This is a genomic window from Vibrio sp. ZF 223, from assembly GCF_003050585.1.
In the GTDB taxonomy this organism is placed as follows: domain Bacteria; phylum Pseudomonadota; class Gammaproteobacteria; order Enterobacterales; family Vibrionaceae; genus Vibrio; species Vibrio crassostreae.
In genome coordinates, this window is record NZ_PIGB01000001.1 from 173,015 (window position 1) to 230,685 (window position 57,671).

The window sequence follows — 57,671 nt, forward strand, 5'->3', positions numbered from 1 at the left end:
TATGTCGTATTCAACTCACTTGAATTCTGGACAGGTAAAAACCCGATCAGCGGTTCACCACACGTATTTGATACAAAAACAGATACTCACTTCAAAGTGAACGATGAGCTAGACCCAAGCCTTAAAGAAGCGCCTGTCGGCCCAATTTCAAACAATCGCACCATCGAGACCGGTGAGATGATTAAGATCGACGAAAACACGGTTCAAATGGACATCGTTTATACGTCTGGTGAAACGGCGACTCTGACGGGTATCAAAGACGGTCAAAACGTTAGCTATTACATGGATGGTCAGCTTGTATCGCAAACGACTATCGCTGAATTAGAGAAGATTCAAGGCACTGAAGCGTAAGATTCACTGCCTACACAGAGTTCAAACTTAAAGAGACCTTGAAGCTCATAAAATAGAAGAAGCCCGGCGATTGCCGGGCTTGTTTGTATGTGCTCTATTATTTGTAAATGCTCTATTGGGACTGAGACTGTGTAAGTCGAATGCTCACCAAACTCGCCACCATAATAGCTAAATAGAAACTGCCGATAATAGATTCCATAAACACAAAGAATTGAGCAATAGGCAGGGCCGGTGATATGTCACCGTAACCAACCGTGGTCAAGGTGATAAAGCTAAAGTACATCGCATTGAACAAGTTGGTTAGCCAAATTTGTTCTTCTAACCCATTAAATGCATTAGGGAAGAGCTCTAAAATCAACAAGTAGATGGTCGACCAAGCAAACCCTAACAACAAGTAGATACAGATTGACCCGATAATGTGATTGTGCGTCACCGTTTTTGCTTTCATCACCTGTTTTAACGCCGAGTAAATGTGTGAAAACAAAAATACAGCCAACGCCGATAACGTCACTATCGACAGGTTATAGCCTTCCAAAAACGAAAAAACGCCAGACACTAAAGCCGTAATCAATAACAGTCCATACCAAGAGCGATACAAGGCTCGCTCTTTATGAATGCCGACAATTGAACTCGCCAGAGTAATGATGATGAGAAATAGTATTGTTTTCTGGCCTTGCGGATAAAACTGCTGCATCACCGCGCAACCAAAAAACAATACCAACAGTGCATAGAATAAGAAGTAGAAGTTGTCGTCTTTAGAGACTGGCTTCATCTATTTCTCCTCTGTCTCTGCTTTGTTTGTCTCAGCATCTTCTTGGCTTTTCTCTTCAAGCCCAAGCCACGCCATCATCAGCTCATAGCTTAAACTCAGAATCACAGCACCAACAAACAGACCAACGATTCCTGACATCGCCATTCCGCCCAGTGCACCCAATAAAATAACCAGCATTGGAATATGAGAGCCTCGGCTTAGGAGGACAGGCTTCAAGATAGCGTCACTGCCGCTCACCAAAATACACCACACTAAGAACAAGCTCGCCGCCAGTGTCGATTCAACACTAAACATGTAGATGATCGCAGGTAATAGAGCAAGAATCGGTGGAAGTTGGATGATTGCAATTAACAGCACAGCTAGCGCCCAAAACGCAGCAGCAGGAACGCCAGCAATCACTAAACCGATTGCCGACATCATGGATTGAATCACAGCAACACCAATCACACCTTGCACAACACTGCGCACAGTCGATTTAGAGAGCTGTACCAACTCTTCACCTTTACCGCCCGTTAAACGCGCCACTAAGTGAGTCACACCCGTTTTGCATTTATCGGCATTACTCATAAATGCACCAGCAATGATGGTAGAGATGATGAACTGAATAAAGCCACCACCCAACGAGCCAAGAACAGAAGCAGCTTTCGTCGCGAACTGTTTAAGTTCATCAGCATACTTTATGAAAGTGCCTTCAATATTGTTGGAGGCGGCAACCAAGGTTGAATAAACCTTCTCACCTATGAATGGGATATCTTGTAAGGACGTTTTCGGTTTAGGCAATGACAATGTGCCATCTTGAAGCCCTGTCATCAGGTCAGTCGCGCTGGTGTAGATACCAGAAGAAAGCGCCGCCAAAGGAATAAACAGAAGAATGACACCAATAAAGCTCAGCAATGCACTGGCTTTACCTTTCGACATTCCCGTTTTATTTGAAATTGCGACTGCCACTGGATACAACGCAGTCGCAATGATCGCCCCCCATATAACTAAAAGAATGAATGGGCGCAAAATCGAAAAACACCAATACACGAGCATGGCAATCGCTGCGATCTTAATGGCAGCGTCTATCGCCTGTTTTGAAAAATCATCGGTTAACTTCATGAGACGTCCTTGTTAGACAAAATTAAGGCTGATTCTGTAGGAACTTCCAATTCCGTGTTTCTAGGAATAGAGAAGCCAAAATCATATATATGCCGATTAACACTAATTGGAATATGCGTATAAGGGTGTTGCTATCAATGTCGCCTGAGCTCATCAATGTGCTACCAACCAGTACTAGCAACGTACTAAATGCAGTGGCGAAAATAGGTGCTTTTTCGGGAACCGTGTAGATCTTGGTTGCCATAAGAATGGCAATAAGTCCTATAAACAAAGAATAGAAGACAATGTTGGGTACAATAGAAAGAATTGAAAAAGCAGCAATCGCCAGCAATCCCCCGATACCGTTACTTATCACAAGAAAAGCGCTCAACTTTATCGACTTCTCTGACGTAATCATCAACGATAGCAACGCAATAAACATCATTGTCAGTAAAGCTTCAGATATTTGAAAAATAAAGAAAAAGCATACTACTGGGTAAGAGATAATCATCGCCCTAAAGGCCGCATACCAGCGCTGTTTCTTTTCGAGTGGCGCAGCAGCGAAACCAGAGAACTCCGATTTAGGCTCAGGAAAAAACACATGCACTAACGCGAAAATTATCACTGAAACCACACCAGAAGTCGCTAAGCCAGATGCTAACATTACTGAAACGCCAGGGTTATCAATCGCCATGAATGGCAACATCAAAACAGCAATCAATAGTATGGTCGCGAACAAGTTCCATTTTGGGTCGACAAACAAGTAGTAACCCCAAAGCATCATTAACCCCACTAAAATTAGCAATGGGATTGGGTAATGGGTAATTCCTCGAGATAACAATAAACCTAACCCCATAGTCACCACAACGGCCAAGAGCAATTCGTAGACCGTTTCCTTATGGAGGTTTGGTTTATCAATTAAGAACTTAGCAGTGAACACTGGCGCTACAAACGCAAGTGGCCAGTTTATCCACGCCGCCAAGAAAACAGCCAACGTGACCCCGACGGTATACCGCAGGATCCGTTGCTGTGTTTGTTGGTCAGGAATCGGCTTATCGGACATAAGACAATACGCTAATCAAACGAATCCATACTTTGCCTATCGCGTTGAACACAAAGTTGTCGCCGCTATAAACAATCACATCCGCTTGGCCGCCAACTCGGAGCATGCCTTGCATCTCATCTCGTTTAAATTCGATGGTAATAGGAAGCATCTGTGTTTGACGCAACCAACCCGTTTGTTGGCTAGCCTGAGCAAGCTTACCTGCTTGATCATTTTGCCCCCAATCAACTCCCCAATCGATACTACTTACTCGCCCTTTTACCACTTTGCCCGGTGCGAAATCCAACGCTACTTCAACTTCATCACCTACCGTTACATTACCTAGGCTATTTTCACGATAATAAGCTTCAATCCAGATATCTTCGGTTGAAACGAAGGTCATGATCGGTTGCCCTGCTGATGCATAAAAACCTTCAGACAAGCTAAAGTTAGAAACTCCACCTTGCGTCGGTGCGGTAATCACGGTGCGTTCTAGGTTCAACTGAGCTTGTTCAAGAGCTAACAATGCGGCTTTCACTTGGCTATTTTCTTGGCCTTCTTTACCCATTTGCTTCTTAGCTCGGTCAAGATCAGCTTCTGCATTCACAACCGCAGCTCGAGACGTTGCTAATGCTGCTCGTGCTTTATCTGCATCTGATTTAGAAACCACACCTTTATCGGCCATCTCTAAAACACGCTTGGCTTGTAGCTTGGTGTTTTGTCTTTCAACAATCGCAGAAGTCAGTTTCGCTTGAGCTGAAGCAATGCTCGCGGTTTGAGCACCGACATTTTGCCCAGCGATCTCTAAGTTTTGCTCAGCTTGTTGTACGGCGATGAGGTAATCAGACTCGTCGAGAATCGCAAGCTTATCGCCTTGATTAACAAGTTGGTTAGGTTGAACAAGAATATCGAGTACTTTACCCGACACCTCAGGCTTGATTGGAACGATATAGCCTTTTACACGAGCATTATCGGTAATAGGGATGATGCGGTCTGAAATGACACTGAAGATCAGCATGAACGCCACGAACAACAATAAGTAGTTTGTGACCTTTCTTACTTTGTCTTTTCCGTTTTCTTGCTGGCCAACGTCTTCCTTGGCTTCTTGCGTATTCCCGTCGACTTCTGACATGGGACTCCCTTCTAGATAACTAACATCAACAAAATTAATACTTTAAAAATAAACCCAGCAATGGAAAACTCAAGTAAATGAGGTTAGATTTAGTAAACAAAACGTTGCAAATGATATGCTCGTCTAATAACGCGACAATATATACAGGATTGTATTCTCATGACCTCTAGTCACTACCAAGTCCCGGTAATTCAAACGAACTACGCTAAAATTCTGGTTCAAGTTTTTTCTGACTATGGTCTTGATTTACATCTGTTGCTCAAAGATTCCGGTTTACCGCCCGATCTCATCGAATCTGAAAGTGACTTTGTGCCGTCAGAATCCATTAAGCGTTTGATCTATCTCACGTCGGCACAACTTGGCGTATCACGGTTCACCGATATTCTTGGACTGGCATTTCGACGTCGAATCATCCCAAACGTCTTGCATCAATTTACCGAATTCGAAACCATTGGCGATGCACTAAAACAGATCAATTCAATCTTTGCCTACGACTCCCCAGGCAGCAAGGTCGAGTTTATTCAAGAACACGGTCAGAGCTGGTTTTGCAGAACCGCACCTGAAGACAATTCCCCTATGTTTCAATGGGGCGAAGCTTTCGCTGTTATTTATATCATTGAATTAATAACCATTTTATCTCAGTCGCCATGGTTACCTACTAAGGTTCGCTTACAAGGCCATGATATCGATGTCGTCAAAACACTGGTGCCAAGTAGCTGCCAACTGTTCGTTGATCAATCATCGTCGGCTGTACTTATTCCTGAAGAGATCTTACAACTCCCTATCCGTCTTACGTCTAAAGAGCTCAGTGCAAAACCGACACTTATTGAGTGGCATACCAGCTTTACCGATAGCGTTTATGAACTGCTAAAGCCGTACATGAAAGAACAAGACCTTTCTCTTGAAGAGGCGGCAGAGCTGCTTAACTTTTCAGTACGAACGTTCCAACGCAAACTCAAAAATGAAAACACCACATATCGAAAGATCAAAGAGAACCTGATGTTTTCAGTAGCCTGTGAGCTGATGGAAGAAGGTCACACGCTGACCTACATTTCTAGCCAGCTCGGTTACACCAACATCTCGCATTTCTCGAGAGCCTTTAAACGGGTGTCTGGTCTTACGCCGAAGATTTACCAACGATCAATCTCGGCTTAGACTCCGCTCAATTGATTAACCAACAACAATTGGAGCAGGAATCACCGAGCTAGGGCTACACACTCTATTTCGCCCGTTACCTTTGGCGCGGTAAAGCGCCTTATCCGCACTGCGATAGGTCGCTTCGGCTTGCGCCTGTATTTCAGACACACCACAGCTCACAGTCAGGTTCAATGTTGTTCCTTTGGCAATCACTTCTTTCAATCGATACATCGCCTCAAACGCTTCTGGCAAATCAGTTTCTGGCATCAAGATAGCAAACTCCTCTCCGCCTACTCGCGCAACAATGTCGGTGTCTCGGCAGTTATTTCTCAACAGTTCAGCGACCTCTTTTAGCGCTGAATCACCTTGGTCATGACCATGATTATCATTGATAGCCTTGAAGTGATCTAAATCGATCAACGCCAGGCAAGAATGCGTGTAACCATAACGCTCCGCTAGGTTTGAGTAATGTTTTAAGTCGTTATCAAAACGGCGTCGATTCCAGCACCCTGTTAATGAATCCGTTTCCACCAGCATTCTTAATCGGCGCTCCAATATCTTGCGTCGGCTAATATCCGTAAAGGTCACCACGTACTTATTATTGTGCGGTAGGATGTCGGTTAGCTTTTCCACTACAACGTTAACGGTAAACTGCTCACCAAGTCGACTTACGCCACTCAACTCACCTTTCCATCTCTGGTTTTCCTTAAGTGAGCGAGTAATGGTCGCGATTAGGCTGTTGTTATTCATAAAGCAGAGGTCAGAAATCGGGCGAGATTCGACTTGGTCAAAGGCATAACCTGATACCCGAGAGAACTGTTGATTAACTTGTATAACCCTCAATTGACTATCGAGAACGATAAAGCCTGCGACACCATCAATGATCGCTTCCGACAAGTTACTCTTGCTTTGAGCCATTTCATGCCGATAAAGGCGTGCGGTAATGAGAGTGCTAAGTAAAAACAACGCACACACCGAAAAAACCATGGCCGTCGTAGCTGCATTACTCAGCAACCACAAGCTAAATGCCATATTGATGACAAGTGCTGACATCACGTATAGCGGCATTTTTCGGTCATAACTTAACTTGTTCATAGTTTGCTCTGGTGATGGGCGAATGACTATAATGGCTAAGTTTTGATCAAGATATTTACCATTTTACGACACATATGAATTCAAATTAAATGCCAACCAGTAAGCTCACTGACTTATGCTAATTATTGAGTAAGAAGAGTAAACTGCCACCACTGAGCGAACTGCCGTAGTTGAAGTTAATCCCAACACCGAAGTTATCAAAGAAGTAGGAATCGTAGGGGACATCGAACACCAATCCTGCGCCAAATTCATAGTAATAGTGCGTATCAAGCGGGTCAGTGAGATCCCCTGCTACGTCTATTCTTCGAAAGTTGTAGTGAATTTGAGGGTTCTTTAACGACCAAGCATCCAATGCCACATTTTGTCTGAATTCAATTTCATTGATAAAGCGTAAACCTTCAGGGTTGCCGATATCGCCATCATTGGCTTCGCCCCATCCTGTTCCATAGAAATAACGCGCTCTTGATGACACATTCCAACTTCCCCAGTCTTGTTTCTGTAGGTATTTGAGTTTGACCGACGGCTCGCCAATCAATGCCCATGCAGAAGTATTCAACGCGTATCCATCGAGCTGAGATTGAAAGGCTTGAGAGTAGCTGTTTTTATATTCGTATTTATTGCGGTAGTAGAGTAAGTGAGTGCCTAGACCATAAACGATAGACCAATGTTGATTTAAATGGCTTTGAGCACCGAAAAAGCCATACAAGCCCAATACTGAGTCTTTATTAGGGTTAATTCGGCGGTCCGATGTAACATCAGATGAAATCTCAATATCCTGCTCAGACAGCGCATAAGAGCCTCGCACCGACCAAATCAAATCTAGGTCAGGATCATCGGTTTTAATCACGGAAGAATAAGGGATAGAGCCGACACTGACTTGACTTCGAGTGTCGATGGTTTTATCGGAGCCAAAACCACTGTCGTTTAGATTAATGAACGAGTTAGGATCGAAATCCACAAAACCAATAGAGACGGCATCGCTATCTGTAAGCGCAATTGAAACGGCAAATACCTTTTCCAAACGATGTTGAATCGCCTCATTGGATGCATAGGCCGAGGAAGAAATAAGGCCCGTTAAAAGTAAAGTAATAGAAGGGGGATATAGCGATTGGGGTGAAAGCATTAAGTTGACTCCATTCAAACTTATGCTTCAAGTGTAATTGGTAATTTAACTATTTCAATCAGATAGTTAATAGCGTGGTTGATACCCCTCTCAGTTCCGATTGTAAGAGTGTCGCCAAATCTATTGAGCCCCAAAGCTCTTCTACGTCTTGGATTCTAAAATGAATAATCATATGCGCCTCTGTCTAAATTGGAGTCTTATCTTGGATCATTCTGAAACCGGGAACTTACCATAATACGCCATACCCAGTGAAATGACTGTTTACAACTCTGATAGGCGAAGTGATTGTTCATAAGAACTAATTAACGCTGGATGACACGCAGGAACGCAAAAAGTGAGCCACCATGGGCTCACTTTTTAGGTCTAAACAAGATAATAAGTAGCGGAATTAGATAAAGACTCTCGCTCTAATACTAAACACCCAAGCGCTACTTTCATTTGAAAACGCAGGATCTTTTATATACTGGATGTCAGGCGTGACTTGGAAATGATCACCAAACTGCATGTTGTAGTAGATCTCCGCTGTCCATTGCTCTGTGCTACCGCTTATTGCCTTCGCATCAGCTGCAAAAGAATCACCATTCACTTCCGCCCAGTTTAGCGCTACACCTAGGTTATTCGTCGGTTTTCCTAACCCGAAATATCCCATACCAACCGAGATTGATTTATCGTAAAGGGCAACATCCCCTTCAGAGAAGCCACCACGAACAAATGGCATAACTTGATCATTCATGAATTGACCCCATGAGAAGTTAACGCCCGAGCCACCTTCCGCAGCAAGACTATTACTGTGGCGCGTATCATCACCAAAATCCCAGAAAGTGACATGGAAGTTATCGGTGTAGATCTGCTCTTGCGAAGCCGTCCAACCTAATTCCAGTGTCGTAAAGTAAGACGCATCGCTGCCAAAAGCGGTATCAAAACCATCAAGAATATCATCTGATTGACCATTTGCATCCGCGATACCACCGACGACATAAAAATTCTCGCCCAACATATGACCAGCAGAAAGCGCAAGTACACCATCATCTGGTAAGCCCATTGCGCCTGAGCCTGTCGAGAACGCCAAGTTAGTAAAACCAGACCACGGGCTTGCTAGAGCGTAAACATCTGCATAGTTCGTTACATCCTGCCAACCGACAACAATAGTGCCTTTGCCATCGTTGATTTTTTGCTTCCAATTCAAGTCCGTAACACGGAACCCTTGGTCACTGTATGCAGGGCCAATTGCACCAACATAGCCAAGCGGGCCGAATGAATAGTCTTTTGGCGCAGTATCACCATAGGCATGCCTATGTTCCACCTTCCATACCAAGCTACCTGAGTTCTGTGTGCCATTTCCTAGTAGGTGCCATGACCCGTATAGCCGTGCGACGCCGGATGATGCATTAACGCTATCGCCACCAACGCCATCTCCAGAAGTAAGGCCTAACGCAAAGTAATCCGCGCCAAATGTAAAACCATCCGCAGCAAGCTTTTCACGCCAATCCAGTTGCTGATATTTTTGTTTTGAAATTGTATTTTCAACAGAGTCTGGACCTTCGAAATTTGCGCTATAAACCGCTGGGCTCATTGACGTTGCTAGCACCATCACAGCCATACTTACTTTAGATAATCTTGAATTCATCTTGTCACCAATGCTTTTTGAGTGAGTTCTATTTTATTCATTGCTCACATTGAAAATTGTCATTTGATGACAACCATTAATTTTCTTTCTCGTAATAGTCTTCAATCATCGAAGCTTTCATTTCATAACCCATGGTGAGGTTACTTTTTCCATCGACTAAGAAAACTTCTTCAGTCACTTTGTTCGAGCTAAAGTCACCTTCTACCCATACTGGATACTGAACGTTCTGTACCTGAAAGCCTTCAGGGAAAGACACACGCACAATCTGGTTTGCTGGCGGAGGTGGCATGTGAATACATGCGCCCGCCACTGGCACTAAAAGAAACTCAATTGCGGTCATACCTTCTGAGAACTCTAAAGGCACGATGAAACCCGGAACTCGCACTTTCTTGCCGTCAAATTCTGTCGTGATAGCTTCAGCGTTCGCCTTCATGGTTTTCATGTATTCGTCACGCAGCGCGATCATTTCGTCTGCATCAACGCCCTGCTCATTTAGCGCTTTTTTGAATAATAAAGCCTGTTGTTGAGCTTGCTCTTCCTCTGATGCACTCATTGCTATCACACCTTGTAATAGACGCATTTGCTGATCGGTAAGATCTGGCATTTTTAATTTCATTTCGTGAGATTCTGAATTCAGATCTTGCCACTCAAGATTCATCGCTGTTTCAGCAAAGGTAGGTAAAGCGACGATAGTCAGTGACATCATCGATAAGATAAGAGAAAGCGTTTTTTGCATAAGGGACACCTTGAAGAGAGGTGACCTACCGAAGTAGGTCGCCTATTAAAGCTTAACTTTTAACTGAATAGTCGCGCTGTGTTACAGCGTGTTTTTGTAGACTTTGCCATCTTTCATGATGACTTTGATGGTATCGATTTCAGGACTACGCGGCTCTGCGTCAAACCATTTTTCGTTTGCACCAATCACTGTTAAGTCTTCAAGTGGGTTGCCTTCTACAATGATGATATCGGCGTATGCACCCGCTTCAATCACGCCCAACTTACCCTCTGGATATGGGTCCATCACACCAGACAACTTAACGATCTCGCCGTTTACTGATGTCATGCCTTTCAGAGTGAAGAAGTTACCAAGCTCTTTGCCCGCAAGGTAAATCGTATGGTCGGTTTGCTTAATACAAGAAACCACGTCACCAACACAGTCTGTGTGGAAGCCCCATTTAGGTTGGTATTTGTTTACGTTCGAGATGTAATCTTTGAACGCTTTGGTTGCAGATTCCGCTTTACGCTTAGATGCAGGGTTCGAGTTAATCGCTTCGATCTGTGTTAAGTAAGGGGAGAACGCAGTCATGTTGGTTGTGATGTAAGCATCTTTATCTTCCATCTTGTCAGCGATATCACCATCGAACATGAAGCCGTGCTCGATTGTTTTAACACCCGCATCCAAGTTACGCATGATCGCTTTTTTACTGTAAGCATGAGACATCACGTAAGAACCGTAAGCATCGGCAATTTCTACAGCTGCCTCAATCTCTTCCGCAGACATCGCATTCAGTTGCCAAGGGTCAAATGATGAGGCTACACCACCCGATGACATGATCTTAATTTGAGTATTGCCTTGCTTGAAGTTTTGACGCGCAGCGGCTTTGATTTCGGTAATCCCGTCAGCATTAAAGCTCACGCTATTACGAGCCATATTGGTCGATGAACCAAAGAAGTGTTGGTTAGCCGTGGTTAGATTACTGAAATCGGCGTGTGAACCCGTTGGCCCAATAAACGCGCCTGATGTGTAGAGTCTTGGCCCCGGCAACATGCCTGAGTCGATTGTTTTACGTAGGCCCGTGTTCAAACCACCCGCATCACGCCACGTGGTAAAGCCTGATTGAAACGCAGCGTTAGCGTTGACTGTTGCTCGAGCGGCCAGTTCTTCAATCGTACGGTTGTTTTCGTGGTCACTTAGATTACCACCATTCATCAGCAAGTGACCATGGCCTTCGATTAGTCCCGGCATTAACGTTTTGCCTGTGCCATCAATCACTTCAGCTTCGCCAGCCTCGATCGGGCTTGCAGAGATTTGTTTGATTAGGTTGTCTTCGACTAATACGTGATGGTCTTCGTACAATTTGTTTTCAGTACCATTGAACACATCGACGTTAGTAAATAGCGTTGATGCTGCATTTGCAGAAAGAGCAAATGAGCACGAAAGAGCAACAACAGAGAGCTTTAAGCCTGCATTTTTCATTTTTACACCTTGATTCCGTTTGTTAGTGGCGTCCACTTCCCATAACGATTCCGTAACTACTAATGAGTGTTATGAGGTTTCAAAGATGTTTTTATTGGTCGTGACACTCACAAAAATCTAATCAAAATTCTGTGAAATAATCGAGGCAAAAACAACTCATCAACATTCAATAACTTAGTAGTGATACTGCCAGTCTTCAAGGTTGATAAATGGCCATTTGATGACAATAAATCATTCTGCGTTCAGGCTCCGGTTTCTGCTTACAGGCTGGAATTTTTAGTCACTGGCTAGAGCTTCACTCCGGAGCTGTTATTGCCGGATCTCTTACTGATAGCTTTGTACTGCTGCTTACCGACGTTAGCTGTGCTCTTTTCGGTACTGTCTTGGCGTCATGTTCATCTGTCTTTTAAAGGCTCGGGTAAAGTGGGAAGAATCGGAATAGCCCATCTTTGCACCAACTTGCGTGATCGATAGATCGGACTGCTCTAGCAATTCCAAAACCAGCTCAAGAACCATCTCTTCAATCAAGCTCTTGTAGACCACTCCTTCACTTTCCAGACGACGTTGAATCGTCCTAACGTGGATATTAAGAATCTCAGAAGCCAAGCTAATCGGGAGTTTCCCCATCGTGAGGTAAGGCTTGATCACCAACTTGAAGGCATTGAGAAACGTACTAGGTAAAGGGGCGGTTGGCTCAAGTACCTCAGCAACCTTTGGCAAGACAATCGGCGCAAGCATGATTTCTTCTGGAATTTCAAAGGCCGTAACGGGTCTCTGTGTATAAAATTGAGCAGTGCCCATTTGTGGAAGAGATTGAAAACATTCGAGATCGCCACTTTGAATGCCAACCTCAGACGGCTTCCAACGTCCTTGCGTTAATACTGAAAGTAGCTCGTTTATGAAAATGACAGAGAACAATTCGGCGAACTTAAACCAAGGCGCGTTCGTAAATGGCTTCTCGCGAACAAACCACCACTTACCACCTGCGTGTTTGGTATAGACATGAGCCCCATTGGATACCAACTTTAACTGTTCACCAAATTGATCGAGTGCACTTTTCAGCGAATCCTTTTGGTTCAGTTTTGCCACAAACCTTGGTACATAAATTTGCTTGCAAAAGCTCCACATAAACAACGAGAACTCCTCTCTCGACGCCGACTCCCCCATAATCTTGACCACATTTTTTATGGTGGTCTCTGGGAGGTAATCGTAATGGTCATTGCTGGTGAGAATGTCATTGGGGATTTTGGCACTGCGTAACAAGGTGTAGATTTCACCATCGATATGTTTGAACAGTTCCGCAAACAGCTCTACTTCCTTCTTATCAACCACTGTCATTATCTGAGAAGTATTTGGCATCCTTTCCTCTTAATCTGTTCTTTCAAGAACTCTAATTATCACCTTCTTTAAGATAGCAGAACAAACGACGAGTTACCTAGGCCTACTAACCGAATGTCTCTGTCAAAATAACGAATAAACAAACGGTTAGTAGTTAAACACGTGTTTACTGACTTGGTAGATTACTGAACGGCTAGATCCGCTCGGCGTACCCATAATGCTCGGACATGATCGTAAATCAGATTAAACACAAACGCGTAAATGGTAATAAAAATGGTCACGCCGATATCCATCAAAAATGCCTGCCATAACCCCACATTAAGCAAGTATGCCATCACAGGGATCGTCGCTATCAACAAGCCAGCCTCAAATAGCACGACATGAAAAACACGTAACTTGAGTGAACGCTTGGATTTTTCACCCGTGAAATAACGATCGAAAATACGGTTAAAACAGTAGTTCCAAATCATCGCGATGGTCGCAACAACTATCATGGTTCCTGATAAGGCATTTACATCGTGCTCAGTAAATATCGCTAAACCTATAATTGACAGTGTGACAGCCAATACTTCAAATAATACAGAATGAAACACTCTTTATAAGGTACTCATACATTCCTCTGAATAATCTAATGCGTGTTGGATTAGCCGAGATTATGTCACCGGAAACAATAAGAGAAAGTTAACAGCCATCACGATTAGTGATAACTTAAGCATGAATAACCCAGTTTGTATTGAGCGAGAGATAGCATGTACAGTTTTGAGCAACTAAAAGTCTTCGTCACAGTGTGTGAAAGTGGCTCTTTCTCTGCCGCCGCACGCAAGTTGAAACGCGCTCAATCCGGCGTCAGCCAGTCGATCGCCAATCTAGAAATCGCCATCGACCAAGAGCTGTTTAACCGAGAGAAAAACATCCCCGTTTTGACCAATACAGGTAAAGCGCTATTGCCTGTGGCTAAGTCGATTCTTGACCAGCAAAAGTATTTCGATCAAAAAGTAGAATCCCTGACACAGGAAGATGAGCACGAACTGATCATTGCCATTGACGAAAGCATCATAGATACAAATTTCATCAAGATAATCAGCTCACTAGCCGATCAGTTTCCAATCACACACTTCGATATCATTACCACCTCAACCTTTGATGTTGAAGATCTAGTAAGACGCGGAAAAGCACAGATTGGCATCATCTACGCGGACGGTGAGCTTAAGGTTGATATGGATTTCTTCTTGCTGGGCCAAGCGCGTTTCCTAACCGTTAGTTCAGCCACTCACGAACTGAGTCACATGTCCGTAGTACAAGACTCAGACCTCAAGCGCTATCGCCAATGTGTGCATCGTAGTTCAAAACAGCGCGAACTGTGGTTCACCTACGGTATTAGCTCGATGCTTTGGTATGCGAACAACCACAAGACCATAGTTGATCTCGTTGAACAGAACGTCGGTTGGGCAAATGTGCCCGAAATGATGGTGATGGAAGGCATTCAAAAAGGCGATCTTGTGGCGTTGCCTGTCTCACACGAGCATGGTGGTTGGATTACTCCTGTGGGTTGTTTAGTTTCTCGCAGCCACATCAATGGCCCAGTTCTCACCAGCCTTATTGAGCAACTTAAGGGACACTCACTGCAATACAATCAATGGCAGGCAAACTAACCTCCCTTATTCTTCACACATCGTCAATTCAGAGGTTCAATATCGGCGTGGAACTCACCACTGCTACCTCATTTCTGCTTATCTTGCCGATAAATATCTTTGTCGTCTGGATAAAACACCCTAGTTGATGTCCAAAAGTGACCTAACTACACTGCGATCCCAACGGGTTTGTCTTTTCAAACAAATTTAGACGGACCCAAATCGCTCTTTAACACCACTGACCCAACTTCAAATCTCTCAGATAAACGCTCTGCCTTGCAGTCGCTTATTCCGGTTTCAAATAGATCACTTTTTGAATATTAATTCGCCCCAGTTTATGAGCGCTCATCGAGTGCTTTTTTATATCTAAATGAACCTTTTGGAAAATTTGTCGTGAACGTTTTAAGAAATATTTGCCCTGAGAAAATGGGTAAAGAGCGTAACAAACGAGAGTATGATTTACGCGTACTTAATTGTGTCAGTGAAAGCGAATATGAATCGCGTATGGCGGTTTGGAATAGTCTAGCGTTAACTGCTACTCCGTCTGCTTCGGAAACAAAGGGCTTCATCGATGAGTCTTTCAACAAGCTTCAACAAGACCTGAAAGAAGCTAGCCGTGAGTTGTCGATTAACTACACGGACTTCATCGCAATGGCGCATGAAGAGATCAACTACATTAAGGTGTTTGTTGCTGATAAAACCGCACAATACGGTTGGTACGCTGCGATCGTTCTTATGATCATCGGCACCGTTGCTCTGTGTATTCAATAGACCCAACAGTGTGTTAGATAGAGCACCTTAAATGCTCAGTCGATAAGCACATCTACCACTACTTTGTACTGGTGCTTTCACTAGAAAACAGATGACTAGCCTCATTTGTTTTCTAGTCTATAACCTCTTCACTCTCCCATTAGAGATAGTAAGTCTTGGGTCGCTTCTTTAGGGCTTTCAGCGTGACATATCGCCGACACCAAAGCCAAGCCGTGAATACCCGTCTGAACCAACTGCGGAATGTTCGACTCGTTGATGCCACCGATACCCACAATCGGCAGTTTGGTCGTTTCTAACGCTATTTGAATGCCTTCGTAACCCCAGTGTTTCTTTAGATTTGTCTTGGTAGGTGTCGCGAAAATCGCACTAAGGCCAATGTAATCAATCGGCAAACTATCGGCTTCTTGTAACTGCTGCTCAGTCTCAATCGACAAACCAAGAATCTTATCAGGGCCAATCAGCTTGCGTGCTAACGCGGCAGGCATATCCGATTGCCCCAAGTGCAAACCATCGGCATCAACGGCCAATGCCACATCAACTCGATCATTAATGATCAACGGCACACCTGAACCAGACAAAATCGACTTAACGGCCTGCGCTCGTTCAATAAAAGCTCTCACATCTCCATGCTTCTCTCTTACTTGAACCATAGTGACACCACCAGCGATTGCTTGTTCAACCACGAACTTAAGCGTTTCTAAATCTTGTTGGTCATCCGTTACTAAGTAGAGCTTATAAGGGTTCATATCGTGCCTTTGGAGTCGGAGTCTAAATTGAGTTGCTACCATTTTACCGACAATTCGCATCATGTGCATGGAAGTTAATACTAAATTAGCTCAATTAAGCGCGCACCATTGAATATACAACTCGTTGAAAGCATACCGAAAATCCTGAAATTTTTAACGAAAGCGTTACTTATTACACAAACTATTCACTTAAGCCTGCCCAGAACGCTGTTTTATGGAATACTTCGCTATGAAGGAATCAGGTAAATATAGGGATAGTTATGCGCCACCTTTCTATAGCGCTCAAGATCAAGCTGGGTTATGCCATCTGCTTGCTCTTTTTCGTCATTTCAGGCTTTGTGAGTTACAAAGGTATCCAAACCTTGTCGAACGGCTTCAGCCAATACAGTGAACTCAGCCATAAAGCGACACTCTCAGGCAACATTCAAGTGCACTTTCTTCAGGTGCGTTTGGCTTCTGAACGTTACTTAGAGTCATTGGATGAACAGTACGAAACGAATTATCAATCAAGTAAACTCGCGATTGATGAACTGCTGAACAACTTAATCCAAACCACCACCAACACCGATAGCTTGTCGAGCCTGCAATTAGTGCAAGACAGCGTTGCGGCCTTTGATGTGGCTTATGGGTCAATGAAACAGAGTGAGCTCCTCATTGAACAACTGGTAAACGTTGAGATGGTCAAACGAGAGACCAACGCACTGAAAGCTGCTCAGAGCTTGTTGTATGAGTCTTACAATAACAATGATCCAAACGCGAGCTTATACGCCGGCATGTTGATGGAGAACTTCCTCGCAGCCAAGATCACCGTGCTCAGTTACTCAAACAACAACGACCTCAAAACCTATGAAGCGGGCAAAGATATCTTTGAATACGCGCTACCAGGTATCGAAGGCGACATTGAATCTCTCAAATCCTCACCTTATCAAAGTGAGCTGATTGAAGACTTCTCGAACCAACGCGAAGCGTATGCAAAGGGCTTTGAGCAAGTTCATCAACAAATGATTGAGAACACGCAAAGAACCGCTACCCTCGCCTCTATTGGCGACAGTTTAGCGATTGCGGTCGCCGATGCTCAAAGTATTCTCGAACAACAAAAGCAAGCGCTCACGCCTGTACTGCAAGCCAGTGAAAAGCGCTCGATTCAAATCATTATATTGCTGACAGGAGTTGCCTTAGTTATTGGCATGACGAGCGCCGTGTTGGTGACTCGCTCTATTACCACAGGCATCGCGCAGGTTAAACAAATCACCAACGAACTTTCTCAGGGCAATCTGAATGTTGAAGTGAACATTGAGAGCAAGAACGAGATTGGTGAACTGCTAACCAACATGGAGATCACCATTGAGTCTCTGCGCGATATTGTTGGCCAAGTGAACCGCTCTAGTGTGCGTATTGGCGAGATGTCAGAGTCGCTTAACCAGGTGACCAATAATAGCTCGACCAACGCAACACAGTTGAACAGCGAAATGCTCAATATCTCTTCTGCCGTTGATCAATTGGCTTCCAGCACATCAGAAATTGCTGCAAGTGCTAACCACGCCTCTCAAGTTGCCAACCAAGCAACCGAGAATGTGGCGATGGGACTCAAAGAAGTAGACAAAACACTGCATGAGATTGGCAGCGCCGATGAAAGCATGCAGGTCAGCAGCCAGAAAGTAACGGACCTACACAAAGAGTCGATGAACATTGGTGCCATTCTTGAAGTAATTAAAGGCGTTTCTGAACAAACCAACCTACTGGCATTGAATGCGGCTATTGAAGCAGCGCGTGCAGGTGAGCAAGGTCGAGGGTTTGCTGTCGTAGCGGATGAAGTAAGAACGCTCGCTAAGCGTACTCAAGATTCTGCAAGCCAGATCGATGAACTCATCACCTCGCTACAGCGCGGTGCTAAAGACGCACTCGAGTCGATCAAAGAGAGCCACAGCACGGTTTCCGATGCTTCGACTCAGGCACAGCAAGCCTCTCAGAATTTGCATGTGATTAACCAACACATCCAGGATTTGAATCAGGCCAACAGCCAAATCGCGATATCCGTCGATGAGCAGGACTGCTTAACCAAATCACTGGGTGAAAATGCGCAAGGTGCCAATACTATCGCACAAAGTAACCAAGAGTCTGTAAGCCGTATTTCTGGCGCAGCGAGCGACTTAACTGAGGTTGCTCATCACCTAGAGAGCCAAGTGAATCGATTTAGAACCTAGCATAAGCTGCTTTATCACAGCTGACATAGTTCTGAGTCACAAACAAAAAGCCCCCTACACATAAGTGTCGGGGGCTTTCTTTTAGTTAAAAGCTTTAAATTAAGAGCCATTAACTTCGAACTATCAGTTTTGAGCTTAGAACTAGATTAAGCCTACTGAATCTTCAGACGCTGAATCAGTGTCTCTTCATCTAGTTGATACAACTCATCAAGCAAGTTCATTTGCAAGCTACCTGGGCCACGAGAGTTCTCAGCCGCGATTTCGCCAACCACACCCAACACCGCTGCAGCAGCCAAACCACTTTCATCACCGACAGCAGCAAACGCGCCCGCCAAAGTAGTTAAGGTACAACCCATGCCCGTCACATACGGCATCATTGGGTGCCCGTTATTTAACGTCACAACACTGTCTTTGGTGACAACGTAATCCGTCTCACCAGAAATCACCACATTTGCGCCATATTCAGCCACTAAGCATTGCGCTGCGCCTAATGCAGCATCACTGCTATCTAGTGCATCAACGCCTTTGCTCTGTGCTTGCTCACCCGCTAACGCGATAATCTCAGACGCGTTACCACGAATGATCAACTTATCCGCTAAACGTGCGATTTCACGAGAAGTCTCAGTTCGCAGCGTACTTGCACCACAACCCACAGGGTCAAGAACCACCACCTTGTTGTTCGTGTTTGCTTGTTCTACCGCGAAGCGCATTCTTGGCGTCCAAACGCTGTCTAACGTGCCAATGTTAATCACCAAAGCGCCAGAGAATGACATCATCTCAGCCAGTTCTTGTTGTGAGTGTGCCATGATAGGCGAAGCGCCAATTGCCAATAACGCATTGGCCGTGTTGTTCATCACGACGTAGTTGGTGATGTTTACAACCAACGGTTTTTGCTCTCGAACTGCGCGCAGTGATTGGATGATTTGTTCAGTTAGCATGGATTAATCCTTATTCGTGAAAATCGCTTTTAAGCCGCTGTTGAGTCATTAAGTGCATTCAGACCTTGCTGCCAGAAAGCCACTTCCATACGTGTTGCGGTTCTGAAGATATGAACGATGTTCTGACCGCGCTCGCTGTTAATATCAATCTCAGCCAGTAGCTGATTGAAATATTCCGCGCCCGTTGCCACGCCAGACTGGAACTCTTCGCCGCCGTAAAGCTGAAGCCAGCTTGCGTATGGGTTACCTTCCAAAACAGTATCACTGCTTTCTAACAGCGCTTTACCAATCACAGCATAACCAATTGAACATGGAGCCAGTGCCGCATAAAGATCAACAAGATCACCCGTCATACCTGCATCTAGAACGTAGCGCGTGTAAGCAACTGTGCCGAAATCTTCAGGTTCGTTTTCTAAATCCGATTCCGTCAAACCCCACTGACCACAGTAAGTCACATGGTGAGAGATTTCAGAATCTAATAAAGCATGAACACTTGGCAGTGCACGACGCATATCAGCCAGTGTTTTTGCCTTGTAAATCGCCAATGCATAAGCGCGAGCATACTGCTTCAAAAACAGAAAATCTTGCTTTAGGTAATGCAGAAAACACGGCTGAGCGAGAGTGCCGTTTGCCAGCGCTTTAACAAAATCATGCTCAGTGTAGTCTTGCCAATCTTGTTGACAGGCTTGGATTAAGTCTTGGTATTTCATGAGATTCCTTAGTCAAAAGTCGGTACGTAGCCAGCGGCTTTTGGTAGTGATTTAATAATGCCTTTGTCAAACATGAACTGCGCGTAATCATCGTAACGCTTCATATCTACTGCAGAAGGGCGAAGTGCGAAACGGGTTAGTGTGTCGTTCCATGCGCGTTGGTTAAGCTCGTTGTTCAACGTATCTGGTGAATACGCCACAAACTCGCTCCATGACTCTTTTGGATGGTTCACGATGTAAGTCGTTGCTTGTTCCAATGCTTTGTTGAACGCTTTGATCGCTTCATCGTCGTGCTGCTTTGCGTTCGCAACAAAGATAAGCTCATCGTAAGCTGGCACACCGTGCTCTTCTGGGAAAAACGCTTTGGCTTTAAAGCCTTCAAGAGCTAACTGGTTAGTTTCGAAGTTACGTAAGCCACCCCAGATTGCGTCTACCTTGCCTGATGCCAATGAAGATGAAAGTGCCCAACCAACATTGATGGTTTGCACATCTGTAAAAGCAACGTTTTCTTGCGCTAACATAGTGCCGATAGTCGCTTCTTCGTTGCCAGCAATCGCAATACCGATTTTTTTACCTTTAAGATCCGCTAGCGAATCGTTCTTGCCGTTATCCAGTACCATTAGTGTGTTCAGTGGCGTCGCGATAAGAGTTGATGCACGAACGAGAGGCAAGCCTGCCGCCACATCCATGGTTAAACTTGGTTGGTAAGTTACCGCTAAATCGACCTTACCTGCCGCAACCAATTTTGCTGGCGTGCTTGGGTCAGCGGGCTCTTGAATTTCAATCTCTAAGCCTTGATCAGCAAAGTAGCCACGCTCTTGAGCGATCACAATCGGGCCATGGTTCGGGTTCACAAACCAATCCAACATCAGTGTCAGCTTCTTTTGTTCAGAATCCGCCAATGCATGACCTGAAACCAATGAAGCAAGCAGTGCCACTGCACCTACCAATTTTGTATTTTTCACGGTTAACCTTTCCTTTTGAATATTATTCTTATGTTGAGTTATTTTTTATTAAGCAGGCTTTATTAAACAAAGCCTTTTTTAAACAAATGTTATTGAGCAAGCCATCAATGGTTCTCCCAAGGGATAGCTTTTTTAAGTAATTTGTCTGTGATGAAATAGAGCGAGATAGACAGCACCGCCAAGATGAACAAGGCGGCAAACATCTCATCGATGATCATGCGCGCGTTGGCTTGTAGCATTAGGTAACCCAGCCCCTCACTCGAACCCACCCACTCGCCGACGACCGCTCCAATTGGCGCAATCACCACAGCGACACGAATACCAGATGCCAGTGTTGGCAGTGCAGCAGGCAGTTGGATGTGACGAAGCAGTTGCCATTTCGATGCACCCATCGTCTTAGCAAGATCGAGATAGCCTGTCGGTGTATTACGCAAGCCGTCGTAGCAACAGGTCGTTACAGGGAAGAAGATTATGATTGCCGCCATCACCACTTTTGAAGCGATGCCATAGCCAAGCCACAGCATCAATACTGGCGCGATCGCGAATACAGGAATCGCTTGGCTAGCAATTAAGATAGGCAATAGCCAACGTTTCAATGGATCAAACATCAACATCTGCAGAGCAAAAAACAGCCCCATCGACAAACCTAGCAGTAGACCAAGTAAGATCTCTTGCGCAGTCACCCAAGTGTGTTTGAGTAACACATCGTAGCGTTCAATCAACTTGAGGAAGACTTCTGCGGGAGCTGGCAGAATGAAGCTTGGCATCCCGAAAATAACTACCACCATTTGCCATAAACCCAGAATAACAGCACTGCTGATAAGCAAACGCATCACGGGGTTCATCTGACGAGGGCGTGTAGTGGCAGCCTGTCCGTTAGTTGAACGAGCCACAGTTTCGCTTCGCATTAGATCATTCATAATCACGCTCCAACTGGTCTAAGATCGCCTGTTGCAACTCGGCACACTCACCATCGAGCACTCGTGGCGTTGACGTGTGAGGCACAGATAAAGAGTGAGCACTCGCCGGTGTGCCTTGCAACACATACAAGTTATCCGCCAAACGCACCGCTTCTTGTGGATCATGGGTGATCAGGACAACGGTTTTATCCCTTAACAGTTCACACGCTAAGGTCTGTAACTTGTGTCTCGTTACCGCATCCAGCGCAGAGAAAGGTTCATCCATCAGCACCACTGGTTTGTCTTGCATTAAGGTGCGAGCCAAAGCAACACGTTGACGCATACCACCAGACAACTGATCCGGCATCGCATTCGCATAATCAGCCAAACCAACCGCAGCGAGCAACTCGAGTGCTTGATTGGTTTGCAGTGCTTTGTCAGAAGCTGGATTTTGAAAACGATGACTCAGGCAAACATTGTCGATGACCGATAGCCACGGCAGTAACAAATCTTGCTGCGCCATGTAAGCGATGCGATCGGTTAGAGGCAGTTCATCAGACGTTGCCAATGTGCCCTGCCACTCCACCTTGTCGTCCAGCAAGCCTGCCAGATAACGCAATACGGTGGTTTTTCCGCAGCCACTTCGACCCAACAATACCGTCCACTTACCTGCGTTTAAGCTAAGCGACAATCCCGATAAGGTTGCGTGTTCGCTGTCGTTATAACGTAAGGACGCATTGCTGAGTTGAACGCCAATCGTATTAACGGACATTGCCGTGCCCAGCGAAAAAGTGATTTACCGGGCCATGACCTTGACCAACTTGGAGTTCGTCAGCATGAGTAATCGCGCGTGAAATGTATTGTTTACCTAGGTCGACAGCCTCTGGAAGCGTGTTACCTTGAGCCAAGAAAGAAGCAATAGCAGAAGAGAGCGTGCAGCCCGTGCCATGAGTGTTTTTGGTAGGAAAACGCTTCGCGCTAATCACAGCAGATGTGGTTGGTAGAATCAGCAAGTCGTTACTATTTTCATCTTTCTCCAAGTGACCGCCTTTTAGCAGGACTGCTTTAGCACCTAAAGCGCGCAGGTCTTCAATCATATTCTGCATTTCAGCTTCGCTCTCAGGCACGGCTTTTCCTGTAAGTGCAGCGCCTTCTGGCAAGTTAGGGGTAATGATGTCTGCGAGCGGAATCAGCTCTTGTTTTAGCGTGGTGATAGCAGAGTTTTCTAAGAGAAGGTCACCACTTGTTGCGACCATTACAGGGTCGATCACTAAGTGTTTAGGTTGGTATTGTTTGATTTTGTCCGCGACGACTTTAATGATTTGCGAATCCGCCAACATACCGACTTTTACTGCCACGATATTCAAATCAGTAAACACTGCATCTAGTTGGCTAGCGACATGCTCAAGTGGGATTGGGAAAATAGCGGACACGCCTTGGGTGTTCTGAGATGTGATAGCAGTAATCACAGAACAAGCGAAGCTACCCGTTGCCGACATAGCTTTGATATCAGCTTGAATACCTGCGCCGCCGCCACTATCAGAACCCGCGATGGTCAAAACAATCGGAGTATTGATCGAAGAAGATTGGTTTTCTGGTGTTTGAGTGTTGCTAGGTGATGCTTTAGAAATGGAATGCTGTGTCATGGTCGCTCCTACTGTCTAAAAGACGTAAGAGAACCGAACTTTGGCCGTAAAGAGAGTGTGGAGATGAAACCAATGAGAGATCATTGTTGAACCACGTAGGCAAAGTAATCATAGTTCCCTACGCCAGTGTTAACTGAATCAGGTTCAACGGGTCTCGAATAACGATCTCAGCAAATACCAAATAAGGTATATGCCCCCCGACTATTGATAGCGATAGTAACAGCACTCTCACAACTGAGATACTGATTTTATTCAATTATAAGAATTACGCATGAATAAATTTCAATTAGGCGCTAAAAAACAAGTACTTATAACGCTATTTAAGATGGCTTCGACTGTATCAACAAGCACAGTACAATCAGGGACATACCAAACCACCCTGTAAAAGGAATCAGCTCACCGACAACGCAGACCGCGAGCACCGCTGCGACTACCGGTTCAAACAAAGTAAGTAGATTGGCACTACTCGCGGTGACATGGCGTAAACCAAAACTGAAGGCGACATAGCCCAAGCATTGTGGGATTAACGTCAGATAACTGATGACTAATACGTTGGTCTGCGAGGAAAACAGGTTCTCACCAGTAAACCAGAGCGTTGGCAACAACAGCATCGCACCGAGGCCAAAAATACTGCCCATCGCCGCTTGTGACTTAATCCCTTTATCGATCAGTGCCTTTGTCGCCCAAGAATAAATGGCATAGCACAGGCCTGCCACCAAACCTAATCCAATCCCCAAAAGCTTCAGGTCGTCGCCAGAGTCACTCGCCGATGATGATTCTGAAAATACCAACAACCCAATACCTACTACACCAATCGCAAAGCTAGTGAGCCAACGTTTGTTGATATTATTATTTTTGCTAATCAGACACTCTAGCAGTGCAGAAAAGAAAGGTGCGGTAGCAATCGAAACTACGGTACCTATCGCCACACCTGATAATTTCATTGAAGAATAGAAAGCTAAGGGATATACCGCCAAAGCCAAAGCGCTCACTGCCAACAGCTTCTTGTTCTGCAAAAGTTTGTCGAAAACGAATAGGATTTTTCGATACGCCAAGCCCGCTTGCATTAGGCCACCGAAACCCATAGAGAAAGCGCCAATCGCCAATGGGCTCAGATCGGGAGCAAAGCTTGCGGCGGTGCCTGTCGTGCCCCATAAAATAGAAGCAAACAAGATGGCTAAAGTGCCCGTTTGGAATTCATTAACGCGATTGATGGCAAGATTCATTTCTATTATCCAATTTTCATTTTTCAAATAGATAATAGTGAATGTTTATAATATTTAGTTTGCTGAAAGGACGCTATTATTGTTTCTAAAGACTGTCTTTCATGGAGCCTAGAAAAGCCCTTGGAGACATCCCAAAATGCTGAGAGAAGCGGCGACTGAAAGCAGAAACATCACTATATCCCACATTTTCGGCTATCAACTGAACCGGTAAATCGGTATGGGTTAACAAGGCTTGAGCTTTCTCCATACGATAGCGAGTAATGTATTTTAGCGCACTGATTCCAATACACTCTTTAAAGCGCTTCTTAAACTGAGTGGGGCTCAAACAGGCCATTTCTGCAAGTTGTGAAATGGATAACGGCTGCGTGTAATTATCCGCGATCAGCCTTTGTACCGCACGAATTCGAGGGTCGATGCTCTTGCTTACTTCTTGTTGTTCTAAAAGCAGTGAAAACACATCCAAGATAGATGACTCAATACCACTGTCTACTTGGTATTCCAACTGCTTTTCAACAAACAGCAAGAAGCTCATTAAAGGTGGCGTTATCGTGAAAACCGAGAGCTCATGCTCCAACAAGTGCTGCGGCAACTCTGCCATATCTGCGACAATAAACCGCGCTGCTTCATCCGCCTTAAACGCATGCGCTGTGGTTATCGGGATCACTACACATTCGCCCACGGCCACTTTGCCGACATACCCCACCATCTCGATATTGATACTGCCTTGGATCGGCAATACCAGTTGATGATGGTCATCATGAGCATGGGTATTAAATTGCTTAGTGTAAGATCGAATGCTTAAGCTAGATTTCATGAGCAACGCCGGAGTACATTTCGCTAGGTTAAAGTAAGAGACACAAAGTTACATTATCACTTCCCTAGAGTCACACTCAATACTCATCAAATTCATGCGAGCTAGGTGACATGATCAAAAACGGCCTCTAAATAAGAGGCCGTTTTTATTAAAAATCGTCATTCACATCAAGCTTAGAATGACACTTGGCTATCTTGACCAACCGTTACTTGCACGCCGTTTTGAACATCATAGATTTCAAAACCATCAGCAACCGGATCAGCATTATCTTCACCACTGTCATGTTGCGCAGTACAGGTATAACCCAATGAGTAAGTACCTGGGTCAATGAAGCCCAGTGAGAACTCATAGTTCGTCTGTGCTTCATTCATTGTCACTGACGCTGAAGTTACCGGTTTCACTTCATCACTGCCGCCAATTGGAGCCATGTCAGCTTGTTCAACATTACCTTCATACAAGTAGATCGACTGAACAAATGTAGTGTCACCACCGTTACAAGTGTCATAAGTAGAAAGAGCAACAGTGCCTTCAATATTTCCGGTCTCAACCGTATTGATCAGGCTCACAGACGTTCTTTGAATGGTGTAATCAGGGAAAGTCGAACTGTTCTTTAGGCCACGTCGAAGATCGAACTCGACAACAAAATCGTTGCTTTGCTGGTTCACGTTAAAAGAGTTGTTGAAGTACAGTACGCCAGCGTTATCTTCTTTACCTACACCTTGCGGGCACGCGCCATTACCTTTCACCGTTAACTCACGATTCGTATCATCATTTTCTATCACGTAAGATGGATCTGTTGGATGATCACCATCATTCGCGAACACACACAACTTATAGCTACCTACTGGAACTACCTCATTTTCAATCAAAGGAAGCGCATCGCTGCCTTGGTAATCCAACAAATTAACACTTAACGGAATAGGATCTGCGCCATCAGGTAATGGATCGCCATTTTCATCAACGTAGTTACCGTTTTCGTCCGTTTTATACACATCATAAATCAGAGGCGAACCTCCCCCTTGAGGAAGTAAAGCGACCTTGCTAAATGTCACGGTGACGTCTTTAACATCATCAATGGGCGCATCACTCACGCTTAAGGTAATGGGTGTCGTGCTGCTTGATGAACCTGAATCACCGCCACAACCAACAAGCCCAGCCAGCACAAGGCTCGCTAAAGCGGTTTCCTTTAAATACTTCATAACTAATTTCCTATAAATCACTGCTCAATAAAGGGCGTAGTTTGTTGCCCTCTTATTCTTTTCCTTAATGTGACTCATAGACAAACCGCGCTTATGGCCCAAATCGGCTAGCCCTATTATTTAGGGCTGTCTTCATCCAAAAACTCTGTTCATCAAGGTGCACATCTCAGGTCGCACATAGGTTAATTAAGTCTAGTAAGTAAAATGTCAGTAGTCGCACATATTTGGCAAGGTTGCTGTCAATTGTATTGGAATAGTCGGCATGTATAGGGGCTGAGAGGATGATTGAAAGCAATCAAATCAAAGTCAAAAATCGCCCCCAAGATCAAAAAAGGCCGTTAAGACAGCCTGTTGCTGAACTTAAACGACCTTTTTATTGAATGTGGATAAAGCTAATTCGATATTAGCTCATTCAAATTCACTTATTTTTGAAGTTGCTCTTTAGCCGCTTCAACCTTAGAAAAATCTAGGCCAAGCTCTTCAACTGCTTCTTTGATTAGCGCAGGGTTTTGCATTACCTGACCCATCAGCATTTGAAGTTTGTCTTGAGGTAAACCAAGTTGGCTGATCGTCGCCATTGCTGCAAGAGGGTTCTCGGTCAACGTCTTGAATAGCTCGCTGATCTGCTCGTCGCTAATATTGTTCTCTTTCAACATTGCTAAAATCGGGTTCATTTTTTTGCCTTTGAAACACTAAATTAAGTAGGAGCACAGCATACCATCTAGCTGTGCTCGATTGTACTAGCAACTTATACTTTGCCTACTATGAAATAACCCTAAGCCTAGCGAGACTCTAATGGGTAAGAGCGGTAGCTCCACATACCATACGTTCTCAGTGCGTCACGGTAGATGCCTAGAAGCTCACCACTGCTCGCTTTCTTAAGATCTTCTAGCGGCTTGTCTGGGTAAGAAACCGTATCGAAGGTGATACCTTGAGGACCCGTTTGCCAGCTCGCGATTTCAAACAGAGTTTGACCACGACGAACATGGCTTGCCGAGCTGATAATGGTCGCGTGCTTAATATCATGACGAGCAAGCGCATAGCTACTGAATAAGGCATTCCCTACCGTGCTGGTCGCGTAGTTCTCTTCAATGATGCGATCTTTACTTACCCCTTTTGAGATAAGCCAATCCGCCATTAACTTGCCTTCAGTCTTATGGTTCTTCGGCACGCCACCCGTTAACACGATCATCGCATCTGGGTTCGCTTTAGACATCGCCAACGTTGTCTCAAGACGTTCGATCAAGATTTGATGCATAGAACCATCAGGGTTAAGTGCGTAGCCCAAAGTGACTATGGCACCGTGGTCGCTCAACAGCCCCTTATCTGCAGACTCTTTCAGCGGTGTTTCTAACACGCGGTCGACCGTTGCAAAAATACGTTTGATGTCTTCTGCTTTGCCCTTGTTCAGGCTTTCCAGTTTCTCCATGTGCTTGTTGGATTCACTATCATTGCCTTCAAAACGCTGCCAAACCGCAAGGTACGCGTGAAGATCAACATCGTCTGGCGCAACCGTCAGTGCTTGTTCAAACAACTCAATAGCGCGCTCCGCATTCTTGTTGTAGATCTGAGCGTTCGCTGCCGAGATCAACAAGTCAGTACGGTAAGGTTCTAGCTGGTACGCTTCTAACAATCGGTTAGTCACAATTTCCATGTTGCTTGGCATTTTAGCCGTGAAGCCCGCGTGTGAAATTCTTGCCGGAGACTTAAACGCCTGCAACGCATCAAGAAGTAATTGGTCGACAACTTGTCGCTTAGTCACCAACTGCGCGTAATCCGCTGAAGCCTGTACTGCGCCATCGTTAGCAGCAAAAGAATAAGGTGTTGCGCCAAAAGCGAGCATGCCACCAAGAGCGAGGGCGATAATGTTCTTTTTCATGGAAAGATCCTGTGTCGTTAAGTGTTCACATCAGATTTGCTCACCAATGTAAGTCCCTAAGATTAAAAAACTGTGAACCACACCAGAATCTCCGAGGTTAATATTCATTTGTTGCATAAGGTGTGGCAACAGATCACGATTTTGAACTTACCAATAAGCCTGTGTATCCAGATAATTCTGGTTTGAACCAGTGCTCAACGTTTTTGTTGGAATATCTGACTGCGGATTTAATACGCCCTATTCCACCGAAAACCACCCATCACAAACCCGAACTCCGCAGAAAACAACACGCCAAACAGCAACTTAAAGCTCATTTTTTCAACAACTTAAAATCCAACACACCGAATTGTTCGATGGTAATCCTCACTCAAATAACGAAGTTTTAAACACATAGACTTGGAATACGAATCAACAGATTTTCAAATAATTCAAAATCAATTATTGAACGATCGTTCAAGCGGTGCTTTAATGAATCACCAATACAAGGAGTTACCCCATGCTTAAGTTCTATTTTCACCAAACACCCAACCCAATGAAGATCGCTCTGTTTCTAGAAGAGACAGGTCTAGATTTTGAACTCTTTCCTGTTGATACCTTAAAGGGTGAGCAGCACACTCCGGAATATCGTTTGATTAACCCTAACGGTAAAACACCAGCCATTGAAGACGATGGGCAACGCGTGTTCGATTCTAATGCCATCCTTTTGTACCTATCAGAGAAGACTGGTGAGCTTGGGGGACAACCAGAAGACAGAGCTGAACTGCTCTCTTGGATGATGTTTATTGCGAGCGGCCTTGGCCCTTATTCTGGTCAATCGGTACACTTTCGTCATGCTGCGCCAACAGGCCTAGACTACGCTGTGAACCGTTACCTACGTGAAGCACAACGTCATTACGAAGTGTTAGAGAAGCATATGGAAGGTCGTGAATTTATCGTCGGAAATGAGTACACCATTGTCGATGTTGCTGCATGGGCTTGGATTGATAAAGCACCTTTCGTGCTTGGTGAAGAAGGCTTAGAACCTTACCCGAACTTGAAGCGCTGGTTTAACGCAATCAACACTCGCCCTGCTGCACTGCGTGCCCGCGAAACTGGTAAAGACGTTGAATTTAAAACAGAACGCGATGAAGAAGCGAAACGAGCACTGTTTCCTTCGAATTATGCGAAATAACTAAACGTAAAATAACTACGCGCAAAATAAACAAGCTGTACGCAATCTCTAAGTTAAACGAGTACAACTCAAACAACAAAAGAGCGACTAACATGCCGCTCTTTTGTTGTTCAATTCATATACGCTGCATGAGCTTACTATTCAGGTCTCGCCACAAAGTTAATCTCGCCAGAACCCGTTAAATACGGGTCTTTGATCTTACCGCTTATCTCATTCTCAGAAACAAAGTCAATCAACAATCGTGAAGCAAACTCGGAGTAGTACAAACTCTTAAATGTGCCATCAGTTAGTAAGATTGAGGCTGACGCTCGAGTACGACCGTCAACACTCAATCGGTAATAACGACCGCCGCTAAATGTTAATACCGCGTCTGGGTAAGAATCAATCTTCCATGACTTACTTTCTAAAAATGAAAACGTAGTTTGATTCATTTCAAAACCTTGAACCGCGTACTTTAGTTCACCATTAGAGTTAAGAAATACGATCTCTGGCCTACCGTTACCATTTAAATCGGCTAATTCGAACTGCTGAACATCTTCACCAGGGAGCAGTGCTTTAGGAGCTATATATGACATCTCATAAGCAGAAGCTTGAAGTGATATAAATGAAATTAAAGACGTCAATAAGACTCGTGCATTCATTGCTACTTTCCTTTATATATTAGTATTTTTTAAAAAATTCACGAACTGAAAAGTAAAAGCACTTACATACCAAGAAGGCTTTTCATGTCACCAGACATATTAAGCATCCAATATTCGCCATCGCTTTTAAGCGTAATAATTTCATATTGAGTAGTGATTCGGTCGCCGAACTGCTCTTTTTTCTCAACCGTAATATACTTTTGACCTTGGTAATCAAAGTCATTAATTACACTGAACGAAGATAATTGAGCAACATTGGAGCCTTGAGCAACCTTCCGAATATTCAAGAAAGTATTCATAAAGACTTTATCATCCATAATCGCGATATCTTCTCTGGTAACTCCAGAACCAAAGGCAATATTCGCAATATCAAGAACATTCTGATTTTCGTTTTGAAGACCTTCCATAATGATGGATTTGAGGTCTCTAATGACATCCGTATGATAAAAACTTGCAGACTGGTTAAAACCGACCTTAGTGATGAAATCAAAATACTGCTCAACAAACTCAACGGGATCTTGAGACAAAGATAGCTCCCCTTCAACCACGACATCGACGTTTTCAATCAACGCGAATACTGAACTGTAAGGCGTAAAGTTGATACGTTTGTCAACCAACCAATTCTTGTAAACCCACGATGATTCGTCCAGGCAATGCTGTGAAACTTCTGCCAACGGCACTCTGTCGCCAATAGTGGTATTGTGCGTTTTTTCACCTTGAGTGTTTATCGCATACGTGTAAACCAAAACACCAGATTGTGGATAACGCGCCTCTCCATCTATCTCACTAAACGTAGTGTTGATACACACTCTATCTATGCTATTTAGCGCTATTGGCAATAAGGCACTGGCTTCAGCCCTCTGTGTCAAATATCCCTCACTAAAATCGAAAAAATCAAAGCTAGGAGCTTGATACAGATTGGGTTCTTCAGTCAGTGTAGGGAGACCATGTTTTAAATTTGGACTAACCGTGTATGTTTCACTCGCAGCGTTCGCTGATAATAATAACATTGTTAATGGTGCGATATTTTTCATTATTTACTTCCTTTATTTTTGGCGAGAATATCTTTTATCCTGATAAAAAATTCAACCGTATAAACAGTAAAATAAGCAATAAAAAACTCATCTGTGATTACAATCAACTATATAAGCTTAATAAAATACAATTAAAACAATAAATAAACAAAACACTATAAGTTATAATTAACTATTGATAGTAGTAACTAAAGTTACAACTGTAGATATAAACCTCTATTTATCTCTTTCGCATTCTAATTAATTTAAATTAAAAATGGGATCATAAAATAAAATATTGATAAAAATAAAAAAACGATTACATTCACTTCCTGTACTAAATAAGCAATTACACAATATTATTATTAACATCACTTTAAAATACCTTATATCTCAAAGTTATTATTAGCTAACCGAAAATTTCACACCATAAGTGAAAGATAAAATCTATAACCTACGTGATTTCAACCTATCTTAAAGAGCCACTCCAAATGAAAAGCAAACTCGCATTATTAGCACTACTCTCGTTCAACACAGCTTCAGCCAACGACTTATTCTTATTTGAACAAGTCACCGCTTTCAAGTTAGGCGGTGAGCAACATAGCCTTAGTGGAATAGAAAAGCACACGCAGCAGAGAATTCGTATTGAGTGGCGAGAAAACCCTTACGAGAATTCACAGCGTTTAGATAGATGTATTACAACGTTCCAACAAGCAATGAACCAACCGGAACGTTATTACTTGCATGTTGAGCTCGCACAATCGACGTTCATAGGCTGTGAAATCGGAGTGAAGGAAAGCTTGTTAGCAAACTGATCCAGACAGATTTGATAGTCTACGATTAGTATTCGTTATTACTAATCGTGTCTAATCTCATTCAGGTTCAGCGTCCATGATTAGACACCGAACACCTGAATCGAGAATTCATTCATATTTGTGATATATGCAACTTAATTTATATAGATGTATTGCATACATACGGAAGACTAACTAACTTCGCATGCTCCACAAAAAACTGAAGGAATCATTTGCATGCGACGTTTATTACCACTCTTAACTGCCTCTATACCAGTCCTCTTTTCACCAACGTTATTTGCACAAAGCTACTATTCTGTAGCTAGTTGTGATCAGCTGGTGAACATATACAATGAAAAAAACAGACCACTGTACATCGATATTGTAGGTAATCTAGATTGTACAAGTTCTCCGACCTTAGTTGAGAGCCTATCGGGAGTAATCAATGGTAATGGTCATACCATCACGAACCTGAATTTCCAAAGTGAAAGAGGATATAAATTAACCAAGGCAAATTTAAATAACATCACATTTAAAAACACTTCTATCCATAATGAAAACAGCTTTGATCACTTGTTTGACATCGATGATCATTGGCGAAACGTCAAATTCATAGACATAGAAACCACAGGTGCACCATTCAACCAGCTGTTTTATTCACTTGATAACAAAGAGCTTACAGATGTCTCAATTGATCTTGTGGGGGTAAAATTGGCAGTTGTTAGAGATTTAGTCTCTTCACGTATTTCTCGATCTAGTATTAACAACCTAGAGCTTTTGAATGCATTTGTAAGCCGCCATTCGTCATCGCCGCTATCTCTGCTTAGTGGGAATGTATCCAGGTCAACCTTAACGAACGTTACACTAGCTGATATAACAGTTATCGGTGAGCCTACTGGGGATAATGGGAAAACCAGCATAGTAGATAAGATAGCTGACTCTGACATCAACGGGCTAACTCTAGAAAACGTTACATTCTCACGTTCAGAAGAAGATGCATTCTTTTATTATGAATCCGATAACAAAAGTACCTACACAAACATCTACCATAACCTGTTCGATGACACGACAAATATTGGGTTTATACCATTAGTCTCAAAACCTAAAGACGATCCACTTAACCGTACGATCAATTTCCAATCTATGAACCAACCAATGCAAGCTCCGGCAATGTGTACCCCATATTTACTTCAAGATAGTTACTTCGGTATTAAAGCTGAATAAACATAAAAGTGACTCATCCGTAAGTGGCCAGACTAAACTGGCCACTTCAAGCCTCCTTTGAACAACGTATCCTTGTTAACCTCAGTAACGAGATGGGAGAATAAACTTAGTCCTCTAACCGCTTTGTAGGACACTAATGAGATTAAGGGACGCTCCGATATATCGCTATCTAATGCACCTACGTGAAGGCGATACCTTTCTGGATATTGAGTTCATTGAGCTTACAAAATGCGAGTGTTGACAATGAACTCGATTCAGATTGCTCGATAAGCGTTTGCCATTCTTGATTAGTGTACCGTTTTTCCATTTCAAATCTCCTCATGGTTGGTGACTTGATCTTATTATTCGTGTTAGGCGATTAGAATGCGAGGTTTATGGAGCGCTTACGGTCAAAGCGCTTAACACCGAAGAACATGCGATTCATGTTGGTGACACGGGAAGTCTCCCAACTACTGATGTCCTGATCGAAGTATTTATAACTAGCAAGAAGGCCACTCATATCAATTACGTGAGTCGTGCAGAATTGAATATTGCCATTTAAGAAGTTTTACCAATAGTCTGAATTTCGAATGAGTGGACCATTGACGACTACAAACAACTCATCCTCTAGAACCATGAGGGTTCCTGGTTTGTTTGACTCATAGGCAACTGTTTTAGGCTCATTAGCCAAGGCTTAGCTACAACTGAGTAGCGCGCAGGCGGAAATAATCGAACGTAACTTCAGAGTTAACACTATGATTTTATAAAAATTAGCTCTAAGCCATACAGAAAGCTCACTGGCTATGGTCACTTTTTCCGATGAAGATTATCCCCAAATGTATAAATTGAACCCCTCACCTAAAAAAACCGCCCAACTAATAACAATCGAGTTACTAAGTAGCTTAACAAATCAATTCTATTAGGGATTAGTTTCTGTTTTTATCCCTTTATTCAACGTTCTAATCATAGAAATTTCATCATCTAGCACGTAGCTTTCAGGCTATCTAACAGGCACAAAAAAGCCACCGCAAGGGTGGCTATCTGAGATAGTAGCACTTCAAACTTGTACTAATTCTCAATTATCTCTGAGTTGAAATTGCCAAAGCTGCACCAGCACTGATAAATGTAGTTCCAAACACCTTTCCAATAATGCTCCCTGATACAAATTTTTTAGTCCCAGTTTTTAGCTTTTGACTTAAAAGAGAATATGAAAGCAAACATAAAAATGAACACATCATTAGAGTAATAACTAATATTAAAAATTGAATAAATAAAGGCTCTGAAGTATTAATGAACTGTGGAAAAAGTGCAGATGTAAATATAATAGCTTTTGGGTTTGTTAATGAAACCAGAAGTCCTTGAGAATAAAGGCTCCAAGCACTAAATTTTGTTTGGTATATGCTGTCGGCTGTCTTTAGGTTTACACCACTACGCCATAGCTTTATTCCCATATACAAAAGATATAACGCCCCAACTACTTTTATGATCGAAAAAGCTGTTGAAGAAACAATCACTAGCGCGCTTAATCCCAATATAGAGCAAGTAGACATAATAAAAAGTCCAGTCACATTACCCGCTGCGGTAATAAGAGCACGTAGAGCCCCGAACTCTAGACTATGCGTTGATATTAGCAATATCGCAGGACCAGGAATTGCTGCTGCAATAAATGCAATTGAGCAAAACGCTAACCAATTTTCAAAATTCATCATATTTCCTCATATAAAACTTATCTTCTATTAAGGGAAAAACAACGCCAAGCGTTACGAATCACTCTTAAATACTTGTTAGCTGAATTTCTTAAGGTTTTCTTCCAACTGCCCTCTTAAACCTTGATTCTCTTGCTGAATCCAATATTCCGCTATTTGGTTTTCACTGACTCGGTACACTGCGCTTCCTACTGTAGAAAGTTCTAAACCTGTAGGCTCATAACCATAAATGACTCCCTCATGGCGACCTTCTTGACGCCAACGTACGTAGACCTTCGCTCCTTGAACTAAAAACTCTTCTACTTTGAGGTCAAAATTACCGTAAGCCTCTAGAAACTCTTCGACGTGTTCACGATAGTTTTCAGGAGTTCTTTCAATTGCTTGTGAGACTCCAGATACAATTTGATGAGCGACAACTACTTGGGCTAGATACTTGTTAACTAAGTCTAGCTGTTTCCCCGACCTTACTTCCTCAATAAAACCTCTAACCACTTCTTCAACTGACATCAAATATTCCTTCTCTCCTGCTAACAGCTTTATTAGACAAAAAATTCTGCATTTACATACAGAATTTTTCTATCTAGTAATCTTATACAGGGAGAATACACACTGATATGCAATACGATCAATACCTTACTTTCGCTGATGATTGATCACTTCACAAAATACAGAATTTTTCTACATAGTCCGACAGCTATGGTTCATCTAGGTAAGTACGCCCATTTACTAATAGAAAAAGATGTCTCTAAAATGATAAAACTGTGTAAATCATCACCACAATTTAGTACCGTGGGCTTATCATTCCGATAAGTCTATGGTGTGATATAAGAGTAGTTTGCCCCGAATGTGGCCATTCCTTCGTAATGAACCTAGCCTTCACTCATACTCTTAGTCCATCGGACAAAACTACTTCTCAGTTAGTTTTTGAAATGATTAAAGCTCTTGCATCCGATCAGCGCCAAGAGCTAGTGAGATAGGCTCACTTCGCACCCACCCAACATGCTGTCCACACTATCAAAAACTTTCTTCCACCACTTTGTCGCGAATTAACGATTTCAAACAAAAAGAGCCGCTAAAAAGCGGCTCTTGATTTTCAAACTATTCGAACTCGTTCAGATTACTCTTTACCGAATACGTTGTTCTCTTGCTCTTGCACACGGATGAAAGTAGTACGCTTAGTTAGCTCTTTAAGCTTTGCTGCACCTACGTATGTACAAGTTGAACGTACACCACCAAGGATATCTGAAATTGTGTTGTGAACTGAACCACGGTATGGAAGTAAAACAGTTTTACCTTCCGCAGCACGGTACTTAGCAACACCACCTGAGTGCTTGTCCATAGCCGACTGAGACGACATTCCATAAAATTTCATGTATTGCTTACCGTCTTGCTCTACTACTTCACCGCCCGACTCAGAGTGACCTGCTAGCATGCCGCCTAGCATTACGAAGTCAGCACCGCCGCCAAACGCTTTAGATACGTCACCCGCACATGAACAGCCACCGTCACCGATGATCATGCCGCCAAGGCCGTGTGCTGCGTCGCCACACTCGATGATTGCAGAAAGTTGAGGGTAACCTACACCTGTTTTAACACGAGTAGTACAAACAGAACCAGGGCCGATACCAACCTTAACAATGTCTGCACCCGCTAAGATTAGCTCTTCAACCATGTCACCCGTTACAACGTTACCCGCAGAGATAACTTTGTTCGGGAATTCTGCACGTACTTTTTGTACGTACTCAACTAGGTGCTCTGAGTAGCCGTTAGCGATATCAATACAGATAAATACGAAGTCTTCGCTAAGCGCCATGATTTGCTTAGTCTTCTCAAACTCAGCTTCAGATGTACCTGTTGATACAAATACGTTGTTCAGTGTTTTCTTGTCTGCTGTTTTAGCAAACTCAGCCCACTGCTCTACTGTGTAGTGCTTGTGTACTGCCGTCATAACACCGTGCTCTGCTAGAGCAGCTGCCATTTCAAAGCTTGCTACCGAATCCATGTTCGCTGCAATTACTGGAGTACCAGACCATTGACGACCGCTATGCTTGAATGTAAAATCGCGGGTTAATTCAACTTGAGAACGGCTTTTAAGGGTAGAACGCTTCGGACGGAAGAGTACATCTTTGAAACCTAACTTAAGTTCTTGTTCGATACGCATAGTGTTTTCCTTGATTCATAAAATTATGTGTCTCTCGCGAAATGCGTAGTAAAACCGTTGGCAGACGAGTTTACTTTTCTTCGGACACAAAAAAACCGGAGCGTTGGCAGACGCTCCGGTTTTCAGCATTATAGGTCGTGATTTAGTAACAGCAAGTCTGATATTTCACTTTTTTTTGTGTTATCCTCTCAAAGATTCCATATCTGGTAAAACCTCCCTAGCTCGACCTTCTTACTAAATTCTTACTAAATTCTTACTAATTAATAACTTAGCGAACCAATCACGCAAACGTTGTCGGTTTATTGCGCAATCGTTTTCCTCTCTCTTTCACACAATATCGCCTTCATTAAGCAAATATGTGAAGAAAGTGCCTCGAGATCACATAAAAATCACACTTTTCTCCAACAAAAAAATGCCTTTTTTCTTAAATAAATTCGATTTTTTTCCAAATTATTTCTGTTTTCGTCCAAATTAGGCAAACTCATCGTGTTGCTGGTTAACCTCACCTAAGAGAAACACGCTTCAATGCACTCGATTTTGAAGGCAAGGTTCATTTGATTTCGACAATCCAAATCCCAGCCTTTATTAAAAGCCCCCTAAAAAGCCAAACTTTATAAACCACCAACAACCAAAATCATGCTTCTTTGGCGTCTGGTAGTTCATTCAATCTAGATTCTTGAGGAAGAAGGTTCTAAAAAAAAAGAGTTCGCTGAGCGAAAAGCAGAGTAAACATTGAAAATTTAGAGTGAGTAGATGAAAGAGATCGAAGCCTCTAAGGTCAATTGAAGAATAAAAAGCAAAAAAATGGCTAAGGTCGTTAACCTTAGCCATTTTTATTCACTCTTTAGGTTCAGTGCTAGTTCTTTTGAGAGACTAACGCTTCTGCAGTCGCATCTTGAATAGACAAAAATAGAGAGGTGACTTGGCCTGTTGGTGAACGCATCGGGTTTAGCGTGACGTTCTGATACATGAAATCAGCTTGCTGGGTTACTGGCCTCACGTTACGACACTTAAACAGATAAGGCCTTTGTTGCCATGTAATGAAGCTGCGACAGCCTAAGTCATAGACTGGCTTGGTTTTCAGCCTAAACCACTCTTCTGGGATTTCAGGGAATAACTCAAAGATCGACTTACCAATAGCATCATGCGATTGCTTACCGCTATGGTGAGTCATGAAGCCATTCCAGACTTGCACCTGAAAATCACGGTTAATGACCACCAGCCCCATGTCGACGTTTTGAACCATGTCCACCATCCAGTGGAACTGTTCAAATTCAGCAGGAAGATTCAGCATATTAAAACTCCTCCATTAGGTAGGCCAATTTGTTGTCTAGAAGCGGCAAAGACTCATCAACGAACATAAATAGAAGATCACAACGGATGGACGTGCCGTCTATGTTATAGCTGACTTCGAAAGTCATGGTCTTCTTAAATGAACCACTGGTATTTTCAATCACCGAATCAATCGAGATGTGTTGACCTAGCAATACAGGAGAACTCTGGAAGAAACGAACTTCTGATTGCTCCCCTAGTCCATTCAAGAATGAGCCAACGAGAATATTCGACACATCCATCAGTAGTTCTAACTCTTCAAGCTGTTCGCTTTCGGTTGGCACCTTCATGAGCTTCTTAAGATCGCTCACACTGGAATCACTCAACAAAACTAGTGCTTCACCTGCAATCCCTTCTCCGCTGAAGCCTTGGCAAACACCCGATACTTGGTCGTTGTCGGCTAGGTCACGAAGTGCCATGTGCAATTCACTCACTTCGAAGATGTTGACGTTCGGCAGCGGTAGGTGAACAAATACATTAAAGTGGCGCGCCAATGCATCGGCTGCACGGCCTATCGCTACGTTCGCGACTTCCATATAGATATCACGTCTGCGAAGTATTGGCAGTTCTAAAGCGGTTGGAGTAATGATTTGAGGTTGTTTTGGCGGCTCGACATGCTCACGCAAAATAGCTTTGAGCGCTTCTTTATCGATCGGCTTTTGCAAAAACGCTTTGGCGCCAAGCTCCATCACCTTCTGTTGTGCTTTTGGCTGTATGTCACCAGAAACAACGACAACAGGCGTGGTGTCACCTAAACGTCGCATCTCTTCCAATGTGCCATAGCCATCTAATTCCGGCATGGTGAGGTCGAGGAACATCAGTTTGAACTGGTTTTGAGCGAGCTCTTCAAGTGCATTAAGCCCATGAACAGCAAAAGTTATATCTGCATTTAGAGAACTAGGCAGTGATCGAGCCATCTGCTTCCTTGCTAATGCAGAATCATCACATATAAGAACTGGGAACGACATAAATGCACCACTAACAAATTTAAGCTAATTCGAACGAGTGTAACAGAACATTATGGTATCAGGTACGGGGTGAATGGATTTATGTGCAGATTATTAGTAAGAATGATGAAACAAGCAGGTAAGCTATTATCCGACATTATTCTTCATGAAAAACAATATGCTACAAAGGTAATAACCTTTCGTCATTATAGAGTAATAGCACTTTTTCATGGAACAACAGCGCTAATTTATGAAATGACAGCCTTAATAAGTGAGTTTATTAAGGCTCAATCTCGTCATGAATGTATCGGTTTTATATGCTCTATATAAAAGAGCGAATACAAAGGACTAAAACTGGTATGAAGGCCATAGGATCAGTAATGCGAAACGTATAACCACAGCAAACACCAACAAAGCAATGCCCAAACGGTACCATTTGTATTCTGCAATATTCATTGGGATACGCTTGTAGAACATCGTAATTACGCCTTTCCAATCGCTACTGCGTCTTCCGTACTGCATCATGCTCGTCAAAACAAACAGTGCGCCAAGCACTAGCATTCCTTTTTCAGCCCAGAACAATCCAACTTCCATTTGTGTATTCCTCGATAAAACGGTGAGCGACTTAAGTCATTCTAGTCACCTTTTAGCTCTGTTTCTGTAAGACCAAGGTCTAAGTCGTGCCGTGCTTAGATAAAGGTAACTAAATGAACGCAATGAACTCAGCAAATTTAACTGAACGACATGTTCATATCGAGTTCAGCTTACTCACCTATACTCATTTTTCCACTAACAGGAGAAACTCAATGAAATCACTGAAAAAGTCGTTTTGTGTATTAACTGCTTCAGCTTTACTCGTTACCGCTCCGTTTGTGAGTGCTTCAACACCACAACAACCGCCGCAGCCAGCGCTTAGCCCACTGCAAATGGTCATTGCTTCTTTGAATCTAACCGAAGAGCAACAAGCGGAAGTGTTCTCTCTTGTTGAAGATTATCAATCTGATAGAACAAAAATCGATATGGATAGTGCGATAGAACTTAAGAAAAAGCAGATCGCCTTAGTGACACAACCTGAGTTTGATGAAGCTGAGATGGAAAAGGTCATCGACACGGTTCAAGCAACCGAGAAGTCGATGGTAATGCAAGAAATGCGTCTTAAGAACAACATCTATAACGTGTTGACTGAAGAGCAGAAAGAGCAATTCAAAACCATGATGAAATCAGTGCTCTCTGGTGGAAAGTAGTCTGGCAATAAAGCTACCTTATAACCAATAGGTACTCCCTACATCCTGATATTGATTCATTCCCCCAAGGATCAATTTAGATAAACAAAAGCCGCAGTCATTGATGACTGCGGCTTTTTCGTTATCAACTAACTTAATTAAGAGTAAGCTGAACAATCTAAGTCTGGTGTCTTACTGCTCTTGTTTAGAACGACCATCAAATGGATCAGCAATAGAATACCTGTCACGCCTAAACCAACACCGATTCCACCCCAGATCCCTGCCAATTCGAATTTTGGCATCAAATACCAAGCTGCAGGTAGACCAAATACCCAGTAACCGATGGCAGTCATCACGGTTGGCATAGAGACAATCTTCATTCCTCTTAGCAGGTTAATCGCTAATAACTGCCAAGCATCGACAATGAAACACAACGCCACTACCCAGATAACAGAAGCCAATAGCGATGTCATTGCACCAGTGCCGTCATCTAATTTGAAGATAGAGGCAATCATTTCAGGCCATATGATGAACACAGCAGACAAGGCCACACTCAATACCGACACCAATATAAAACTTTGAATCGAGGTTCTTTTGATGCCTTCGTAGTTGCCTGCACCATAATCACGGCCTACTAAAATTGCGGCAGCTTGCGAGAAACCGAAGTTGAAGTTCCAAGTAAAGCTCAAGCATTGCAGTAATATTTGGTGCAGCGCCAGAGAAGCAATACTGATCGTGCCCGCCATTAAGGTGCCGCCGTATATCAAGCCATGCTCAAGTAACGCCGCCAAGCCGATAGGTAAACCCATTAGCAACAAAGGGCTCATCAGCTTGATGGAGTACTCTTCGGTATTTAGCCAAGGTGCGAACTGTTTGAACTCGTCACGTTTAAACACCCACACTGTGTATCCAACCATCACGATGAATGCCGCGATAGCCGTGCCTAAGCCTAAGCCTGTTAGTCCCATATCGAGCTGGAACGTGAGGAAGTAGCTCACTGGTACATTCAGAATCACTGTGATTATCGACATCACCAGAATCGAACGCACATTACCAAATGCACTGGTTAAGCCACGCAGCACCAACAAGATAAGCGAAGGCAACATCACCCACTTCAAAGCGTGCACATACTCCATGGCTAAAGTGATCACTTCTGGCGGTTGTTTGGCTGCTTCTAATACCAACGGAGCAAACCAGAAGCTCGCCATTAAGGTCACACTGAGTACGAACGCCAACATGGTTGCGCCTTTCACGGCCAATCTAATTTGAGTATTACCAAACTCTGGGCGTGCGACACGCTGACCATAAGCAATTGCGATCAGGTTTGCGACACAACCGACGGTGCTGCTCGCAATAATAAAGATGAAGAAGTAAATAGAGGCACCTAAGCCACCAGCCGCAAGGGCTGACACACTGATACGCGACATCATCCAAACATCAGTAAGGACTAAAGCCATGGATATCAGCTGTGAAATGATCAAAGGGAATGCAAGAGTGAGTATTTTTTTCATGAGCGCCTCAGTTAATTTCGCCCAAAATACGATCGATGGGGCTAGCGTTCAATTGATAAATTTGCGATCCTAGCATTCCATAAACTCATGCGAACGAATTATGACCCCATATCCTAGCTTACCATCGTCACATAATGGCTTAAAAGCTTTCGAAGCTGCCGCAAGGCTGATGAGCTTTACTCTAGCTGCCGAAGAGCTGCATGTAACGCAAAGTGCGATTAGCAGACAGATCAAACAGCTTGAAGATGAGTTAAACGCATCACTGGTTATTCGTAAGCATCGAGCCATAGAATTAACGGTACAAGGTCATGATTTGTATGTGGCTTTGCGAGAAAGCTACGGCAATATCGAAGCTGTTATCGCCTCTTGGAGTGAGCCGAAGCAGAAGCGTATCGTAATCAAAGCAACCTTGAGTTTCGCAACGCGGGTATTGATCTCTAAAGTCAGAGAATTAAACGAGCGTTATCAGGAATATGAGATCGTCATAGTTCCTGTGATTGAGGAAGACGAATCAATCAACAGCAGCGAATATGACCTACTGATCTTCCACACGCGCTTCAAAAAACGCTATGACAAGGCACCAGACATCACCTTCTTGCGAGAAGAGTTCATGGCGCCGGTCTGTTCTACTAGCTTAACCACTAAAGACACCGACCTCGATTCAATCTTAACCTTACCAAGGCTGCACCCGACCTTAGATCACCATGATTGGAAAGTATGGCTAGCTGATGTTGAATCCCCACCGAAGAAACCCGTCAGAAATACCAGCTTCTTATCTTTAGATATGGCACTCAGTGCCTGTTTATCCGGTGAGGGGGTGACGGTCACAGATCTGTTGTTAGTTCAACAAGATCTCCAACGAGGCTTCTTGTACTGCCCTAAGAATGCAAAGATCCAACACAGTGCTTGGACTTACTTCATTCACCAGCGTAGTCACACGCCTATCATCAACGACCTTATTGAATGGCTTAGAGAAGAGACAGAAAAAGAGATCGAGTTACTGAAAGCACTGTCTCATCAGAATCATTGGTTTGGTGTTATTAGCGATCAACAGTAACGATAAGCCTTAAGCTTAGATACAAATAAGCCGCAGAACTTACTGCGGCTTATGCTTTTTACCAGTGGTGTTCGCTCTAGAGAATAAGCATTAAAGCTTATACATACGTGCACTGCGCGGTGGTAGATTGAACGTATGGTAGCGAGAAGAAATGGTTTCTGTCGCGCTGCTTAATACGTCTTTGTATTGAACATGCCAATTGAACTCATGTTGGTAGGTATCAACCGTCACGCCACGCGTTTCGCCACACTTGTTAATTCCAACAACGCCTTCTTTGCCACGCTTAAACAGCAAAGTACATTGGTCGCTCGAAATTATCGTCATCGACTTACCTTGCATCGCGTTATGGAAACTAAGCATATTCTTCATATTCGAGCTATTCCAAACATTGCCCCAACGACCATTATCTTTGTCTTCTGAATCCGGAAGATCATCACTGTAGATCAGCGGCGTGCCGCCATCTTTCCCAAGGATATAAGCGTAAGCAAGCTGCTCATCTTGTGGATCCATAATTTGGTAACGGAAGCCGTCGTTGGTTGGAATATCATGTGTGATCGCGAAGGTGATCGAACGATTGTCATCGAGTGCTTGGCCGTACGCTTTTGGATCATGCAGTTGGTTCAAGCCACCGCCCATTGAGAACGCCGAACGAATCGACGCAAACAACGGGAAATCATACGCGGAGTGATTAGTATTATTCAGGTAAGGCGCTAAGAATGACTCATAGCCACTGTTCCCTGCCCCGCCACTGGTGATCACTTCACCAAACACATGCATGTTCGCTGTAATTTCAGGCGTGAACACTTGGTCGATTTGGTACTGGCTCATGTGTTTGACGGCATCAATTCGGAAACCTTTGATACCCATATCCTTCAACGCTTTCAGATATAAGCGCTGCTGCGAAACTACCCAGTTATTTGGATCGAGATCAGGCAAACCTACATCGCCATCAGCCCCGCACAAACGCCAATATTGAACATGACCGGGATCGTTCCAATCTGAAATACAGCCCGCGGCATGGAAGTCATTAGCGGATACAAAACCTTGAGCCAGATTGCCAAACAGAGTCTGGTCAGCATAATAGCTTGAACGGCTCGCATAATCGTTTAGTACTTCGGATCCCGGATAATCCAAGTCACTTCGCTTCCAGCTTTCGTTTGCCATATGGTTGAGCACCACATCGGCGTAAACATCGACGCCCACACCTTTGAGAGCGGCAATCATTGCGGTTAGATCTTGTTTGTTGCCGAGAGGTGAATCAATGGTGCGAAGATCTTGAGGTTGGTAACGCGCCCACCATTGGCTGCCGCTCGATTTCATTGCGGGAGCAACCAGTACTTTCTTATAACCGGCTTGAGCAATTTGATTGGCGTTGGCTGTCACATCTGAATACTTCCAGTTGAAAGCGTGCAAGATGGTATCTGCATAAGTAGCTGGACTGAAAGAGCAAAGCGCGAGCGTGGATATGAGTAGGGTATTGAACGGTTTCATAGAACATATCTCTTATTATAAATTCACGAGAATGATATGACTAAGAAAGACAATTAAAACGACCGATAAATCAGAGTTGAATTAGCGTCACCTTCTGTTGATGTTGATTTTATAAAATTGAGCTATAACCGATCTTATGTGAGATAAAAAAACGAACTAATCTGAAATGAGAATTAATTGAATCAAGTTGACCAGAACAGGACAAAGACTTTGGTCGGCTCTTCTAAACTACGTTATGATTCCTGTTCCCTCAACCGATTGATATTTTTATGCCTTCTTTCTCTTTTTCAATGATCCCTGTAGGGGTTAGGTTCATGATCCTCTCTGCTTTTGGATTCGCACTGATGTCAGCGTGTGTGAAATACATCAGCAACTACGGCATACCTGTATTCGAAATTGTTGCAGCAAGGGCTTTGGTGTCTTTGATCATCAGTTATATCGACGTTAAACGAAAAGGCATTTCGATCTGGGGAAATAACAAACCTTTGTTGTTTGTTCGAGGTGCAGTTGGCACCGCAGCACTGATGTGTGTTTACTACGCTGTGACCACGCTACCTTTAGCAGAAGCGACCATTCTACAATACGTACATCCCGTATTTACCGCATTGCTCGGTGTGCTATTTCTGAAAGAACGCGTCCAAAAATCGACCATGATCTGCATTGCGTTCTGCTTAGCAGGGTTATTAGTAATGGTTCAGCCAAGCATGAGCAGTGGCACGAGCAGCGAGTTACCGCTATTTAGCATAATGGTGGCGTTATGTGGCGCATTTGGTAGCTCAATTGCTTATGTGATTGTGAGAAAGCTTAGCCAAACGGAAGACAGCTCAGTCATCATCTTCTACTTCCCACTGGTAGCTCTACCAATCTCAACAGCCCTTATCTGGAATGACTTTGTATGGCCTAGTTTGTTCCTAACCATGATGTTGGTTCTAGTCGGGATTTTCACACAAATAGGCCAATACGGTTTAACCAAAGCGATGCAGACACAAGCCGCGGGTAAAGCTTCGGCTTACTCATACGTTCAGATTGTCTTCTCGGCACTGTTAGGCGTGTGGATCTTCAACGAAATCCCATCAGTTTGGACTTACCTAGGTGGTGGTCTAATCGTAACTGGCGCGCTAATCAATGTGTTTGGCAAACAACTATTGGTGCCATTTAAAGCTAAGTAGACAACCAAACTAACCCTCAGCTAGTCAATTGATCTAAAAAAGGGCATTGCGGAAAATTCCACAATGCCCTTTAAGTACTTTCTACCCTACTATCATTCTACTAACTTGTCGCATTACGAAGTTTGGGATCATCACTCAGATATTTAACGAACTCGATTTCAAAGCCAGCCGGATCCACAAAGTAGACGTTCTTGCGATAAGGTTCTTCGGCACCGGGCTTAGCAATCGGGAAACCTGCATCAATAAGGCGTTGAGTGACGCTTTCAATGTTATTGGTTACATAAGCGAAGTGTGCGAGGCCAACAGAATGCCCAGCCAAATCTCTGTTCTCACCCTCTCCGTGATCACTCAATGCGATGTATTGGTACTCATCGCCGAAATGCAACCAGTTACGTGGCTTACCCGACCACTCCCCTTTTCCCTCGTCACGAACATACCAATGAGGGAATGCCGCTTTATAGAAAACCAGCATTTCTGGGATGTCTTTTACCACTAGATTTACATGTTCAAGTTGGATCATTCTTCTCTCCTTAAAGTATTCTCGTAAGCAACGTTGCATATCCTAATACCTCAAGTTAGGTTGAGGTAAAGCACTAATTTGCATTTATTTCGAGAACGTCTTTAGAGCCCAAATTGTTCTACTTTGACTACATACAAACTTTAAGTTTAGACGACCTAATCTAATGTGGCTTCCTTGCCAGTGTTCTGTTCTTTGTACCTTGGTGATCTCGTTGTGCTGAGCAGATAACTACATCGCGACACACATTGGTGTATTTGAAATAGGGTCTCGAAAGACGCTCGCTTTGAGATCAAATACGTTACTGAGCATCGTTTCGGTCATCACCTCATCAGGCGAGCCTTCCGCTATTAAGCACCCTTTTTCCAAAACCACTAAATGGTCGCAATAACGACTGGCTTGGTTCAGGTCATGCAACACAACAACCACCGTTTTTCCTTTAGCATTCATCTGTTGCATCAGGTTCATTAATTCCACTTGGTGAGACATATCAAGGTATGTGGTCGGTTCATCCAACATCACTACGTCCGTATCTTGTGCAATTACCATCGCAATCCATGCTCTTTGACGCTGCCCACCAGACAGTGACTCAACCGGCTTATCAGCAAACTCAAGTACACCTGTATCTCGCATTGCTTGTTCGACAATCTTTTGATCGTCCAGCCCTAGCCTTCCCCAATGAGAGACATAAGGCGAACGGCCATATTCGACCAATTTTCTTACCGTGATCCCCTCAGGGCTGACTAAGATTTGCGGAAGAAGTGACAACGAACGAGCAAGCGCTTTATCGCCATAGCTTGATAGCGGTTTGTCTTCAAACAACACATCTCCAGCCACTGGCTTGTTAATTCTGACTAACGTCTTCAATAAGGTGGATTTACCGCAACCGTTAGGTCCTATCAATGCGGTGATTTTTCCCTTAGGGATAGAAACCGACAGGTTCGGTATGATCGTTTGTTTGCCGTACGCGACGGAAAGATTCTGCGTTTTAAGCATGGTTACCAACCTCGATAACGATAGAGAAGAAAGATGAAATATGGCGCGCCAATCACGGAAGTTAGAACGCCTGCTGGTAATTCAATCGGTGGTTGTAGACCTCTAGCTAACCCATCAGCGCTGGTAACCAGAATTGCCCCTACCAGTGCAGATGCAGGGATTAACAACTTATGATTATGCCCAAACAACAAGCGAGCTAAGTGAGGTGCTAATAAACCCACAAAACTGATCGTTCCAGCAACAGAAACGCTAACACTGGCAAGCAATACAGCGGCCAATAACGCGAGAGCCTGAATCTGTTTTGGCTTAGTGCCCAATGTGGTTGCACTTTCCTCGCCAAGCCCCATCACATCTAATCGCCAAGCAAGCCATAATGCCATGGGTAATAACAAGAGCAGAGCACTCCAAACAAACGGGACTTGCTGCCAATTTCTGCCCCAAAGACTGCCTGTTAGCCACACCATGGCCGTGTTGATCTCTATTGGGTTGGTGACCAGCAAGAAGTCGATACAACTGGCCAGAAACGCACTCACCGCAATACCAATCAGCGCCAATTTGGCGGGTGTTGGCCTTGACCACCAGGCCAATGCAGCAATCAGTCCAGCAGCCAATACCCCACCGAACATCGCCACCACAGGAAGCACACTGACTGGTGCATTTGGGAACCAAACTAAACTCGCTGTCGCAGCAAGTCCTGCTCCAGCACTAATACCCATAAGATCAGGCGATGCTAACGGATTACGTATCACGCCTTGCACTAATACCCCTGAAAGCCCTAACCCTGCGCCCACGCTTATCGCGAGCAACATGCGTGGTAGCCGATACTGATGGATAACAAAGTCGTCACTGGAAAATGCGACCAAATGTTCGATGACTTGAGGAATAGAAAGTGACGCTGCACCGACAAACAAACCCGCAGATGCCACTAATATGAGAATCCCGGATAACAAAACTATCTTAGTGTGGTGGTGCATTAAGATCTCCTCGTCGCAATCAAAATAAAACAAGGTGTCCCGAGCAAAGCAGTAATAACACCAACGGGTGTTTCAGTCGGGAAAGCAATCGCTCGCGACAGCGCATCTGACCAAGACACTAATGCTGCGCCTGCCAATGCTGAAATAGGAATCAGTAAATGATAATTGTGCCCAACCATAGGTCGAACCAAATGAGGTACTAACAACCCAACAAAGCCAATTGGCCCTGCGATAGCGACGCTTGCGCCAGCAAGCAACACGATCGTCAGTCCACTCACGAAGCGAGTAAATCTGATGTTACTGCCCAACCCAACAGCTACCTCTTCACCAAGTGCCAGCAAGTTGAGGTTACGAGCAAGACTCATTGCCAACACCAAACCAATCACTACAGGCGGCCAAAGCTGTTGCCATTGCTCATCATCGACACTAGACAGTGAGCCAGTAAGCCAATGCAAGACGCTATAAGCCATATCGTCGGCAAGAATCAGCGCCGCTCGTGTCAGTCCGAGCAATAACGCCGTAATGGCGATACCGGCTAGAACCAAACGTAACGGATGAGAACGTTCGGAGAAGAAACCACCGAGAAGCATCACGGCCCCTCCGCTTAGCAACGCGCCAAGAACTGCATTGAGGATTGGGTTTAGCTCACTGACTACCGGTATACCTATCGCAGCCAACGCCATAAAACAGGCTGCGCCAGCGTTAATGCCAAGAATCGATGGAGACGCCAGTGGGTTACGCGTTAATCCTTGCATCAATAACCCAGCGACAGACAAACTCGCACCAATCAATAGCCCCGCATAAGCTCTTGGGGCTCTTAATGTCGCCAATATTTGATGAGTCATGTTGCTTTCATCAAACGCAAACCAGTAGTGAATCAAGTCACTCAATGTTAATGAGAAATTAGACCACCCGGTCATAGAAGCCGCGTAACCAGATAGTGCCAAACACGACACTAATGCCGCAAATAATGTGACTCGCCACGACAGTATTGGCCAGAATCGCTTACTTTTAGAGAACAACATCGTACTCATGATGGATCCAAGATCTGCTCAATATTTTTCGCCATTTGTTCTGCCGCTAACATGCCTCGATTCAATGACCAAAGTGCTGGAGAAACTTCTACAACTTGCTGTTTTTTTGCAGAGGTTAGTACATTGAATAACGGATTTTTCTGCCAATCATCAACAATATTTGGATGAGAGTAAGCGCCAAGGAGTAACCAATCCGGGTTGGTTTTCAACAACAACTCAAAGCTGGTTGGCAAATATGCCTTCTCTGTTGGTTTCACAATTGGGCTCGCAATGCCTAATGTGGTCAGCACCCCTCCTGCGTAAGACGCTGGGCTATGTAACCACATACCTTTATCCGACACGACAGCGAACTGGACGGTTTGTTTGAGCGAGAAATGACTTTTGAATTCGGCCATGGCGTGTTGATGTTGTTGAATTCGTTGTTCCATTGACGATTGTTTATCGAGAGCGATGCCAATCTTGAGCGCAGACTCCAAATTTTCTTGATACGTCTCGCCGCGGCTTTTAAGCAGCAGAGTTGGTGCGATACGTTGTAGATCTTGATAGACAGTACGATGACGCTCTGCATCAGCAATGATCAGGTCAGGCTTTAATACCGCAATGGCTTCTAAGCTAGGCTGAGAACGCATGCCAACCGATTCCCATGGTTGAACCAACGCACGCATCGCCGGGATCACTCTCGAAGCATCATTGTCATCAGCAACACCAACAGGAGAAACACCCACCGCAGCTAACGCATCTACAAATGAGAACTCCAACACCACAATACGTTGCGGAGTAGTCGCTATCTCAAACTGACCCTGTTCATCTTGTATGACCCTGGTTTGTGCTGAACTGGAGAATGAGAACAAGCTTATAATCAGCAAAGCTAAGGTTATCGCTATCCTGCTGAATAAAAACGGCCTATTAAATGACAGCAGTCCGTTCGACAGCTGCAATGGATTCGAAAACAAAAGGCGAGAGCTGTTTTCCATATTTAATTTTCCTTAAACGCTAGAACCGTGAAAGCCGCCAAGAGTATTGGCGACTTTTATTCGTTATTACTTTCAACAAATTACGTATTAGAACTGATAATTCAGATCCAAAGTGTAAGAACGTCCCGGGGCTGGATAACGACCAACTGGACTGGTATCAATACCGCGGAAGTAATAGTCCTCATCAAACAAGTTGTTCACCGCAAGGTTCATGCGTAGCTTGCTGTTCTCATCCTTGTACAAATCCGAACCTAGGTTAAAGTTCCAGACCATGTAGGCAGGCACTTTACCTGTCGCGCCCGTTGCATCTTCGGCACTTGTATTCGCATTGTCAGAGTAAGACTCGCTGAAGTAGTAACCAGACAAAGTCGTATCTACCTTGCTAAAGGCGTAAGTCGCATCCCAGCTAAATTGATGCTTAGACGTATATGGAAGTTGATTACCTTTGTTTGCGCCCTCTTCCTCTAACGTTGCATCTAAGTAGTTATAGCCAGCGCCCAAACTCAGAGCTTGCATCGCTTGAGGAATATAACGACCAGAGAGCTCAACACCTTGGTGAAGGGTTTTACCAATGTTATCGAAAGTTTGGGTAGCACTTTGCCATTGCAGCTGATCTTCAAAATCAATGCGGTAAAGTGCGATGTTAAAGCTGGTTGAATCTTGGTTGTAGCGTGCACCCAACTCGTAGTTCCACGCTAGCTCACTGCCCTCTTCACCTTTGCCTCGGATGTAAGCGATTTGTGGTGCACGCAAAGATTTCTGTGCATTGGTGTAACCAACCCATTGCTCTGTCAAATGGTATGCTACCGTTAAGCCCGGCAGCCATTCCGTCACTTTGTTGTCTGTGCTCTGTGCTGTACCCAGATCATCAAACGTCATATCAATCGATTCGTAACGAATACCAGGTGTTACCTTTAACACATCATTAAACAAACCAATTTCGTTACTGATATAGCCAGCATAAGCGTCGGTGTCTAAGTGCCAGTCACGTGGGGTTGTTGTAGCACCACCAGCAATTGGCGTTTGGGTCAGCTTGTAATCGATGTCTTCGTTAACATAGCGCGCACCCACAATCACATTTTGCGTCACGGTATTACCGTCAAAATACATCGCGAGTTTAGGTTCAACACCATAAACAGCAAATTCACGTGGTGACGTACGAATATCGGTTGACGGTAATGCCGGGTCCGCCCAGTGACCACCAGCGCTGTTAAAGCCCCATTGGAAGAAACGCTCAGAACGGTGGCCAAACGTTAGTATTTCTAATTCGGCGCTATCTGCAAGATTCAAGTCATGCAGGTACTTCAGGCTCCAACGCGTTGAAGTGCCTTGATATTCATCGTATGGGCGCTTCGACTGAGTACGATCTTTTTCGTAATCATCCGGCGATAAAGCTCCGGGCATTTGGGTGTCGGCATCATAACGTTGAACGAAAGCTTGTAGCTCTTGAGTATCACTCAGTAACCATTGCAATTTGGCTTGGAAGTTTTTGACATCTGTGTCGGAGTGTTCACGGAAGCTTTCGCCTTTTAAGAAGTTACCCTCTACTTGAAGTGCCAGCGTATCGGTTAACCAGCCACCCGTGCGCAGGTAAAAATCATTAAGTGGCGTATCGCCACCCTCGAATACAGTAAAGCGATTACTGATTTCCGTTTGCCACTCGTGTGGAATAGGCTTAGTCACCAAGTTAATCACACCACCCACGTTGTTTGGCCCATACTGCACAGCAGCGCCACCACGCACGATATCAATTCGGTCAAGCATCGACAGAGTCGCAGGGAAAATAGATTGTCCGGTATGACCATAAGGCGCAAGAGTCAGTGGCACACCGTCCATTAGAAATTGAGCATGACCACTGCGGCTGGCTTTCAAGCCACGCACCGAGATGTTAGGCAATACACCGGTACCCGTTTCGTCTTGAACCTTAATGCCCGGTACACTTTGGAAGGCCGAATCAATCGAAAGTGCGCCAGTCTTTTTAATTTGTTCGTTAGTTAGAACGGTACGCGCTCCCGGATACTCTTTCACATCCTCTAGCTCTGAGTTACCGATCAAGCTACCTGTCACGACAACCGTTTCCATAGTCGTTGTTTGAGGATCAGACGCTGCAAATGCGCTCATGGAAGTCACTGAAGCGATGGCCATTGCAAGGGTACTTAGACGCAACTTTTGGTGTGATTGAGTACAGGGTTTACCATCCAAATTCTGGTAAGGCATGAAAATCTCCTAAGTAGGCAGGTTAGGATCAAAGGCCGTGTTTTCGGTTATATCGGCGCTTTGACCCTATGGGCTAAATGGCCTCAAAATAAGACCAACTGTTCACTCATTCGTAGCGAACAAAACAATCGTTTTTAGAGTAGAAAGAGCTCTTAGAAATGAACTCATTCTTAGAACATAATTAGCTTTTAAAACTGATAGCCGTAGCTGAGCATGAATTCGGCTGGCGCTCCGTAACCAATCTGGTTAGTACCAGACGTGCCGTTGGTTGCACCCAGAATGTATTTCTCATTAAGCACGTTGTAAGCGTTCGCTTGAACTTTGTGACGACCCGTGGTGTACGCTGCCATCAAGTCAACCGTGGTGTAGTCACCCAGCGCTACAGCTTCATCATTACCCGCGTAACGGTCACCTACGTATTTCACGCCACCACCTAAACGCCAGTTATCGTCTAGCTGATAAGTGCTCCAAAGCGAAAACAGGTGATCAGACACATCGTTCGGCTTTTTGCCTGTCTCTTTGTTTTCTGCATCGAGGTAGCTATAACCCACAGAAATATCCCACTGCTCAGTAAATTGACCGCGAGCTTCTAGCTCAATACCTTGGTGGCGAGCTTCGATCTTGTTAACAACGTCTCCGTCTATATTCGTTTCTGGTTGCTCTTGATCAATTTGGAAGACCGCGGCATTAAGCATCAAGGCGTTATCTAGTAAGTAAGCTTTTGCACCCACTTCTTTTAGATCCGTATGGAAGAATTCAGCCAATTTAGGATTGATATAAATACCCGAGTAAGGCAATTGCCATGAGCGAGCTAAGCTTGCGTACACTGACATATCGTTGTTGAGACGGTAGACTAAACCACCACGGTAGCTCACTTTGTCATCGTCTAGATTTTCTTTTGCTGAGCCCGCTTTTTGCTGTTCAAGCTCCATCGAGTCGTAACGCACATTGCCGATCACTGAAAGATCACCAAAGGTATAAACATCTTGAATGTAAACGCCAGTGGTCGTTGTGGTGTTGTCGCGGGTAGGTTTAAACCCCGGATCAGGTGTAGGGCCTGCTACAGGGTTGTAGATATCTTTTGGAGGTAAGGTTTCATCTCTTGCGAGCATTAGGTCGATATTGACCTGATTATAATCCGCACCGATCATCATTTGGTTCGAATCCGTTTCCCAAACTAGCTCAGATTGAAGAGTCGTCGTGGTACGAGGGTCGTAACCGAGGTTATTTACACTCTGAGATACTCCATTCCCAGTTACCGTCCCTTGGCGTGTACCCTTTTGCTCAAGTTCGATATGGTTGTATGCTGCGCGGTTTGTCCATGCCCATTCGCTATTCAAAAGCCATTCATAATTAACGCCAACACGAATGCTGTCTGACTCTTGATAGTCATTCGTGCCACCGTAAAACGTGCTTTCAGAGACGTCGACAGGCTTACCATTCTTTGATGGAACACCACGATATGGCACTAACTCTTGGTGCGCATATTCGACATCGAGATCAATAATGTGTCCATCAGAAGGCATCACTCGAATTGTTGGCGCAATAAAGAAATCATTAGAGTCGACATGGTCTACATAGGAATCAGACTGTCGACTTTCCACGTTGATACGACCACTGACCTTGTCACTAAGCGCCATCGAACTATCAACTTGGCCAACAAACAAATTGTTGCTGCCAACACTGCCATTTACGTTGGTGAAGTTATCACCGTTAGCTCGCTTGGTGACCAAGTTAATGATACCGCCCGCGGAGCCTCGGCCATAAAGTGCGCCCGCAGGGCCTTTTACCACTTCGACACGTTCGATATTCGCTAGGCTTCGGTACGATTGCAGAGTCCCGTCATCACGCATACCATCACGGTAGATATCGTTGAGTGCATCAAAACCACGAATCACAAATTGGTCTCGGCTTCCCTCACCCAGAGTATTGTTAACCCCTGCGACACCATCAAGTGCATCCACTAAACGTACCGCACCGCGGTCTTGCATTTCCGTTTTTGTGACAACAGATACTGCCTGCGGTACATCCAACCATTCGACATCAGTTTTGGTACCCGACTGAGGCATATGCTCCGCGTAACCTTCGTACTGATGACCAATAACTTGCAGAGTTTCATCCACAGCTACACCTTCTGCTGCCATAACATTTGGCACAATAGATACTGCTGTTAATGCACCTCCAATTGCCAAAGCGAGTGGGGACAAGGCCAATCTAATGTTCATTATCTAATTCCATTTTAGTTTATAAAATCACAATAGTGCGAATGAAAACAAATATCATTTATATTTGCAATATATATTTTTTGATCTATATTTGCCTTGCAATATGCAACACCACTAATGACATAAGAATCAATAAAAACAATAAGATAGGAAAATTCTCTTTCTTATATACCCGAAAGAGAGCACTTGAAAGCGAGTTGTGAGCAGGCGACAACAACGTTTTGAAAATTAGGAAAGCCCCATGAAATCTACGATAATCATCGTCAGTCACGTCGTGAATGATGCGATCACTCACGGCTTTGTACCGACAGCAAAAGCGATGGGTCTCCACGTCGTTTTGATCACAGACCACAAACTCAACCACTTAAAACTGGCCACTGATGACGACCGCTTTAATCCCGATGAAATTTTAGAATGTGATGTTTTTAATCCTCTTGATCTTATCGAGACCATCACAGAACGAGCCCTAAAACCCGTTGCTGTATTCAGTAACAGCGACCATTTACAAACCTCCACCGCAATCTGTGCACAGTTCTTTGGTGTGCCTGCTAAAGATTGGAATGTGACGCTTAAGGCGAAAAACAAATACTTAACTCGTCAGGTTCTCAACGAAAAATCGTTACCTAATACTCAAAGTGTTTTGTTAAGTCGAGAGAGCGCTCCTGTATTAGATTTCGATTTTCCTGTCGTTGCGAAGCCCAAGGAAGGCGTGGCTAGTTTAGACGTGCAGCGCTGCGATTCTGCGGCTGAGCTGGATAACTATTGCGATACGTTTTGGCAAAAGCACCCTACGACTCCCATTTTGGTTGAGGCGTTTTTACAAGGTCCGCTTATCACTGTCGAAACCATTGGCGACGGGGAAAATTTAGTCGCACTTGGGGGGTTCGATGTGGAACTCTCGGCGCCACCTTACTTCATCGAAACAGCGGCGAGTTGGAATGGTATTAACAGCGTGCACTACCGTGATGAATGTATACGTCAGCTTCAAGAATTCGGGGTGGGGTTTGGTGTCTGTCATAGCGAATTCATCATCACAGATTCGGGGCCGGTACTGGTCGAGATCAACTATCGAAGTATTGGTGATGGCCGGGAATTTTTGCTTGATAACCTCAGTGGCGGGAATTGGTTCAATACCATCTTAAGCCTTCACTTGGGTCACAAACTTGACCCTACATTTCGCATTGATGGCAACGCCCATGTGCACTATGTAGTGGCGCAACAAAGCGGTTTGATTGAAGGGTCATCAACCTCTTTCATTCACCAAGAGGGCGATATTGTCACTCAACAACAAGTGCTTAAGAAGGTTGGTGAGACGTTCCAACAAAGTTTCTCCAACAAGGATTACCTAGCGAGAATTTCGGTCGTTTCTCCTTCTGGTCAAACTCTAGAACCCGCGCTACAACAGGCAATCTCTCGCTTCAATCTAACAGCAAAAAACGAGGTAACAGCATGAATGAAAACGCGTTATACCTCACTCAGCGATTAGTCGATACGTGTTTGCGTGAAGACTTGTTTGGATTGGTTTCTCAAAGCCGATTTAAATCTCAGCTGCCGAGTGAACTCAAACTATCTTCTTATCCTCGTAATCAAATTTGGGCTGTTTTTGCAGGTTCAGACTTTACACTCTACTTGCCCGTTACTCCGAGCTATTACATGCAACGTTGGGTTTACGGCCAACCAGATGGCTCGAAAGGTGATGGTTGGTTCATCGAGAGAAATGGTGTCGTTGAAACCCAGCAGCACTATCAAGATTGGATCGAATTATTGAAAGCAGGTGCTCACGAAAGCTCGCATTCGTTATTAGATGGTTATTTGCAAGAACTCGAATGCGCCGAAAAACACAAAGGATTGTGTGATAGCGCCTTCAGCCAGCACTCGGAAGCACTCATGCTGCCAATTTCTCAACTAGAACGTTGGGAGCAAAAGCTATTACGCGCTGATCAAATCGCATCCTATCTTGATCACCCTTACTACCCGACAGCACGTGCTAAGTTCGGTTTAAGCGATCACGATCTAGAGCAATTCGCGCCAGAATTTGCACAAAGCTTTGAACTTCGTTGGCTCGCAATCGAGAAGTCACTCGTTACATTGACCAGCCCGCAGCCGGAATGTTGGCCGACGATGGAGCAAGTGGGCCTGCCCGCCGATTTTGCTCTTAGCCATGAGTTATTTCCTGCACATCCATTAACCCTTCAAAGCCTTGAAAGCCTCCCTGATTGCGTCATTGAAGCGCCGGGTGCTTATCTTGAGGTGACTCCTACCCTGTCAGTGCGCACAGTGGTCGTGAATCAAGCACCACAGGTCCACATCAAGGTGCCGCTGATCATGCGATCTTTGGGTACTAAAAACATTCGCCTAATCAAACCCTCCACGCTCTATGATGGGCATTGGTTTGAACGTTTATTGACGCACTTAGAGCAAACAGATCAAGACTTACACGGCACGCTTTTCCATTGCAATGAGAAACATGGCGGGCATGTTGGAGACGATAAAACCTTTGCTTACATTGTGCGTGAATACCCAGTGAGCTACTTCCAAGACAAAGCACTGGTGCCTGTGGCTGCCCTTGCCAGTCCAATGCCTGATGAACGTTTGTTCTTGGAACACCTCGCCGAACAGTATTATCAGAAAAACACGCTGACTTGGTTTAAAGATTACGTTGATCTACTTTGCAAAGTGCACCTTACATTGTGGATTCGTTACGGTATCGCTTTGGAGTCTAACCAACAAAACGCCATCATCGCATTCGATGAGCAAGGCAAGATGACCTTAGCCATGAAAGACAACGATGCT

The 57,671-nt window shown here is 44.2% G+C and carries 54 protein-coding genes, 2 pseudogenes and 1 riboswitch (2 of these 57 running past the window's edge); of the genes and pseudogenes, 14 read left to right on the forward strand and 42 right to left on the reverse strand.

The window, feature by feature from the left end; genetic code table 11:
• Window positions 1-351: the 3' portion of a DUF3332 domain-containing protein gene (locus CWO13_RS00760; protein WP_029405412.1), read on the forward strand. The gene continues 189 nt to the left of window position 1, outside the view; only the last 351 of its 540 coding nucleotides appear in the window; its start codon lies beyond the left edge, outside the window; it ends in the stop codon at window positions 349-351.
• A gap of 112 nt (window positions 352-463) precedes the next feature.
• Here CWO13_RS00760 and CWO13_RS00765 read toward each other — a convergent pair whose 3' ends face one another.
• From CWO13_RS00765 to CWO13_RS00780, 4 genes are read right to left on the reverse strand one after another with little or no spacing between them, the layout of a single operon-like run.
• Window positions 464-1,123 (reverse strand): potassium channel family protein, encoded by a 660-nt coding sequence (locus tag CWO13_RS00765; protein ID WP_108082366.1) that lies wholly within the window; start codon window positions 1,121-1,123, stop codon window positions 464-466.
• The gene (locus CWO13_RS00770; RefSeq protein WP_107898447.1) at window positions 1,124-2,224 is read right to left on the reverse strand and encodes an AI-2E family transporter; all 1,101 of its coding nucleotides are present in this window, start codon (window positions 2,222-2,224) and stop codon (window positions 1,124-1,126) included.
• A 22-nt stretch (window positions 2,225-2,246) separates the two neighbouring features.
• A complete protein-coding gene (locus CWO13_RS00775; RefSeq protein WP_107898446.1) occupies window positions 2,247-3,266 on the reverse strand; it encodes a DUF2955 domain-containing protein in 1,020 nt (339 codons plus the stop codon).
• Window positions 3,256-4,377: an HlyD family secretion protein gene (locus CWO13_RS00780; RefSeq protein WP_107898445.1), complete on the reverse strand. Its 1,122-nt coding sequence runs from the start codon at window positions 4,375-4,377 to the stop codon at window positions 3,256-3,258. Before CWO13_RS00780 ends, CWO13_RS00775 begins: the two co-directional genes overlap by 11 nt.
• Window positions 4,378-4,536: 159 nt before the next feature.
• Here CWO13_RS00780 and CWO13_RS00785 point away from each other — a divergent pair, with 159 nt between their 5' ends.
• On the forward strand, window positions 4,537-5,532 hold the full coding sequence (locus tag CWO13_RS00785) for an AraC family transcriptional regulator (protein WP_108082367.1): 996 nt from the start codon (window positions 4,537-4,539) through the stop codon (window positions 5,530-5,532).
• Window positions 5,533-5,547: 15 nt separating this feature from the next.
• Here the strand turns inward: CWO13_RS00785 and CWO13_RS00790 are convergent, their stop codons facing one another.
• The 7 genes from CWO13_RS00790 to CWO13_RS00820 all read right to left on the reverse strand — a co-directional run bounded on the left by CWO13_RS00790 (window position 5,548) and on the right by CWO13_RS00820 (window position 13,487).
• Window positions 5,548-6,609 carry a sensor domain-containing diguanylate cyclase gene (locus CWO13_RS00790; protein WP_108082368.1) on the reverse strand — a complete coding sequence of 354 codons (1,062 nt, stop codon included), beginning with the start codon at window positions 6,607-6,609 and terminating at the stop codon, window positions 5,548-5,550.
• Between the two features lie 118 nt (window positions 6,610-6,727).
• Window positions 6,728-7,732: a Solitary outer membrane autotransporter beta-barrel domain gene (locus CWO13_RS00795; RefSeq protein ID WP_108082369.1), complete on the reverse strand. Its 1,005-nt coding sequence runs from the start codon at window positions 7,730-7,732 to the stop codon at window positions 6,728-6,730.
• Window positions 7,733-8,120: 388 nt separating this feature from the next.
• Window positions 8,121-9,359, reverse strand: coding sequence for a carbohydrate porin (locus CWO13_RS00800; protein ID WP_258186354.1), 1,239 nt, complete (start codon window positions 9,357-9,359; stop codon window positions 8,121-8,123).
• A gap of 76 nt (window positions 9,360-9,435) precedes the next feature.
• Entirely contained in the window at window positions 9,436-10,095 is a 660-nt protein-coding gene (locus tag CWO13_RS00805; RefSeq protein ID WP_108082370.1) for a DUF3299 domain-containing protein, read from the reverse strand.
• A gap of 81 nt (window positions 10,096-10,176) precedes the next feature.
• Window positions 10,177-11,556 (reverse strand): metal-dependent hydrolase family protein, encoded by a 1,380-nt coding sequence (locus tag CWO13_RS00810; protein ID WP_107898440.1) that lies wholly within the window; start codon window positions 11,554-11,556, stop codon window positions 10,177-10,179.
• A gap of 357 nt (window positions 11,557-11,913) precedes the next feature.
• Window positions 11,914-12,894 carry a helix-turn-helix transcriptional regulator gene (locus CWO13_RS00815; RefSeq protein ID WP_107898479.1) on the reverse strand — a complete coding sequence of 327 codons (981 nt, stop codon included), beginning with the start codon at window positions 12,892-12,894 and terminating at the stop codon, window positions 11,914-11,916.
• 182 nt (window positions 12,895-13,076) lie between these two features.
• Entirely contained in the window at window positions 13,077-13,487 is a 411-nt protein-coding gene (locus CWO13_RS00820; RefSeq protein WP_108082371.1) for a PACE efflux transporter, read from the reverse strand.
• A 156-nt stretch (window positions 13,488-13,643) separates the two neighbouring features.
• Here CWO13_RS00820 and CWO13_RS00825 point away from each other — a divergent pair, with 156 nt between their 5' ends.
• Together CWO13_RS00825 and CWO13_RS00830 are read left to right on the forward strand one after the other, a co-directional pair.
• Window positions 13,644-14,546, forward strand: a complete 903-nt coding sequence (locus CWO13_RS00825) for a LysR family transcriptional regulator (protein WP_108082372.1) — start codon at window positions 13,644-13,646, stop codon at window positions 14,544-14,546.
• A gap of 405 nt (window positions 14,547-14,951) precedes the next feature.
• Entirely contained in the window at window positions 14,952-15,296 is a 345-nt protein-coding gene (locus tag CWO13_RS00830) for a hypothetical protein (RefSeq protein WP_048659932.1), read from the forward strand.
• 128 nt (window positions 15,297-15,424) lie between these two features.
• Here CWO13_RS00830 and thiE read toward each other — a convergent pair whose 3' ends face one another.
• Window positions 15,425-16,042: a thiamine phosphate synthase gene (gene thiE / locus CWO13_RS00835; RefSeq protein WP_048659931.1), complete on the reverse strand. Its 618-nt coding sequence runs from the start codon at window positions 16,040-16,042 to the stop codon at window positions 15,425-15,427.
• Window positions 16,043-16,302: 260 nt separating this feature from the next.
• On the opposite strand from thiE, the gene CWO13_RS00840 reads away from it, so the two are divergent.
• On the forward strand, window positions 16,303-18,246 hold the full coding sequence (locus CWO13_RS00840; protein ID WP_108082373.1) for a methyl-accepting chemotaxis protein: 1,944 nt from the start codon (window positions 16,303-16,305) through the stop codon (window positions 18,244-18,246).
• A 152-nt stretch (window positions 18,247-18,398) separates the two neighbouring features.
• On the opposite strand, the gene thiM is transcribed toward CWO13_RS00840, so the two are convergent.
• From thiM to CWO13_RS00895, 11 genes are all read right to left on the reverse strand, one after another.
• Window positions 18,399-19,184 (reverse strand): hydroxyethylthiazole kinase, encoded by a 786-nt coding sequence (gene thiM, locus CWO13_RS00845; protein WP_102432294.1) that lies wholly within the window; start codon window positions 19,182-19,184, stop codon window positions 18,399-18,401.
• A 29-nt stretch (window positions 19,185-19,213) separates the two neighbouring features.
• Window positions 19,214-19,894, reverse strand: coding sequence for a thiaminase II (tenA, locus tag CWO13_RS00850; RefSeq protein WP_108082374.1), 681 nt, complete (start codon window positions 19,892-19,894; stop codon window positions 19,214-19,216).
• 8 nt (window positions 19,895-19,902) lie between these two features.
• On the reverse strand, window positions 19,903-20,859 hold the full coding sequence (locus CWO13_RS00855; RefSeq protein WP_108082375.1) for an ABC transporter substrate-binding protein: 957 nt from the start codon (window positions 20,857-20,859) through the stop codon (window positions 19,903-19,905).
• 104 nt (window positions 20,860-20,963) lie between these two features.
• Window positions 20,964-21,704: an ABC transporter permease gene (locus CWO13_RS00860; RefSeq protein WP_308829352.1), complete on the reverse strand. Its 741-nt coding sequence runs from the start codon at window positions 21,702-21,704 to the stop codon at window positions 20,964-20,966.
• Between the two features lie 67 nt (window positions 21,705-21,771).
• Window positions 21,772-22,530: an ABC transporter ATP-binding protein gene (locus CWO13_RS00865; protein WP_108082377.1), complete on the reverse strand. Its 759-nt coding sequence runs from the start codon at window positions 22,528-22,530 to the stop codon at window positions 21,772-21,774.
• Entirely contained in the window at window positions 22,520-23,404 is an 885-nt protein-coding gene (thiD, locus tag CWO13_RS00870; protein ID WP_181359904.1) for a bifunctional hydroxymethylpyrimidine kinase/phosphomethylpyrimidine kinase, read from the reverse strand. Before thiD ends, CWO13_RS00865 begins: the two co-directional genes overlap by 11 nt.
• Window positions 23,405-23,502: 98 nt before the next feature.
• Window positions 23,503-23,614, reverse strand: a riboswitch (TPP riboswitch).
• Window positions 23,615-23,724: 110 nt separating this feature from the next.
• Window positions 23,725-24,630 carry a DMT family transporter gene (locus CWO13_RS00875; protein WP_108082378.1) on the reverse strand — a complete coding sequence of 302 codons (906 nt, stop codon included), beginning with the start codon at window positions 24,628-24,630 and terminating at the stop codon, window positions 23,725-23,727.
• Between the two features lie 85 nt (window positions 24,631-24,715).
• The gene (locus tag CWO13_RS00880) at window positions 24,716-25,444 is read right to left on the reverse strand and encodes a helix-turn-helix domain-containing protein (protein ID WP_108082379.1); all 729 of its coding nucleotides are present in this window, start codon (window positions 25,442-25,444) and stop codon (window positions 24,716-24,718) included.
• Window positions 25,445-25,617: 173 nt separating this feature from the next.
• Window positions 25,618-26,643 (reverse strand): DUF4382 domain-containing protein, encoded by a 1,026-nt coding sequence (locus tag CWO13_RS00885; RefSeq protein WP_107898428.1) that lies wholly within the window; start codon window positions 26,641-26,643, stop codon window positions 25,618-25,620.
• Between the two features lie 422 nt (window positions 26,644-27,065).
• Window positions 27,066-27,317, reverse strand: a complete 252-nt coding sequence (locus tag CWO13_RS00890) for a DUF2999 family protein (RefSeq protein ID WP_004731647.1) — start codon at window positions 27,315-27,317, stop codon at window positions 27,066-27,068.
• A gap of 107 nt (window positions 27,318-27,424) precedes the next feature.
• Window positions 27,425-28,522 carry a YdcF family protein gene (locus CWO13_RS00895; protein WP_102432301.1) on the reverse strand — a complete coding sequence of 366 codons (1,098 nt, stop codon included), beginning with the start codon at window positions 28,520-28,522 and terminating at the stop codon, window positions 27,425-27,427.
• Window positions 28,523-29,018: 496 nt separating this feature from the next.
• Between CWO13_RS00895 and CWO13_RS00900 the strand changes: the two genes are divergently transcribed.
• A complete protein-coding gene (locus tag CWO13_RS00900) occupies window positions 29,019-29,693 on the forward strand; it encodes a glutathione S-transferase family protein (RefSeq protein ID WP_102460934.1) in 675 nt (224 codons plus the stop codon).
• A 137-nt stretch (window positions 29,694-29,830) separates the two neighbouring features.
• On the opposite strand, the gene CWO13_RS00905 is transcribed toward CWO13_RS00900, so the two are convergent.
• The gene (locus CWO13_RS00905; protein ID WP_108082380.1) at window positions 29,831-30,334 is read right to left on the reverse strand and encodes a hypothetical protein; all 504 of its coding nucleotides are present in this window, start codon (window positions 30,332-30,334) and stop codon (window positions 29,831-29,833) included.
• Between the two features lie 62 nt (window positions 30,335-30,396).
• On the reverse strand, window positions 30,397-31,368 hold the full coding sequence (locus CWO13_RS00910; RefSeq protein ID WP_108082381.1) for a hypothetical protein: 972 nt from the start codon (window positions 31,366-31,368) through the stop codon (window positions 30,397-30,399).
• 470 nt (window positions 31,369-31,838) lie between these two features.
• Here CWO13_RS00910 and CWO13_RS00915 point away from each other — a divergent pair, with 470 nt between their 5' ends.
• Together CWO13_RS00915 and CWO13_RS00920 are read left to right on the forward strand one after the other, a co-directional pair.
• Window positions 31,839-32,162, forward strand: coding sequence for a hypothetical protein (locus CWO13_RS00915; protein ID WP_017105149.1), 324 nt, complete (start codon window positions 31,839-31,841; stop codon window positions 32,160-32,162).
• Window positions 32,163-32,378: 216 nt separating this feature from the next.
• Window positions 32,379-33,365 (forward strand): hypothetical protein, encoded by a 987-nt coding sequence (locus CWO13_RS00920; protein ID WP_017105150.1) that lies wholly within the window; start codon window positions 32,379-32,381, stop codon window positions 33,363-33,365.
• A 205-nt stretch (window positions 33,366-33,570) separates the two neighbouring features.
• Here CWO13_RS00920 and CWO13_RS00925 read toward each other — a convergent pair.
• The 4 genes and pseudogenes from CWO13_RS00925 to CWO13_RS00940 all read right to left on the reverse strand — a co-directional run.
• Window positions 33,571-33,672, reverse strand: a pseudogene (locus CWO13_RS00925) (IS66 family insertion sequence element accessory protein TnpA); the annotation flags it as partial.
• Window positions 33,673-33,723: 51 nt separating this feature from the next.
• Window positions 33,724-33,894, reverse strand: a complete 171-nt coding sequence (locus tag CWO13_RS00930) for a BspA family leucine-rich repeat surface protein (protein WP_258185065.1) — start codon at window positions 33,892-33,894, stop codon at window positions 33,724-33,726.
• A gap of 529 nt (window positions 33,895-34,423) precedes the next feature.
• The gene (locus tag CWO13_RS00935) at window positions 34,424-35,053 is read right to left on the reverse strand and encodes a LysE family translocator (RefSeq protein ID WP_017104804.1); all 630 of its coding nucleotides are present in this window, start codon (window positions 35,051-35,053) and stop codon (window positions 34,424-34,426) included.
• Between the two features lie 75 nt (window positions 35,054-35,128).
• Window positions 35,129-35,557: an ester cyclase gene (locus tag CWO13_RS00940; protein WP_017104805.1), complete on the reverse strand. Its 429-nt coding sequence runs from the start codon at window positions 35,555-35,557 to the stop codon at window positions 35,129-35,131.
• Between the two features lie 332 nt (window positions 35,558-35,889).
• Between CWO13_RS00940 and CWO13_RS23575 the strand changes: the two are divergent.
• Window positions 35,890-36,027, forward strand: a pseudogene (locus CWO13_RS23575) (transcriptional regulator); the annotation flags it as partial.
• Window positions 36,028-36,167: 140 nt separating this feature from the next.
• Here the strand turns inward: CWO13_RS23575 and CWO13_RS00950 are convergent.
• The 4 genes from CWO13_RS00950 to CWO13_RS00965 form a co-directional block, all read right to left on the reverse strand.
• Entirely contained in the window at window positions 36,168-37,211 is a 1,044-nt protein-coding gene (locus CWO13_RS00950; protein ID WP_060980457.1) for a GMP reductase, read from the reverse strand.
• An 856-nt stretch (window positions 37,212-38,067) separates the two neighbouring features.
• Entirely contained in the window at window positions 38,068-38,505 is a 438-nt protein-coding gene (locus CWO13_RS00955; RefSeq protein ID WP_048606084.1) for a PAS domain-containing protein, read from the reverse strand.
• 1 nt (window position 38,506) lies between these two features.
• Window positions 38,507-39,511 (reverse strand): response regulator, encoded by a 1,005-nt coding sequence (locus tag CWO13_RS00960; RefSeq protein ID WP_108082382.1) that lies wholly within the window; start codon window positions 39,509-39,511, stop codon window positions 38,507-38,509.
• Window positions 39,512-39,838: 327 nt separating this feature from the next.
• On the reverse strand, window positions 39,839-40,084 hold the full coding sequence (locus CWO13_RS00965) for a hypothetical protein (protein ID WP_029223306.1): 246 nt from the start codon (window positions 40,082-40,084) through the stop codon (window positions 39,839-39,841).
• 212 nt (window positions 40,085-40,296) lie between these two features.
• On the opposite strand from CWO13_RS00965, the gene CWO13_RS00970 reads away from it, so the two are divergent.
• A complete protein-coding gene (locus CWO13_RS00970; protein WP_102432982.1) occupies window positions 40,297-40,734 on the forward strand; it encodes a Spy/CpxP family protein refolding chaperone in 438 nt (145 codons plus the stop codon).
• Window positions 40,735-40,871: 137 nt separating this feature from the next.
• Here the strand turns inward: CWO13_RS00970 and CWO13_RS00975 are convergent, their stop codons facing one another.
• Window positions 40,872-42,224, reverse strand: a complete 1,353-nt coding sequence (locus tag CWO13_RS00975) for an MATE family efflux transporter (protein ID WP_048659891.1) — start codon at window positions 42,222-42,224, stop codon at window positions 40,872-40,874.
• Between the two features lie 100 nt (window positions 42,225-42,324).
• Between CWO13_RS00975 and CWO13_RS00980 the strand changes: the two genes are divergently transcribed.
• Complete coding sequence (locus tag CWO13_RS00980) at window positions 42,325-43,281, forward strand: LysR family transcriptional regulator (RefSeq protein ID WP_048659890.1); 957 nt, start codon at window positions 42,325-42,327, stop codon at window positions 43,279-43,281.
• Window positions 43,282-43,371: 90 nt separating this feature from the next.
• Here CWO13_RS00980 and CWO13_RS00985 read toward each other — a convergent pair whose 3' ends face one another.
• The gene (locus tag CWO13_RS00985) at window positions 43,372-44,772 is read right to left on the reverse strand and encodes an alpha-amylase family protein (RefSeq protein WP_102432981.1); all 1,401 of its coding nucleotides are present in this window, start codon (window positions 44,770-44,772) and stop codon (window positions 43,372-43,374) included.
• A gap of 269 nt (window positions 44,773-45,041) precedes the next feature.
• Between CWO13_RS00985 and CWO13_RS00990 the strand changes: the two genes are divergently transcribed.
• Entirely contained in the window at window positions 45,042-45,941 is a 900-nt protein-coding gene (locus CWO13_RS00990; protein WP_102432980.1) for a DMT family transporter, read from the forward strand.
• A gap of 100 nt (window positions 45,942-46,041) precedes the next feature.
• On the opposite strand, the gene CWO13_RS00995 is transcribed toward CWO13_RS00990, so the two are convergent.
• The 7 genes from CWO13_RS00995 to CWO13_RS01025 form a co-directional block, all read right to left on the reverse strand.
• Window positions 46,042-46,461 (reverse strand): VOC family protein, encoded by a 420-nt coding sequence (locus CWO13_RS00995; protein WP_102432979.1) that lies wholly within the window; start codon window positions 46,459-46,461, stop codon window positions 46,042-46,044.
• A 228-nt stretch (window positions 46,462-46,689) separates the two neighbouring features.
• Window positions 46,690-47,454, reverse strand: coding sequence for a Fe(3+) dicitrate ABC transporter ATP-binding protein FecE (gene fecE, locus CWO13_RS01000; protein ID WP_102432978.1), 765 nt, complete (start codon window positions 47,452-47,454; stop codon window positions 46,690-46,692).
• Between the two features lie 2 nt (window positions 47,455-47,456).
• A complete protein-coding gene (locus tag CWO13_RS01005; RefSeq protein WP_102432977.1) occupies window positions 47,457-48,428 on the reverse strand; it encodes an iron chelate uptake ABC transporter family permease subunit in 972 nt (323 codons plus the stop codon).
• Window positions 48,428-49,462, reverse strand: coding sequence for a FecCD family ABC transporter permease (locus CWO13_RS01010; RefSeq protein ID WP_102432976.1), 1,035 nt, complete (start codon window positions 49,460-49,462; stop codon window positions 48,428-48,430). The genes CWO13_RS01005 and CWO13_RS01010 overlap by 1 nt, the downstream gene beginning before the upstream one ends.
• Complete coding sequence (locus CWO13_RS01015; RefSeq protein ID WP_108082383.1) at window positions 49,459-50,436, reverse strand: Fe(3+) dicitrate ABC transporter substrate-binding protein; 978 nt, start codon at window positions 50,434-50,436, stop codon at window positions 49,459-49,461. Before CWO13_RS01015 ends, CWO13_RS01010 begins: the two co-directional genes overlap by 4 nt.
• An 87-nt stretch (window positions 50,437-50,523) precedes the next feature.
• Window positions 50,524-52,653 carry a TonB-dependent receptor family protein gene (locus tag CWO13_RS01020; protein WP_108082384.1) on the reverse strand — a complete coding sequence of 710 codons (2,130 nt, stop codon included), beginning with the start codon at window positions 52,651-52,653 and terminating at the stop codon, window positions 50,524-50,526.
• A gap of 188 nt (window positions 52,654-52,841) precedes the next feature.
• Window positions 52,842-54,878: a TonB-dependent receptor gene (locus tag CWO13_RS01025; RefSeq protein ID WP_108082385.1), complete on the reverse strand. Its 2,037-nt coding sequence runs from the start codon at window positions 54,876-54,878 to the stop codon at window positions 52,842-52,844.
• Window positions 54,879-55,119: 241 nt separating this feature from the next.
• Here CWO13_RS01025 and CWO13_RS01030 point away from each other — a divergent pair, with 241 nt between their 5' ends.
• Together CWO13_RS01030 and CWO13_RS01035 are read left to right on the forward strand one after the other, a co-directional pair.
• Window positions 55,120-56,331, forward strand: a complete 1,212-nt coding sequence (locus tag CWO13_RS01030) for an ATP-grasp domain-containing protein (RefSeq protein WP_108082386.1) — start codon at window positions 55,120-55,122, stop codon at window positions 56,329-56,331.
• Window positions 56,328-57,671, forward strand: the 5' portion of a protein-coding gene (locus tag CWO13_RS01035; protein WP_108082387.1) for an IucA/IucC family protein. 468 nt of this gene lie beyond the right edge of the window; the window shows 1,344 of its 1,812 coding nt (coding positions 1-1,344); the start codon lies at window positions 56,328-56,330; the stop codon falls past the right edge of the window. The genes CWO13_RS01030 and CWO13_RS01035 overlap by 4 nt, the downstream gene beginning before the upstream one ends.

Excerpts from the sequence above, each read along its gene's own strand:
- CWO13_RS00990 (WP_102432980.1), top strand. The coding sequence starts at position 45,042 with ATGCCTTCTTTCTCTTTTTCAATGATCCCTGTAGGGGTTAGGTTCATG.
- CWO13_RS00890 (WP_004731647.1), bottom strand. The coding sequence starts at position 27,317 with ATGAACCCGATTTTAGCAATGTTGAAAGAGAACAATATTAGCGACGAG.
- CWO13_RS00830 (WP_048659932.1), top strand. The coding sequence starts at position 14,952 with ATGGGTAAAGAGCGTAACAAACGAGAGTATGATTTACGCGTACTTAAT.
- CWO13_RS00960 (WP_108082382.1), bottom strand. The coding sequence starts at position 39,511 with ATGTCGTTCCCAGTTCTTATATGTGATGATTCTGCATTAGCAAGGAAG.
- CWO13_RS00880 (WP_108082379.1), bottom strand. The coding sequence starts at position 25,444 with ATGAAATCTAGCTTAAGCATTCGATCTTACACTAAGCAATTTAATACC.
- CWO13_RS01005 (WP_102432977.1), bottom strand. The coding sequence starts at position 48,428 with ATGCACCACCACACTAAGATAGTTTTGTTATCCGGGATTCTCATATTA.
- CWO13_RS00875 (WP_108082378.1), bottom strand. The coding sequence starts at position 24,630 with ATGAATCTTGCCATCAATCGCGTTAATGAATTCCAAACGGGCACTTTA.
- CWO13_RS00965 (WP_029223306.1), bottom strand. The coding sequence starts at position 40,084 with ATGGAAGTTGGATTGTTCTGGGCTGAAAAAGGAATGCTAGTGCTTGGC.
- CWO13_RS00885 (WP_107898428.1), bottom strand. The coding sequence starts at position 26,643 with ATGAAGTATTTAAAGGAAACCGCTTTAGCGAGCCTTGTGCTGGCTGGG.
- fecE (WP_102432978.1), bottom strand. The coding sequence starts at position 47,454 with ATGCTTAAAACGCAGAATCTTTCCGTCGCGTACGGCAAACAAACGATC.
- CWO13_RS01025 (WP_108082385.1), bottom strand. The coding sequence starts at position 54,878 with ATGAACATTAGATTGGCCTTGTCCCCACTCGCTTTGGCAATTGGAGGT.
- CWO13_RS00955 (WP_048606084.1), bottom strand. The coding sequence starts at position 38,505 with ATGCTGAATCTTCCTGCTGAATTTGAACAGTTCCACTGGATGGTGGAC.
- CWO13_RS01020 (WP_108082384.1), bottom strand. The coding sequence starts at position 52,653 with ATGCCTTACCAGAATTTGGATGGTAAACCCTGTACTCAATCACACCAA.
- CWO13_RS00895 (WP_102432301.1), bottom strand. The coding sequence starts at position 28,522 with ATGAAAAAGAACATTATCGCCCTCGCTCTTGGTGGCATGCTCGCTTTT.
- CWO13_RS00915 (WP_017105149.1), top strand. The coding sequence starts at position 31,839 with ATGAAAAGCAAACTCGCATTATTAGCACTACTCTCGTTCAACACAGCT.
- CWO13_RS00975 (WP_048659891.1), bottom strand. The coding sequence starts at position 42,224 with ATGAAAAAAATACTCACTCTTGCATTCCCTTTGATCATTTCACAGCTG.
- CWO13_RS00995 (WP_102432979.1), bottom strand. The coding sequence starts at position 46,461 with ATGATCCAACTTGAACATGTAAATCTAGTGGTAAAAGACATCCCAGAA.
- thiD (WP_181359904.1), bottom strand. The coding sequence starts at position 23,404 with ATGACACAGCATTCCATTTCTAAAGCATCACCTAGCAACACTCAAACA.
- CWO13_RS00935 (WP_017104804.1), bottom strand. The coding sequence starts at position 35,053 with ATGATGAATTTTGAAAATTGGTTAGCGTTTTGCTCAATTGCATTTATT.
- CWO13_RS00900 (WP_102460934.1), top strand. The coding sequence starts at position 29,019 with ATGCTTAAGTTCTATTTTCACCAAACACCCAACCCAATGAAGATCGCT.
- CWO13_RS01030 (WP_108082386.1), top strand. The coding sequence starts at position 55,120 with ATGAAATCTACGATAATCATCGTCAGTCACGTCGTGAATGATGCGATC.
- CWO13_RS00980 (WP_048659890.1), top strand. The coding sequence starts at position 42,325 with ATGACCCCATATCCTAGCTTACCATCGTCACATAATGGCTTAAAAGCT.
- CWO13_RS00940 (WP_017104805.1), bottom strand. The coding sequence starts at position 35,557 with ATGTCAGTTGAAGAAGTGGTTAGAGGTTTTATTGAGGAAGTAAGGTCG.
- CWO13_RS00810 (WP_107898440.1), bottom strand. The coding sequence starts at position 11,556 with ATGAAAAATGCAGGCTTAAAGCTCTCTGTTGTTGCTCTTTCGTGCTCA.
- CWO13_RS00780 (WP_107898445.1), bottom strand. The coding sequence starts at position 4,377 with ATGTCAGAAGTCGACGGGAATACGCAAGAAGCCAAGGAAGACGTTGGC.
- CWO13_RS00970 (WP_102432982.1), top strand. The coding sequence starts at position 40,297 with ATGAAATCACTGAAAAAGTCGTTTTGTGTATTAACTGCTTCAGCTTTA.
- CWO13_RS00790 (WP_108082368.1), bottom strand. The coding sequence starts at position 6,609 with ATGAACAAGTTAAGTTATGACCGAAAAATGCCGCTATACGTGATGTCA.
- thiM (WP_102432294.1), bottom strand. The coding sequence starts at position 19,184 with ATGCTAACTGAACAAATCATCCAATCACTGCGCGCAGTTCGAGAGCAA.
- CWO13_RS01015 (WP_108082383.1), bottom strand. The coding sequence starts at position 50,436 with ATGGAAAACAGCTCTCGCCTTTTGTTTTCGAATCCATTGCAGCTGTCG.
- CWO13_RS00770 (WP_107898447.1), bottom strand. The coding sequence starts at position 2,224 with ATGAAGTTAACCGATGATTTTTCAAAACAGGCGATAGACGCTGCCATT.
- CWO13_RS00795 (WP_108082369.1), bottom strand. The coding sequence starts at position 7,732 with ATGCTTTCACCCCAATCGCTATATCCCCCTTCTATTACTTTACTTTTA.
- thiE (WP_048659931.1), bottom strand. The coding sequence starts at position 16,042 with ATGAACCCTTATAAGCTCTACTTAGTAACGGATGACCAACAAGATTTA.
- CWO13_RS00860 (WP_308829352.1), bottom strand. The coding sequence starts at position 21,704 with ATGAACCCCGTGATGCGTTTGCTTATCAGCAGTGCTGTTATTCTGGGT.
- CWO13_RS00865 (WP_108082377.1), bottom strand. The coding sequence starts at position 22,530 with ATGTCCGTTAATACGATTGGCGTTCAACTCAGCAATGCGTCCTTACGT.
- CWO13_RS00765 (WP_108082366.1), bottom strand. The coding sequence starts at position 1,123 with ATGAAGCCAGTCTCTAAAGACGACAACTTCTACTTCTTATTCTATGCA.
- CWO13_RS00775 (WP_107898446.1), bottom strand. The coding sequence starts at position 3,266 with ATGTCCGATAAGCCGATTCCTGACCAACAAACACAGCAACGGATCCTG.
- CWO13_RS00985 (WP_102432981.1), bottom strand. The coding sequence starts at position 44,772 with ATGAAACCGTTCAATACCCTACTCATATCCACGCTCGCGCTTTGCTCT.
- CWO13_RS00785 (WP_108082367.1), top strand. The coding sequence starts at position 4,537 with ATGACCTCTAGTCACTACCAAGTCCCGGTAATTCAAACGAACTACGCT.
- CWO13_RS00840 (WP_108082373.1), top strand. The coding sequence starts at position 16,303 with ATGCGCCACCTTTCTATAGCGCTCAAGATCAAGCTGGGTTATGCCATC.
- CWO13_RS00950 (WP_060980457.1), bottom strand. The coding sequence starts at position 37,211 with ATGCGTATCGAACAAGAACTTAAGTTAGGTTTCAAAGATGTACTCTTC.
- CWO13_RS01010 (WP_102432976.1), bottom strand. The coding sequence starts at position 49,462 with ATGAGTACGATGTTGTTCTCTAAAAGTAAGCGATTCTGGCCAATACTG.
- CWO13_RS00805 (WP_108082370.1), bottom strand. The coding sequence starts at position 10,095 with ATGCAAAAAACGCTTTCTCTTATCTTATCGATGATGTCACTGACTATC.
- CWO13_RS00905 (WP_108082380.1), bottom strand. The coding sequence starts at position 30,334 with ATGAATGCACGAGTCTTATTGACGTCTTTAATTTCATTTATATCACTT.
- CWO13_RS00920 (WP_017105150.1), top strand. The coding sequence starts at position 32,379 with ATGCGACGTTTATTACCACTCTTAACTGCCTCTATACCAGTCCTCTTT.
- CWO13_RS00800 (WP_258186354.1), bottom strand. The coding sequence starts at position 9,359 with ATGAATTCAAGATTATCTAAAGTAAGTATGGCTGTGATGGTGCTAGCA.
- tenA (WP_108082374.1), bottom strand. The coding sequence starts at position 19,894 with ATGAAATACCAAGACTTAATCCAAGCCTGTCAACAAGATTGGCAAGAC.
- CWO13_RS00910 (WP_108082381.1), bottom strand. The coding sequence starts at position 31,368 with ATGAAAAATATCGCACCATTAACAATGTTATTATTATCAGCGAACGCT.
- CWO13_RS00815 (WP_107898479.1), bottom strand. The coding sequence starts at position 12,894 with ATGACAGTGGTTGATAAGAAGGAAGTAGAGCTGTTTGCGGAACTGTTC.
- CWO13_RS00825 (WP_108082372.1), top strand. The coding sequence starts at position 13,644 with ATGTACAGTTTTGAGCAACTAAAAGTCTTCGTCACAGTGTGTGAAAGT.